Genomic DNA, 50082 nt, shown 5'->3' on the forward strand with positions numbered 1-50082 from the left:
GACGGCGGCATCGCCTACATCACCGACTCCGGGTCGAACGGCATCGTCGTGGCGGACCTGGCCACCGGCGCGTCGTGGCGGCGGCTGCACGACCAGCGGGGTGGAACTCGTGCACGACTTCGATGCGGCCGACGAGGTGCGCGTTGAGCAGGGGCACATCCTCGGCGGGGATCCAGAGTTCGCGGATCTCCCGGCCACCGACCTGACGAACCGGGTAGCGGTCGGCGAAGTCCCGTTGCACCGCGAACCGGGTCACGTAGCCGACGCCGGAGGCCGGGACGTTCCAGTCCCGGGCGATCAGGACGGCGTACTCCTCGGTGAGCACCGGGTAGAAGATCGGTTGGTCCGGGAGGCGGGGCGGCCACGCGCGCCAGCCGGACGCCTCGACCAGCGCCAGCTCCTCCGGCCCGGTCGGCCGCCACAGCGTGATGGTCTCCACCGTCTCCTCCTCCCGCGTCAGGCCGGGGCAGGCTACCGGCGGCGGCACCGGCCCCGCGAGGGGATTCCGGCCCGGGGCACCCGGAGACACCCCGCGCGGACGGGTGAAGGGCGCGCCGGAGCGGCCGGGCGGGTAACGTGCAACGGCGTGACCGCCGCTCCGTACGCGCACTGCTCGTTCTGCGGCGCGGCCTACCCGGCGGGGGCCGGGTGGCCGCGTGTCTGCCTGGTCTGCGGCGAGACGGTGTGGCGCAACCCGCTGCCCGTCGCGGTGGCGGTGCTGCCGGTCCGCACCCCGGACGGCCTCGGCGTGGTGGTGGTCCGCCGGGACATCGAGCCGGCCCGCGGCCAGCTCGCCCTCCCGGGCGGCTTCATCGAGTACGGCGAGGAGTGGTCCGAGGCGCTGGTCCGCGAGCTGCGGGAGGAGACCGGGCTGCTGGCCGAGGCCGACGAGGCGCGGCTGTTCGCGGTGCACGGGGCGCCGGCCGGCGGCACCATGATGGTCTTCGGCGTGCTGCCCGAGCGGCCGATCGGTGACCTGCCCCCGTCGGCGCCGACCGAGGAGGCCACCGAGTGGCTGGTCCTCACCGAGCCGGTCGAGCTGGCGTTCTCCACGCACACCCGGGTGCTGGCCGACTTCCTCGGCGGCCGGTCCACCGACTGACCCGGCGGGGTCGTGCTCGGCGGGCCACCGCCGGCACGGTGACGCCGATCGACGCCACGGACCTCGGCCGACGCTGCGAAAAGTCCTATTGATTGAATAGGAAAGGCAGCGTCGCCGAGCCTCCGGAGGTCTCCCGTGTCCCACGCCGAAGCCGACCACGACACCCGCCGGAGCCGGCAGTGGCTCGCCGGGGAGGCCCGCGGCCCGGGCGTCGACCGCGACGGGTTGCTGGAGCTGGGGGCGGCCATGGCCGCCCTAACCGCCGCGGCGGCCGAGCGCGAGCCGGTCGCGGTGGCGTCGGCGCCGGTCGGCGTCGACCCGGGCACGCCAATCGCCAAGCCGCTGCCGCCGGAGCTGCTGCGCCCGCTGGACACCAACGCCGAGATGCACTGGGCGGCGATGGCCGGGCAGGGGTACGTGGTGCCGAACGACCGGTTCTTCGTCCGCAACCACACCGTGACGCCCCGGCTGGACGCCGACACTTGGCGGCTGCGCCTCTTCGGCACCGGGCTGCGGGACGCCCCCACCCGCGACGCCCCGGTCGAGTTCAGCCTCGACGATCTGCGCCGGCTGCCCGCCGAGGAGAGCGACGCGCTGCTCGAGTGCGCCGGCAACGGCCGCCGCTACTTCGCCGACCAGCAGGGCGATCCGACGCCGGGCGTGGCCTGGGGGCTGGGCGGAGTCGGCGTGGCCCAATGGCGGGGTGTCCGGCTGGGCACCGTGCTGCGCCTCGCCGGGCTCCGCGACGACGCGGTCGACGTGATGCCCGAGGGGCTGGACCCGGACTACGTGACCGGCGGGATCAACCTGGGCCGGGTACGCCGTCCGCTGCCGGTCGCTAAGGCCCTAGACGACGTGCTGCTGGCGTACGAGATGAACGGCGAGCCGCTCCCCGCCGACCACGGCTTCCCGGTCCGCGTGGTGGTGCCCGGCTGGATCGGCATCTCCTCGATCAAGTGGGTGGGCCCGGTCGAGGTCTCCACCACTCCCCTGTTCTCCCCGTGGAACACCCGGTTCTACCGGATGTTCGGCCCCGGGCACCCGGCCGAGGGCACGGTGCTGGGCGCGCAGCCGGTGAAGAGCGCGTTCGAGCTGGCCTGGGACGCCCGCGTGCCGGCCGGCGCCGAGGTGCTGCTGCGCGGCCGGTCCTGGTCGGGCAACGGCCCGATCGACCGGGTCGAGGTGGACACCGGCGACGGCTGGCGCCCGGCCGACCTGGTCGCCGCCGACCGCGGCGGCGCCTGGCAGCGCTGGACGGCGCGCTGGCGCCCTCCGGCCCCCGGCCGGTTCACCCTCCGCGCCCGCGCCACCGACATCACCGGCGCCACCCAACCCGACCGCGCCGCCCCCAACACCCTCGCCTACCTCTTCGACGCGGTGGTCCACCACCCGGTCACGGCCGCCTGACCCGCGCCCCTCCCCCGCCGGTGATCATGAAGTTGTTGCCCCGACACGCCGGTGCCAGTGGTCATAACTTCATGATCAACGGGGCGGGGGCGGGGGTGGGGGCGGGGCGGTGAGGTAGGCGGGTGGGACGGTGTCCGTGAGCCAGACGCCGTTGGCGCTGCGGTAGAAGCGGTACCCGTTGGCCGACATGGCGCCGGCGTCGATCGTGAGGATCACGACGGGGCCGGTGCGGCGGGCGCCGACGCGGCGGGCGGTCTCCTCGTCCGGGGAGAGGTGCACGTGGTGGCGGCGGCCGCGGCGCAGCCCCTCGACCCGGATCGCGGGCAGCACGGTTTCGCTGGTGCCGTGGAAGAGGCGGTCGGGCGGGGTGGCCGGGGCCAGGCCGAGGTCGACGGGAACGGAGTGGCCCTGGCTGGCCCGGACCCGGTCGACCCCGTCAGGTCCGCGTTCGACGGCGAAGCGCTGCTTATCGTTGCCGGCCACCACGGCGTCCAGGTCGGCACGGCTGATCCCCAACGCGGCGAGCAGGTCGGCGACCGGCACCCAGCCCGCCCGGTCGAGCGTCAGGTCGAACCGGTCGGGGTGGTGGCGCAGCGCCAGCGACATGCGCTTGCTCACCCGGACCAGGTCACGATGATCCACCCGGACAGTGTGACCCACCGGCCCAGGGCCGTCGACGGATATCAGCGGGTGGCGCCCGAGCCGGCGCTCACCATCAGCCCCGCGGCGTCGACCACCTCGAAGTCGCTCCCGCGCAGGCCGCCGAGGGCGTGCAGGGCGTCGTTGTCCCAGCGCGGATCGGGGGCGCCGGAGAGGAACCAGGCCGAGCCGTGGTCGGCGACGATCAGGCCGTACCGCTCCATCGCCTCGGCGACGACCCGGGCCTGCCGCGGCAGCCGGGACAGGTCCACCGAGCGCTTGAGCCGCAGCCGCTGGCCGAGCTGCGGCAGCGCCGGGTCGGTGGCCGACGAGGCGGAGTGAGTGGCCGGCCAGGTCCAGCCGGTGCGGGTGCGCGGCACGGTCACCCGGACGGCGTGGTCGATCCGGCCGGCGGCCACCTCGTCGTAGCGGACCAGCCCGGCCAGGATGGACAGCCCGGCCGCGTCGGCGGAGGTCCAGCCCGCCCGGCGCAACCGGTTCGACCGCAGGTCGAAGACCGCTCCCGAGCCGGCCCGCCAGCCGGCGCCGGACCGGTGCGCGTCGAACAGCTCGTACGCCCGGCACGCCGCCCGGTCCCAGACGATCACGTGCCGGTCGCCGGTGCCGTCCGGCCCGCCCTCGACCGCCGCGTCCGGCGGGACCGGGTACGGCCCCGGGTCGCTCTCGTCGGCGTACCCGAAGGTGACGGGGACCCGCCGCTGCCCGGCGGGTACGACGGTGACCGGGATGCCGATCGGTGCGCCCTCCCACCGGCCGGAGCCGAAGTCCGCGTGCACGGTGGCGCCACCGCCGATCGTGCCGATCATCGCCGCGGAGCGCGGGTGCACGGGCAGCCGGGAGACGTCGGCGTGCCAGACGTTGTCCGCCGGGAAGATCTGGCACGGCCGGGCGCTCGGGCTCGGCCGGCCGCCGAGCCCGGCGCGGGCGGCCGGGACGGGCGACGGACCGGCCGGTGGGGCTGCCGTGGCGGTGACCCCGCCGCTGGGCGCCGGCGCGGCGGCCGGCGGGGCGCCCGGCCCGGAGCAGCCGGCGGCGGAGAGGGCGAGCACGGCCGCGACGGCGGTGGCGCGGCGGGCGGACGGGCGGGCCATTCCGGGCATCCTGCCGGAGAACGGCCGCCGGCGGCAACCGGTCGCTCCGGCCCACCGGCGGCCGTCGGACGGCGCCGAGGCGCTACGGCGTCAGGAGGCGGCGCGCTCGGCCGGCGGCCTGCGGCGGAAGGCCGGGTCGGTGAGCACCGGCGGGGACCAGGCGCCGTCCGGCTGGTAGAGGTTGGTGCCGGGCGGGACGATCTCGTCGATCCGGTCCAGCACCGCGTCGTCGAGCGCCAGCGCCGCCCCCTTGAGCAGATCCTCCAGCTGGGCCAGGGTGCGCGGCCCGATGATCGCCGAGGTGACCGCGGGGTGCGCCACGGTGAACGCGACGGCCAGTTCGGGCAGCGAGCACCCGATCTCGTCGGCGAGCGCGATCAGTTCCTCGACGGCGGCGTACTTGGCGGCGTTGCCGGGCAGGGCAGGGTCGAACCGGGCCGGGGTGAGCGCCGGCCGGCCGGCGGTGAGGTCGACGACCCGGCCGGCCCGGTACCGTCCGGAGAGGAAACCGGAGGCCAGCGGGCTCCACACCAGCACGCCCATCCCGTAGCGCCGGCAGACCGGGAGGACCGACGTCTCGATGCCGCGGGCCAGGATCGAGTACGGCGGTTGCTCGGTGCGGAACCGGCCGAGCGCCCGCCGCTCCGCGACGTGCTGCGCCTCGACGATCTCCTCGGCCGGGAAGGTCGAGCAGCCGAACGCCCGGATCTTGCCGGCCCGGACCAGGTCGGTGAGCGCCCCGAGGGTCTCCTCGACGTCGGTGGTGTGGTCGGGCCGGTGCACCTGGTAGAGGTCGATCCAGTCGGTGCCCAGGCGGCGCAGGCTGTCCTCCACGGCGCGGACGATCCAGCGGCGCGAGTTCCCGCCCCGGTTGGGCCCCTCCCCCATCGGGAAGTGCACCTTGGTGGCCAGGACCACGTCTTCTCGCCGGCCCCGCAGCGCCTTGCCGACGATCACCTCCGACTCGCCCGCCGAGTACATGTCGGCGGTGTCCACGAAGTTGATGCCCTGATCGAGGGCGGCGTGGACGATCCGGACGCAGTCGTCGTGGTCGGGGTTGCCGACCGACCCGAACATCATCGTGCCGAGACAGTGGACGCTGACCTGGATGCCGGTGCCGCCGAGGACGCGGTAACGCATGGGGGCTCCCTGGGATGACGCCGCGCTGACCGGGCGGCGGCCGGTGCGGTCACCGTAGGAGTTCGAGCGCGCTCGAGGTCAACCGCTCAGCCGCCGGCCTCCCCGGCCTGGGCCAGGTAGCCGGCCGCCTGCAGCTCGAACAGCTCCCGGTAGAGGCCCTCCTGGGCCATCAGCTCGTTGTGGTCGCCCTGCTGGATGAGCCGGCCGTGGTCCATCACGAAGATCCGGTCGGCGTGCCGGACGTTGGCCAGCCGGTGGGTGATCAGCACCACGGCCCGGTCGGGATGCCGCCGCAGGTGCTGGAAGAGGGCGTGCTCGGCCCGCGCGTCGAGGGCCGCCGAGGGTTCGTCGCAGATCAGCAGCCGGGCGTCCGGGTAGAGACCGCGCGCGGCCACCAGCCGCTGCCACTGCCCGCCGGAGAGGTCCTGGCCGTCCTTGAACTGCCGGTCCAGCAGCGTGTCGTAGCCGAACGGCAGCTCGGTGATCATGTCGTGCGCGACGGCGTCCCGGGCGGCGTCCTCGACCTCGGGCCCGGGCCGGTCGGCGGGCCGGTCGTGCCGGCCGATCCGGATGTTCTGCCGGACGGTGAACGGGAACTTCCACCAGTCCTGGCTCATCACCGCCACCTGGGCGGCGGTCTGCCGAGGGTCCAGCTCGGCGGCGTCCACCCCGTCCCAGCGGATCACGCCGGTGGTGGGCCGGTAGAGGCCGGCGATGAGCTTGGCCAGGGTGGTCTTGCCGGAGCCGTTCTCCCCCACCAGCGCGATCACCTCGCCGCGCCGGACGGTCAGGCTGACCTCGTCCACCGCCGGCGTCTCGGTGTCGGGGTAGCAGAGGCTGACCCGGTCGAGGTCGATCCGGTCGAAGCCGTCCACCGGCCGCGTGCCGCCGGCCGGCACGCGGCGCCGGGCCCGATCCAGGAAGTTCCGGTAGTCCTGGTAGTAGAGGGCGTCCTCGTAGATCGAGTTGGTGGCGAAGACGGCGGTGCGCAGGCCGGCCCGGGCCGACTGCAACGCCAGCAGGGCTGTGGCCGCGGCGGCCAGGGCCACCACACCGTTGAGCAACAGGCCGCCGAGGACCGCGTAGAGGCCGAAGGCGGCGACCCCGGTGGCCGACAGGCCGACCGCGCGGGTCACCGTCTGCGACCGGGCCAGGCGCAGCTCGGCGTGGGTCTCCAGGCTCATCACGCGGTGGAACTCCGTCAGCAGGAACGCCTGCATCTGGTACGCGCGGATCTCGGCGGCGGTGCGCCGGTCGGCCATCAGGTCGCCGAGCATCCACTTGCGTCGCTGCCGGGTGACCCGGGCCAGCCAGTCGAGGTGCTGGCGGCGGGCCATCCGCACCGCGGTCACCGCCTCCGGCGCGGCGGCGGCCAGCAGGCAGGGCAGCAGCACCGGATGGATCACCGTCACCGCCGCGGCGGTGGCCGCCACGCCGACCACGCAGGTGACCAGGTTGACGGTGTCGTTCACGATGGACCCGGCCTCGGCCAGGCCCCGGTCGCGCGCCCGCACCATCTCCTCGGCGAACCCGGCGTCGTCGAACGCCGCCAGCTCGACCGCCGAGGTGGTCTCGAAGAGCCGCAGCTCCACCGCGTAGTTGATCTGCGGGATGAGCCGCGCCTGCGCCCAACCCGCGGCGACGGTCAGGGCGCCTCGAGCGGTGACCGCCGCTGCCGCCAGCACCAGGGCGGGCATCGCCGCGCGGATCCGGTCGGGCGTGGGGCCGGCGGCGAAGAGCTGTTGGAGCACCCCCGTCGTGGCGAGCAGGCCTAGCGTGGTGAGCACGCCGGCGGCGACGTTGAGCCCGATCGAGGCGAGGGTGTCCCGCCGGCTGGTCGCCCAGGCCAGGGCGATGGCCTCCCGGACCAGGGCGGGCAGCCGGCGGGCCACCGCCCAGAATCCGGTGTGGGCGAACTCGGTGGCCCGGTGCATCCAGTGCGGGTCCGTCAGCTCGGGCAGTGCCGGCCCGTCGGCCGGCTCGTCCTGCTCGGACGGGGGACGTGGGCCGATCACCGTGGTCATCGCACCTCCTCGGCGGGGCAGGCAGCACCGGAGCCTACTGTCCGCAACCAGGTGTTGTCTGCTCGTGACCGGCGTGTCGTACATCCGTCCCAATCGCGTGTCGCGCCAAAGGTTCCCCGCTCCCGAGGGGTGGGCGATGTCGGGTCGCGTCGCGCGTACCCGTCCCGGGTGGCAGGCTGGTGAGGTCGCCGGCAGCGGGGCGACGCCGGCTCCGCCGGCTGACCCGTCGTGAAGGAGAAGATCGACCCGATGGCTGTGGACGTCACCACCACGGACGAATGGCAGGCCCTGCGCAAGCACGCCGAGGCGATGCGCGGCACGCACCTGCGGGAGCTGTTCGCCGCGGACGGGCAGCGGGGTGACCGGCTCACCGGCGACGTCGCCGACCTGCACGTGGACTACAGCAAGAATCTGGTCACCGACGAGACGTTGAGCCTGCTGACCGGGCTCGCCGAGCGCGTCGGGCTGGCCGACCGGATCACCGCCATGTTCGCCGGGGAGCACATCAACTCCACCGAGGACCGGGCCGTGCTGCACACCGCGCTGCGGCTGCCCCGCGACGCGTCGCTCACCGTGGACGGCCAGGACGTGGTCGCCGACGTGCACGCCGTGCTGGACCGGATGTCGGCCTTCGCCGAGCGGGTCCGCTCCGGCACCTGGCGGGGCCACACCGGCGAGCGGATCAGCACCGTGGTCAACATCGGCATCGGCGGCTCGGACCTCGGGCCGGTGATGGCGTACGAGGCGCTGAAGGCGTACCGGGACGCCGGGATCAGCTGCCGGTTCGTGTCCAACATCGACCCGACCGACATCCACGACAAGACCACCGACCTGGACCCGGCCAGCACGCTGTTCGTCGTGGTCTCCAAGACGTTCTCCACCCAGGAGACGCTGGCCAACGCCGACCAGGCCCGGCGCTGGCTGCTGGCCGGGCTGGACGCGGACGACAGCGCCATCGCCCGGCACTTCGTCGCGGTCAGCACCAACGAGCAGCGGGTTCGCGACTTCGGCATCGACCCGGAGAACATGTTCGGCTTCTGGGACTGGGTGGGCGGGCGCTACTCGCTGCCCTCGGCGGTCGGGCTGTCGGTGATGCTGGCGATCGGGCCGGCGCGGTTCCGGGAGCTGCTGAGCGGCTACCACGCCGTGGACGAGCACTTCCGGACCACGCCGGTGGCCCGGAACGTGCCGGCGCTGCTCGGCCTGCTCAACGTCTGGTACACCGACTTCCTCGGGGCGGAGACCCACGCGGTGCTGCCCTATTCGCAGTACCTGCACCGGTTCCCGGCGTACCTGCAGCAGCTCACCATGGAGAGCAACGGCAAGTCGGTGACGCGGGACGGCCGGCCGGTCACGTACCCCACCGGGGAGATCTTCTGGGGCGAGCCGGGCACCAACGGCCAGCACGCCTTCTACCAGCTCATCCACCAGGGCACCCGGCTGATCCCGGCGGACTTCATCGCGTTCAGCCAGCCCAACCACGACCTGGGCGACATGCACGACCTGTTCATGTCGAACTTCTTCGCGCAGACCGCCGCGCTGGCCTTCGGCCGCACGAAGGAGCAGGTCGAGGCGGAGGGCACCGCGCCGGAGGTGGTGCCGCACCGGGTGATGGCGGGCAACCACCCGACCACGTCGATCATTGCGCCGAAGCTGACCCCGGCGACGCTGGGCCAGCTCATCGCCCTCTACGAGCACATCGTCTTCACCGAGGCCGCGGTCTGGGACATCAACGCCTTCGACCAGTGGGGCGTGGAGCTGGGCAAGGTGATGGCCAACCATCTCGCGCCGAAGCTCACCGGGGCCGGGCCGGACCTCGGCGACGTGGACTCCTCCACCGCCGCGCTGATCCGCCGCTACCGCGCCCAGCGCGGCCGGGACTGACGTACGCCGGCGGCCTCCGGCCCGAGTGGTCGGAGGCCGCGGGGTCAGCCGCGCAGCAGGTCGGCGTGGGCGGCGCGGAGCCGGGCGAGCGACGGGTCGCCGGCCGGGGCGCGGCGGTCCAGCTCGGCCCAGACCTCGGCCAGGGCGTCGGCGAGCACGCGCAGCTCGGCGGCGTGCCGCCGGCTGCTCTGCCGGTGCAACTCCTCCAGCCGCCGGGACCAGCCGGCGCTGATCGCGGCGATCCGGTCGGCGTCGGCCCGGGCCTGCGCCGTGGTGCGTGCCGCCGCGGCGGGCACGATCGCGGCGACCGGGCGGGGATCGCCGTCGCGGGTGACGACGGTGACGGTGTCGGTCAGCTCGGCGAGGGAGACGAGCTGGGTGAGCCGGGTGCGGACCTCGCGCAGCGGCAGGGCGCGCGGCTGGGGGGACCGGTCGGCCAGTGCGGGGACAGCCATGGACACATGTTGACGTCCGGGTACGACAGAACCGCGCCGGCTGACCGCGCGGGATCAGCCGGCGGCCGTCCACTCCGGCGCCAGCACCGACCAGACCTCCATGTCGGCCCGGCCCTCCGGGGTCGGGGCGGCGCCGCGAAGAACCCCGTCTCGGCTCATGCCGAGCCGGCGGGCCACCGCGATGCTGCGCTCGTTGCCGGCCTTGGTGACCCACTCGACGCGGTGGAGGCCCCGCTCCCGGACCGCCCAGTCGATGATCACGCGGGCGGCTCTAGTGACCAGGCCCTGCCCCTCGGCGCCCTGCTCCAGCCAGCAGCCCGCCTCGCAGACCCCGGTGGTGGTGCTGAGCGACACGAAGAGCACGCCACCGACCAGGGTGCCGCGCTGCCAGATGCCCCAGAGCCCGCCGTCGTCGCGGGCCCACCGGTCGGCGTAGTTCTGCAGGACCCGGCGCGCGGACTCGGCGTCGGTGGCCACGAAGGACGCGCCCACCCAGGGGGCGATGTGCTCCCGACACCGGTCGAGGTTGGCGAGGAACTCGTCGGCGTGCCACGGCATCAGCGGCCGCAGCTCGGCGTCGTCGGTCAGCGGAAGAGCGAACATCCCCGCAACCTAGTGCGATCGCCACCGGCGCCGCACCGGGTTTGCGGCCGGCGGAGCGGCGGGCAGTCGTCATGTCGGTCGGTGGCCCTACGGTGTGCGCCGTGAACGCCGTCCAGACGTACCGATACCTCCAGCCGTCCGCGCTGCGCGCCGCCGGTCTCGACCTCCAGACCTGCGGCGGCCCGGCGGCCAACCCGCGGTTCTTCGCCGGGTTCCTCACCACTCCCACGGCCGCGGCCGCCGGCCTGCTGGCCGTCGCCGAGGTCGCCCGGACCCGCTACCACCAGCCGGTCAGCCCGGCGAGTCTGGACCCGGTGGTGACGGGCAGCCGGGACCGGCTGCGCTTCGAGTCCTTCTCCGGCTGCTGCGGCGTGTACGCCCGGATGGACGTGCTGCCGGCCGGCTTCGACGGCGAGATCGTGGGCCACGGCACCACCAACGTCGACGTCAACCCGCCGCTGCGCGAGGCGCTGGCCCGGGTCGGCGGGATCGAGCCGCTGCACGCCGCCGTCGGCCCGGACGACCTGACCGTCTCCACCATGGACGGCGCGGTGGTGGAGAAGAAGGTTCCGCTGCCGGGTCGCTGGCTGCGCGGCTTCGCGGAGGTGCAGGTGCTCACCGCGGCCTTCGAGCCGCGCGCCGAAGTCTCCGCCGCGGAGGCCGCCGCCTTCCTGCGCCGCCTCCCCGGCGGCGCCGACCGTTCGGTGCTCTGGGCGGTGCCCGCCGGGCGGACACTCCGGCTCACCTCGCGACCCGCGCCGGGCGCCGTCTGCCTGGCCGGCGCGGGCCGGCTCGCGGCGCTGCGCGGCCTGCTCCGGCACGCGCGCACCCTGCGGGTGTACGGGCCGGCGGTCCGGCCCGGCTCGCCCGCCGCGCCGAGCACCTGGGAGCTCGACACCGGGGCGCTGCGGCTGTCGCTGACCCTCTCCCCCGAGCCGTACCGGGGCTTCTCCGGCGAGGGTGCCGCCCTGCTCGCGCTCGCCGGTGACGAGGTGGTCGACGACGCCGAACTGGTCGGCGCGCTGCTCTCTTGGGACCCGACCATCGACGTGGCCGCGCTGGCCGACGCCGCCGGCCTCACCGATGACCGGGTACGCGCCGCCCTGGCCCAGCTCGGCACCGCCGGGCGGGTCGGCTACGACGTGGCTGAGGCCGGCTACTTCCACCGGGTCATGCCGTACGACGCCGGTCGGGCCGAGCGGGACAACCCCCGCCTGGTGGGGGCCCGGGTGCTGGCCGAGCGGGACGCGGTCGTCCGCGAGGGCGAACACGCCACGGTACGCAGTGGCGACGACGTCTATCGGGTGCGCCGGCTGCCCGACGGGGCGTACACCTGCACCTGCCGCTGGTGGGCACGGCACCGCGGGGAGCGCGGGCCGTGCAAGCACGCCCTGGCCGTGTCGATGACGATGGCGCCGGCGGAGGTGGGGGCGTGACCGACTTCTTCGAGTCCCTGACCCGGGGTGACGTGCCCGCCGTCCGGTCGGTGCTGCACGCGCTGGACGAGCCGGGCCGCCGGGCGCTCGGCGAGGAACTGGTCGCCCACGTCCGGCGGCGGCGGGACAACTGGTGGTGGGGAAAGGAGGCGACCGCGCTGGCGGTGGCCGCCGTCGGCACGCAGAGCACCGCGATCAAGGCCGCGGCACTGCTCGGCCGGCGGTCGGTGTGGCTCCGGGAGGCCGACCCCGAGCCGGTGATCGCCGCGGCACGGCAGCGGGGTGTGACCTGGCTGCCCGACCTGGCGTACCGGCTGGCCGAGCGGATGCGCCGCAACGAGCCGTGGCAGGGCTGGCACTTCACGGCGGCCCTGCTGCGGGCGGAGCAGGCGCCGCCGCCGACCGGGGACGCGTTCGTCGCCGGCTGGGCCAACGCGATGTGGTGGCAGCCGCTGCAGGCGCGGCAGCAGCAGCCGCTGCTCGACCGGCTGCGCGACGACCCGTTCCTGGACGCGCTGCTGCCCCGGCTGTTCGAGGTGGACGGGGTCGGCGCCGACCTGTCCGTCGGCGGTGACGGGCAGGCGGCGGCCCGGGCGCTGGCCACGCTCGCGGTGGAGGGCCGGCTCGACCGGGTCGCCCTGCTGGACGGGGTCCTCGGCCGGCTGCTGCGCGGGGACCGGCCGGCCGCGCTGCGCCCGTTCCTCGCCCTGCACGAGCTGCTGGCACCCACCCCGGACGAGGTCACGGCGCGCGCGGGCGCGTACCTTCGGCTGCTCGCCGACGCGCCGGGGCCGGTCGCGACGACGGCGCAGCGGGCGCTGCGCGGCCTCGACGACGCCGTGGAGCTGGAGGCCCTGGCGGAGGCCGCCCGGGCGGTGCTGACCCGGCCCGAGAAGGGCCTGGTTCGGGCACAGCTGTCCTGGCTGGACGCGCTCGCCCGGCAACGGCCGGACCGGGCGGCGGAGATCGCGGCACTCCTTGCGGCGGGAGCCGACCACCCGTCGGCGGACCTCCGAGACCGGGCGGTGGCGCTGGCGGAACGCCACGGACACCGGGCCGTTCGGCACGCCGCCGTGACGGTGGCCGGCGACGAGCTGCCACCCCCGACGCCGGCGGCGGCCGCCCCGCCCCCGATCACCGAGGTGGACGAGCTGGTCGAAGAGGTGTCGGCCGTGATCGGGCAGGGCTGGCCGGCGTCGGCGCTCGAGCGCGTCCTCGACGGCCTCGTCCGGCTGGCCACCACCGACCGGGACCGGCTCGAGGCGGCCCTGCTGCCGGTGCTGCGCCGCCACCACGTCGGCGAGTACGACCACATGTGGGCGATGTTCAACGTGCCGGTCCAGCTGCACCGGGTCCTGCTGGCCGCCGCCGCGCCGGCCGAGGCGGCCACCCGCCGGGACCAGTGGGCCGCGATCCTCAGCGAGTCGCTGACGCGGGCGCTGCGCCCCTTCCGGCGCCGGCCGGCCGTCGAGCCGCCCCGCCGGTCCGCCCTCACGCTGGTCTACTCCGCCCGGCTCGCCGAGATCGGGCAGCGGTTGGACGCCCGGGACGACCCGGGGCTGCTGGCCGCGCCCACGTCGGCCACCGGAGCCGTCGACCCGACCGTGCTCTACGAACGGCTGGCCGCCCTCGGCGACCGTCCGGTGTGGCGGTGGGATCTGACGCAGGCACTGCTCCGGCTGCCCGCCGGTGTGGACGAGCCGCTTGCCGCGAAGGCGGCGGCGCTCGGCACGGCGGCCGGTGACGAGCTCGCCGGCTGGCTGCGCGGGGACGCCCTGCCCACGCCGGTCCAGCGGGTGGTGACGGTCGGCCGGCGGGACCGGGCGGACACCTACGACTACGGCTACGACCGGCTGCCGATCCGGCGCACCGTGGTGGCGAGCGCCCCGTCCGAGGGTGTGGCGGACCCGCTCGGGCTGCTCACCGTGCCGGCTCAGCTGGTCGGCCGCGGGCACGGCGACTGGACCGACCTGTGGCCGGCGCTGCTCCCGGGGCACCGGGGCCTGGTCGCCGCGCACCTGCTGCCCGGCATCGCGCGGGCCGCGCAGGAGGACGTCCGGGAGGCCGCCACGGTGCTGCCGGTGCTGGCCGAGTGCACCGGCCCGAGCGGCCCGGCGCTCGACCTGGCAATGGCCTACGGGCTGTGCGCCCGCCACGAGGTGGACCGGGTCGCCACGCTCGACGCCCTGCTGACCCTGGCGGCCGCCGGGGACCTCGATGCGCCGGCCGTGGGCACCCACCTCGGCGGGCTGGCCGCGGACGGCCAGGTCACGCTGACCCGGGCGGCGACCCCGCTGCGGGACGCGGTCGCGGCCGGCGCCCCGCTGAGCACCTGGCGCCTGCTCGCTGGGGCCCTGCCGGCGCTGCTGACCGCGCCGACGCCGCCCCGGGGCACCCCCGATCTGCTCACCCTCGCCGCCGAGACCGCCCGCGCGACCGGGGTACGGATCGAGGTGCCGGGCCTGGCCGACGTGGTGGCCCGGGGCGGTGGCAGCCGGCTGGTGACCGAGGCCCGCCGGCTCGCCGCCGCGCTGGCCTGACGGGCGGATGGATCGGGCCGGCCCCGGGGCGGGTCGGCCCGACCGATCCCGTCAGGGGTCCATCTCGTACGCGCCGGAGAGGGCGACCACCCGCTGCCACACCCGGGCGGTGCGGTCGGCGTCGGTGACCGGGCGGCGGAGGTGGGCGAGCGCCCAGGCGGCCTGCGCTTCGGTGGTGGCCGCCTTGCCGTGCAGTTCGGTGGCGTAGCCGGAGAAGTCCCGGACCAGCAGGTCGAAGATCTCGTCCAGCAGGTCGGCGTCGAGGCCGGTCAGCTCGGCCTGCTCCAGGATCAGCTGGCCGTAGACGACCAGGGCGAACAGCTGGCCGACGGTGAGCAGGAAGTCCAGGTCCCGCTGCTGGGCCTCGTCCGGGGCGTGCGCGGCGAGCAGGGCGGTCAGCCCGTCGGCCTGCTCCCGGAACCGGGCCACGTTGGGCAGGTGGGCGTGCGCGTCGTAGGCGGCGCGCCAGTCGTGGAAGCGGATCGCGCCGAGGCCGCGGGCCGGACCCTGCCGGAAGAGGAACTCGTCGTCGGCCGGGTCGCGCCGGGTCGGCACGGGCGGGTGTTCGACCGGCCGGAACAGGTAGTTCGGCATGAACTTGAGGATCAGCGCCAGGTTGACGTGCACCGTCCCCTCCAGCTTCGGCAGGCCGCGGATGTCCTTGGCGGCCTTGTCGAAGTAGGTGTCGGCCTCGAAGCCCTTGGCGGCGATCACGTCCCAGAGCAGGTCGATCACCTTCTCGCCCTCGGTGGTGACCTTCATCTTGGTCATCGGGTTGAACAGCAGGTAGCGCCGGTCGTCCGGGCCGGCCGAGCGGAAGTAGTCGACCGCCCGGTCGCTGAACAGCTTCATGGCCACCAGGCGGGCGTACGCGTCGGTCAGCTCGCGGCGCACGTGCGGGAAGTCGGTGACCCGCCGGCCGTACAGCACCCGATTGTGGGCGTGGCCGACGGCCTCGTACATGGCGTGTTCGCAGATCCCGATGGAGGCGGTGCAGAGGTTGAACTTGCCGACGTTGACCGTGTTGAGCGCGGCGTCGAAGGCGGCCGGGCCGGTGTGCAGCACGTCCTCGGCGCGCACCGGGTAGTCCTCCAGGCGGAACTCGCTGACGTACATCTGCGCGTTGACCACGTTGCGGACCAGCCGGTACGCCGGGTGCCGGCTGTCGGCGGCGAAGAAGACGTACCCCTCGGGGCCCTCGACGTCGGCGCGGCGGCCGAAGACGGAGACCAGCCCGGCGACGTTGCCGTTGCCGATGTAGTACTTGCCGCCGGTGGCCCGGAAGCCACCCTCCCCGTCGGGGGTGAGCAGCAGGTCGGTGGAGTAGATGTCGGCGCCGTGCGGCCGCTCGGAGAGGCCGAAGGCCATCACGTGCCCCTCGTCGAGCAGCGCGGCGGCGCGGGCCCGGGCGGCGGCGTTTCCGCTCTGCCAGACCGGCCCGAGGCCGAGCACGGTGACCTGCCAGGTGTACCAGTAGCCGAGGCCGTAGAAGCCGAGGATCTCGCTGAGCGCGGCGTTGCGGGCGGTGTCCCAGCGCTTGTCCGGGTCGCCGCCGCCGTCGGCGGCCGGGGTGAGGAAGGTGGCGAAGAGCCCCTCCTTGGCGGCGAAGTCGAGGAAGTCGGCGTACCACTCGTGGTGGTTGTAGCTCTCCACCAGGGCCCGCTTGCCGCGGGACTCGAACCAGTCGATGGTGGCGCGCAGCAGCCGGCGGGAGGTCTCGTCGAGGTCGGCGGGGTCGTAGAGGTGGGGGTGGAACAGCAGCGGGTCGGTCACGGGTTGGCCTTCCTGGCGGTGGCGGGGTCGAGGTCGCGGAGGGTGTCGAGGACGTCGTCGAGCCAGGCCAGCACCATGCGCTCGTACGCGATGCCGCCGCGCAGCACGACGTGCTGGAGCGCCGCGCGGGCGTCCCGGGCGGCGGGGTCGGGGAAGTCGCGGCGCTCGCCGGCCAGGTAGCCGGCGAGGGTGGCCTCGTGATCGGCGCGGTAGCGCTCGACCTCGGCGACCAGGGCGGCGCGCCCGGCCGCGTCGTCGAACGCGACGCCGCGGATCTTGACGGCCAGCTCGTGCCGGACCGCCTCCGGCTGCACCGGGGCGCGCAGCCAGGTGACCAGGGCGGATCGCCCGGTGGGGGTGACCGACCAGACCTTCTTGTCCGGCAGGCCCTCCTGGCCGACCTCCTCGGCGGTGAGCCAGTGGTCGCTCTCCATCCGCTTGAGCACCCGGTAGATCTGCTGGTGGGTGGCGGTCCAGAAGCGGCCGATCGAGCGGTCGAAGCGCCGGGCCAGCTCGTAGCCGGAGGCGGGCTGTTCCAGGAGCGAGACGAGGATGGCGTGCTCCAGCGACATGCCGGCCATCTTGCTATGCAACGAGTTGCATAGCAAGCCCCGGTCCGGGACGGCCTCCGGTCAGCGGCGGCCCAGCCAGGCGGCCAGCGCGGCGCGCAGCCGGTCGACACCCTCGCCGGTCAGCGCCGAGACCGGCACGGCGTCCGGGCAGGCGCGGCAGAGCGCGGCCACCCACTCCGCCGGCGCCACGTCGATCTTGTTGAGCGCCAGCAGCTCGGGCACGTCCCCCGCGCCGATCTCGTGCAGCACGCCGTGCACGGTGGTGATCTGCTCCAGCGCGTCCGGCGCGGCGGCGTCCACCACGTGCAGCACCAGGTCGCTGCCGCTCACCTCCTCCAGCGTCGAGCGGAACGCGTCGACCAGTTGGTGCGGCAGGTGCCGGACGAACCCGACGGTGTCGGTGACGGTGTAGGTGAGGTCGCCCGTGGAGATCCGCCGTACCGTCGGGTCGAGCGTGGCGAAGAGCACGTCCTGGACCTGCGCGTCCGCGCCGGTGAGGCGGTTGAGCAGGGCCGACTTGCCGGCGTTGGTGTAGCCGGTGATGGCGACCGACGGCACCCGGTTGCGGGCCCGCCGGCCGCGGTTGCGCTCCCGCCGCCGGGCCAGCTCGGCGACGTTGCCCCGCAGCCGGGTGGCCCGCTGCCGCAACCGGCGGCGCTGGGTCTCCAGCTTCATCTCACCGGGGCCGCGGACGCCCATGCCGGCGCCGCCGGCCATCCGGCCGCCGCCCACCCGGGACAGCGCGCGGCCGTCACCGCGCAGCCGGGGCAGTTGGTACGCGATCTGCGCCAGCTCCACCTGCACCCGGCCCTCGCTGGTGCGGGCGTGCTCGGCGAAGATGTCCAGGATCAGCGCCGTCCGGTCGACCACCCGCACCCCGGTGCGTTCCTCGAGGTTGCGCACCTGACCGGGGCTCAGCTCGCCGTCGGCGATCACCACGTCGGCGTGGGTCCGCTCGGCCACCGCGGCCAGCTCGTCCACCTTGCCGGAGCCCACGAAGGTGGCCGGGTCGGGTTTCGGGCGGTTCTGCACCACCGCGTCGGCGACGGTCAGCCCGTCGGTGTCCGCCAGGCGGCTCAGCTCGGCCAGCGAGGTCTCGGTCCCCGGGCCGCTCCCGTCGCCGCCCTCGGGATGCACCGCCACCAGCACGGCGGTCGGCCGCCGTCCCGCCGTCGTGGCGCCCGCGCCCATCAACCACGTCCCGGCCATCGCCCACCTCGCTCCTCCGGCTGGGTGCGATCTACCCGGGCCGGACCGGACCATGCGGGGCGGGGAGATGGTCGCGGAGCGCGGCGAACTGCGCCACGGTCAGGTACGACGGGTTCGCCGCCTGCGGCTGGCGGAACACCTCGGCCCCGGCCAGCCGGGCGTCGGACCGCAGCACCTCCCGCCGCACCCGCCGCGGCTCGTCCAGGATCGTCAGGTCCAGCGGCAGGGTCCACGGCCCGCCCGGCTCACCGGGGATCGGCGCCGCGGCGACCCGGCCCAGGCCCCATACCCCGTACGGGGCCCGGCCGCGGCTGCCGCTGGCCCAGAACACCACCGGCTGCCCGGGGCGCATCAGCCGGACCCGGTAACCGGGGCGGACGCACCAACTGGTCACCCGGGCGTCGGCGGCGAAGCGGCCCGCCAGGTCCACGGCGTCCGCATTGCCCTTGATCAGCCAGGCGCCGAGGTCGTCGAGGGTCACCCGCCGGTCGCTCATCCGGCCATTCTGCGGCCCGGCCGACCGTCGTGCCGGGCGGCGGCTCAGATGATGAGGTGGGTCCAGTAGGTCAGCCAGACGGCGAACAGCGCGCCCTGGAGCAGCGCCAGCCCGGCGGTGAGCCAGGCGTCGAGGCCGGGCCGGCGGGCCCAGCGGGCCAGCACGAGCGCCACCGGAAAGGCGGCGAGCAGGTAGCGGAGCAGGCTCTTGTACACCGGCGGGCCCATCGACAGCGGCACCAGCACCACGATCACGGTGTAGACCAGGTACGGCCAGTCGGCCCGCCGGCGCAGCCCGACGGCCGCCACGATCAGCATCGCCACGGCGATCCAGACCCGCAAGGTGTCGGCTGAGTTGTCGCCGACGAGCGCCGACCCGGCCACGCCCAGCGGGTTCTGCACCTTGATCCCCCAGCCCTTCTCCTGGGCGTGCTGGTAGGCAAACCAGTCGCCGCTCTGCCAGCCACAGAACGCCATGAAGGTGAGCCAGCCGGCCGGGACCAGCAGCAGCGGCCAGCCCTGGCGCAGGTAGCGCGCCAGGGTGCGCGGGTCGAGCCGCCAGCCGTGCTGGCGCAGCAGCACCAGGGCCAGCGGGATCACCACCACGAAGCCGACCGAGCGGCTCATCGCCAGGAAGTAGCCGACGATCCCGACCACCAGCCAGCGGCGCTGCTCGGCGTACCAGAACGCGGCCAGGGCGAGGCAGACGAAGAGCGACTCGGTCAGCGCCGCCTGGAACAGGAACGCCGTGGGCAGGAGCAGCAGGTAGCGGGCCACGCGCCGGCCGTCCGCGCCGGCGTCGCCCGGGTCGCCGGCGCCGAGCAGCCGGGCGCCGAGCCGGTGGGCGTAGTAGAGCTGGAACAGCAGCGCCACGTTGGCGACCAGCAGCAGCGCCCAGGCGGTGTGCCCGCCGAACAGCGGCGCCAGGGGCCGGGCCAGGAACGGGTAGAGCAGCGGGAAACCGAAATCGGTCCACGGCCGGTCCAGCGGCACCCGGGCCAGGTGGTCGTAGAGGAACGAGTCCCAGGCGAACCAGAGCGAGATCCAGCGGTGCGACGAGATCTCGTCCTGCTGGGCCCGCATCATCGCCTCGTCGGCGGGTGGCGCGCCGGGCACCTGGTCCCAGGCGGTCAGCACCAGCACGCCGATCAGGCTGAGCACGAGCTTCGAGCCGGCGAAGACGGCGAGCACGAAGCCCCACGGGGCGGGGACCCGCGCGGCGAGCCGACGGCCCGCCGCCGCCAGCCGAGCGCGCGCGCCCGGCCGCAGGTCGGGGCCGGGTACGTCCGCCGTCCCGGCCTGCCGCTCGTCCGCCATCCCGCTCCCACCGGTCGCCCCGCGACCGACCCCCGGACCGGGAAACCGTCGGCGCTTCCCCGTTCCGCGCCGGTTCACACCCGCCCCACCCCGAACGGGTGACCCGGGGCCGGCGGATCGCGGGCGCAGGTGAGTCGGCCGGCAGGACGGGTAAGGGCGCTGCCGCATCGGCAGGCTGCTGGCGGGGGGCGCGGACGGCATGGGTGACGGCAACGGGACCGTGATCATCGGGGCGGGGCCCGCGGGGCTGACCGCCGCGTACGAGCTGCTACGGCACGGCGAGCCGGTCCGGGTCTACGAGGCCGACGAGGTGGTCGGCGGGATCAGCCGCACGGTGGAGCGGGACGGCTGGCGGTTCGACATCGGCGGGCACCGGTTCTTCACCAAGGTCTCCCGGGTGGAGGACTTCTGGCACGAGATCCTGCCGGACGAGGACTTCCTGCTCCGGCCGCGGATGAGCCGGATCTACTACCGGGGCGCGCTCTACGACTACCCGCTCAACGCCACCAACGCGCTGCGCAACCTCGGCCTGCGGGAGGCGCTGCGCTGCGTCGGGTCGTACGGCCGGGCCCGGCTGCGGCCGCCGAAGGACCAGTCGCACTTCGAGGGGTGGGTGTCGGCCCGGTTCGGCTGGCGGCTCTACTCGATCTTCTTCAAGACGTACACGGAGAAGGTCTGGGGGATGCCGGCCGACCAGTTGCAGGCGGACTGGGCCGCCCAGCGGATCAAGAACCTGTCGCTCTCCACCGCGGTGCTCAACGCGCTGCTGCCCAAGCGCAACCGCAAGGACGTGACCAGCCTGATCGAGGAGTTCCAGTACCCGAAGCACGGCCCCGGGATGATGTGGGAGCGCTGCACCGAGGAGGTGGAGAAGCGGGGCGGCACGGTCCGCACCAACACCTGGGTGACCGAGGTGCACCGGGACCCGGCGCAGCGGCGGGCCACCGCCGTCACGGTGGTCGACGCCGGGGGCGAGCGCACCGAACCGGCCGGCCACGTGATCTCCTCGATGCCGATCTCCGCGCTGGTGCGGGCCATGCAGCCGGAGGCCCCGCCGGAGGTACGGGCCGCCGCCGACGACCTGCGGTATCGGGACTTCCTGACCGTCGCGCTGGTGGTGCCGGAGGAGTTCTCCTTCCCGGACAACTGGATCTACGTGCACGACCCGGCCGCCAAGGTGGGCCGGATCCAGAACTTCGGGTCCTGGTCGCCGTACCTGGTGAAGGACGGGCGGACCTGCCTGGGGCTGGAGTACTTCGTGTTCGAGGACGACGAGATGTGGCGGACCCCGGACGCGGACCTGGTCGCCTTCGCCACCGCCGAGCTGGAGCGGCTGGGCCTGGTCCGCCCCGGCTGCGTGGAGGCCGGCTACGTGGTCCGGATGCCGAAGGCGTACCCCGTCTACGACGAGCGCTACCAGCACAACGTGGACGTGATCCGACACTGGCTGGCCCGGGAGGTGCCGAACGTGCATCCGGTGGGGCGCAACGGGATGCACCGCTACAACAACGCGGACCACTCGATGCTCACCGCCATGCTGACCGCCGAGAACATCGCCCACGACGCCGGCCACGACGTCTGGACGGTCAACGTCGAGCAGGACTACCACGAGCAGCGGACGCCGTCGCGGCACGGCACCGGGCGGGACGCCCCGGTCATGCCGGCCCGCCGGTAAGGCGCCAGCGTGAGGGCGGTCATAACGGCTGGACGCCCGGGGCGGGGCTGCTGCTAGCCTTCTCGGCAGGTCATGAGCGCCAGCGCCAAGCCCCGGCTCGCTGGCCGGCAACCCTCCTCCGCGGTGGGGTGCCCCGGGTGAGGACCAGGCACCGGCAGCCGCCGGTGCAAGCGTGGCCTGGTACCCAGGTCATCACCGACCAGAGGGAACCATGTTTGCTCAGCTTCGCACCCCGCCCGCCGACGGCATCGCCTACCCGGCGCGTTTCGCGCTGGTCAAGCGGCGGCACGTCGACCTGATGCGGGTGTGCAGCGACGCCTGTCGCCGCCCCGACGCGCGCTGAGCGCCACTCCCCTCCACCTCCGCACCATCCCTTCCGGCTCGCCCGCCTCGGGCGTGCCGTCGGCGGCGTGCGCCCACGCCGCCCCGGACCCTGGAGACACCTGTGCGATTCCGTTCCGCCCTGACCCGCGCCGCCGCGTTCGGCGCCGCCGCCGTGCTCGCCGCCACCGCCCTCACCGCGTGCGGCGACGACGGCGCCACCAGCGAGGCCGCCAACCCGTACGGCCTGCTCCAGGCCGGCGTGCTGCGGGCCGGCACGCTCACCGACGCCCCGCCGAACGTGTACCTGAAGGACGGCAAGTTCACCGGCTTCGACAACGACCTGCTCACCGCCGTCGCCGCGAAGGTCGGCCTGAAGGTGGAGTTCGTCGGCACCGACTTCTCCGCCCTGCTCTCCCAGGTGAACAACCGCAAGTTCGACGTGGGCAGCTCCTCCATCACCATCACCGAGGCCCGGAAGAAGACCGTCGACTTCGGCAACGGCTACGACTTCGGCTACTTCGGACTGGACGTGCCGGCCGGCTCCCCGATCAGCGGCTTCGACCAGCTCGCCGGCAAGCGGGTCGTGGTCGTGCAGGGCACCGTCCAGGACGACTACGCCACCCGGGAGAACCTCAACCCGGTGCGGGTGCCCGACTACAACGGCGCGGTCAACCAGCTCAAGGCCGGCACGGCCGACGCCTGGATCGCCCCGGCCGAGATCGGCGACAAGTCCGCCGCGGACAGCAGCGGGAAGATCAAGGTGGCCGCGAAGCAGCTCAGCCCGGCCCCGACCGCGTACGCGTTCGCCAAGGGAGGCGACAAGCTGCGCGAGGCGCTGAACAAGGGCCTCGACGAGGTGATCGCCGACGGCACCTGGAGCCGGCTCCAGGCGCAGTACTACCCGGGCCGGCCGATCCCGGCCGACTTCAAGCCGGGCAGCGGCACGGTGGCCGTGCCGTCGCCGTCAGCGGCTTCCTGACCCGGAACGATCCAGACGAGCGGGGCGGACGGAGACATGGATCCACTGAGCACCCTGTGGGAGACCTTCTTCGACTGGGACGCCATGCGCGAGGCGCTGCCCGAGATGCTGACCGTCGGGCTGCCCAACACGCTGATCCTGGCGGTCTCCGCCGCCCTGCTCGGCTCGGTGCTGGGCATGCTGCTGGCCGTCGCGGGCATCTCGCGTACCCGATGGTTGCGGTGGCCCGCCCGGGTCTACACCGACGTCTTCCGCGGCCTGCCGGCGGCGGCGACCATCCTGCTCATCGGCGTCGGCCTGGCGCCGCTGGGCATGCAGGTGTGGGGCCCGAACCCCTACCCGCTCGGCGTGCTGGCGCTGTCGCTGATCGCCGCCGCCTACATCGGTGAGATCTTCCGCGCCGGCATCCAGAGCGTGGAGGCCGCCCAGCTGGAGGGGGCCCGGGCGCTCGGTTTCTCCTGGGGCGAGGCGATGCGCCTGGTCATCGTTCCGCAGGGCGTACGCCGGGTGCTGCCGGCCTGGGTCAACCAGCTCATCGCGCTGATCAAGGACTCCAGCCTGGTCTACTTCCTCGGTCTGGTGGCCAGCCAGCGGGAGCTGTTCCGGATCGGCCAGGACTACGCCGCCACCACCGGCAACGAGTCCGCGCTGCTGCTGGCCGGCCTGTGCTACCTGGTGCTGACCGTGCCGCTGACCCACGCGGTCAACTGGATCGACCGGCGGCTGCGGCAGGGCCGGACGGTGGCCGCCCCGGACCACGACGTCGAACTCGACCCCGCCGGCGCGCCGGCTCCGGCCGGAAAGGACCCACGATGAGCACCGCCACCGCCACCTCGGTCAGCCTGGCCGTCCGGGACGTGCACCTGGCCTTCGGTCAGCACCGGGTGCTGCGCGGCGCCGACCTGGAGGTGGCCCGGGGCGGGACCGCCTGCGTGATCGGCCCGTCCGGCTCCGGCAAGTCGACGCTGCTGCGGACGATCAACCGGCTCATCGAGCCGGACCGTGGTGACGTGCTGCTCGACGGGCGCAGCGTGCTGGGCGACGACCCGGACGCGCTGCGCCAGCGGATCGGCATGGTGTTCCAGCAGTTCAACCTCTTCCCGCACATGACCGTGCTGCGCAACCTCACCCTCGCGCTGCGCAAGCTCAAGAAGCTCCCCGAGGACGAGGCGGTGCAGGTCGCCCGGGCCCAGCTCGACCTGGTCGGGCTGGCCCACAAGGCCGAGGCCCGGCCGGCGCAGCTCTCCGGCGGGCAGCAGCAGCGGGTGGCCATCGCCCGGGCCCTGGCGCTGCGGCCGCAGGTGATGCTCTTCGACGAGGCCACCTCGGCGCTCGACCCGGAGCTGGTCAAGGGGGTGCTCGGGGTCATGGCCGACCTCGCGGCCGCCGGCATGACCATGGTGGTGGTCACCCACGAGATGGGCTTCGCCCGCGAGGTGGCCGACACGGTGGCCTTCATGGACGCCGGCGTCGTGCTGGAGGCCGGCCCGCCGGCCGCCGTCTTCGAGGCCCCGGAGCACCCACGACTGCGTCGCTTCCTGTCCCAGGTGCTGTGACCCCGACCGCCCGGCCCCGCGCCCTCGTCCTCCGGGTCGCCGAGGTGGCGGGGTCCGGGCGCCTTGGATGCCGCCACCTCGGCGGGCCGACGGCTCAGACCGCGGGGCAGCGGTCCGAGAGCGCGTAGCGGGTGAGCACGACGTCGCCGATCTGGCGTACCTCGACGACCCGGGCACGGCGGCCCGGGTGCCACGGGAAGGCGCCCTCCCCGACGAACCGGGGCGCCCGGTGGTCGCCCACGAAGAACGGCGCGACCACCAGGTGCAGCTCGTCGGCGACGCCGGCGGTGAGGAACTGGCAGTGCACGGTGCCGCCGCCCTCCACCATGAGCCGGTCGACGCCGCGCCCGGCCAGGTCGGCGAGGATCACGGCCGGGGTGACCGGGTCACCCGCGTCGACCACAGTGGCCACCGCGCCCACCTGCTCCCGGGTCTTCTCCACCACACCGCGCGGGCAGTAGACCAGCTTCGGCCCGTCGCCCATGGTGAAGAACCGGGCGGTGGGGTCGAGGTCGCCGCTGGCGGTGACGGTCACCTTCGCCGGGGACGAGGGCAGGCCGCGGGCCACCCGCTCGGCCCGCCGCCGCTCGCTGCGCACCAGCAGCCGGGGGTCGTCGCGGCGGACCGTGGCGGCGCCCACCATGATCGCGTCACAGGCGGCCCGGACCGCGTCGATCCGGTCCAGGTCGTCGTCGTTGGACAGCAGCAGCCGCTCGCCGGTCGCGTCGTCGATGTAGCCGTCGATCGACATGGCGCAGCTGAGCAGCACGTACGGCCGGCCGGTCACGGCACGAAGGGCAGGTCGAGGGCATGGTCGGCGCGGACCACCTTGGCCGCCAGGTAGCCCGCGTTCGCCGGGGACAGGTGCACGCCGGTGAGCACCCGGTCGGCCACCGTGATCCCCAGCCGCTCCAGCTGGGCGGCCTTGTCCGGGTTGTTGCTGAGCAGGGCCACCCGGGTCACGCCGAGCGCGGCGAGCATCTGCGCGGCCACCGTGTAGTCGCGCTCGTCGGCGCCCCGGCCGAGCGCCACGTTCGCCTCGTAGGTGTCCAGCCCTCCGTCCTGCAGGGCGTACGCGTCGAGCTTGGCGTAGAGGCCGATACCCCGGCCCTCCTGGCGCAGGTAGAGCAGGTAGCCGCCGGCGTCGGCGATCCGCTCGACCGCCTCGCGCAACTGCGGGCCGCAGTCGCACCGCTGGCTGCCGAACACGTCGCCGGTCAGGCACTCGCTGTGCGGGCGGACCAGCGGTGGAGAGGCCTCCGGGTCCCGCCGCTCACCGAGCCCGATCGCGAGGTGCTCGCGACCGTCGACCAGGCCGTGGAAGGAGTGCACCCGGGCGGTGGTCACGTACCCGTCGGGGAACCGCAGGGGGACGGTGACCTGGGTCCGAACCGTCGCGGTGGGCAGCGTTTCGTCCATGCTTCTCCTCAGTCCGGGCTGCCGGGACGTGCCGGCAACGCACACCTCGCACCAACACCGTAGGCGGGATCACCGACAGTCGCCGGTCTCCTGAGGACGCCGGCGGACCAGCAGCACCGCGGCCCCCGGCAGACTGGCCACCAGGACCAGCGCCCCGTAGACCGTGCCGGTGGCGACGCCCTGCGCGGCGGTGAGCCCGGCCGCGGCGAACGCCCAGGCGGCCACCCCCTCGCGCGGCCCGAATCCGCCCACATTGGTCGGCAGCCCCATGGCGAGCAGGGCCAGCAGGATCAGCGGCAGCAGCCGGGACAGCGGCGCGTCGACGCCCGCGGTGCGCGCCGCCACCACGAAGGTGGCCAGGTGGCCGGCCACCACGACGGCCGAGGCCGCCACCACGCCGAGCCAGGTGCGCCGGGCGAGCAGGCCGGCCCGGACGTCGGCGACCGCGGTGCGCGCCGCGCGGGCCCAGCGGGACGCCCCGGAGCGGGGCACGGCCCGGGCGGCCAGCGCCAGGGCCAGCGCGGCGGCGGCCAGCCCGGCGGCCACCGCCGGCAGGTACGGGCGGACCGGGGACGGCAGCGCCGCCAGCACGGCCACCGCGATGACCAGCTGGACCACCTGGCCGGCGGTGCGCTCCCAGACCACGGCGCGGACACCCCGGGCCACGTCCCCGGCGTCCCGGCCGTGCCGGACCGCCCGGTGCACGTCGCCGAGCACCCCGCCGGGCAGCGTGGAGTTGAGGAAGACCGCCCGGTAGCAGTGCGCGACCGCCGCCGGCAGCGGCAGCCGTACGCCCAGCCCGCCGGCGACGAGCGACCAGCGCCAGGCGCAGCAGACCGTGGTGACCGCGCCGATGCCGAGTGCGGCGGCGAGCGCCGGCGCGTCGATCAGCCGCAGCCCGGCCAGGAACGGGCCGGCGCCCACCGACCAGACCAGCGCGGCGAGCACGGCGAGCCCGGCGAGCGGGCGGGCCCAGGCCCAGAGCGACCGGGCCGGCGCGGGCGCGGCGGCCGGGACGGGCCCGGCGACGGCGGCGTGTGACAACAGCGGTCCTCCCTCGGTCCATCCCTTGTCACGTGTCGCCGGCCGGTATGGTTCACCCGGCCAGCAGGTCGGCGTGGTGCAGCACCACGCGCAGCCGGCCGTCCGCCGCCTCGGCGAGCCGCCGCTCCCGGTACGCCCCGACCACGCCGCCCAGCTCCGGCCGCTCCTCGACGGCCGCGTCGAGCCAGCCGACCAGCCACTCCGCGGTCAGCGCGGCCTGCTCCGGACCGAGGTGCCAGGGGCTGGACCGGATCCGCACCGGCACGCCCCGGCGGCGGAAGGCCGCCACGGTGACGTCCACGGCGTCCGGCCCGAGCAGGGCGCGACCGCCGACCGTCCGCCGCTGGTGGGCGTTGAACGCGGCCTCCAACGCGGCGTCGAGCGGGTCGGCGGGGGTGAACCGCACCCGGCCCAGCACGGTGATCGCGAACAGGGTGGGGTGACCCACGCACGCCGCCACCACCCGCTCGACCTCCTCGGCGGTGAGCATGTCCAGCAGCGCCGAGGCGGTGACCAGGTCGGCGTCGGCCAGATCGGCGGGCGCCAACCGGGTGATGTCGGAGCCCCGCGTCAGCACGGTGACCGGGCGGCCGTCGGCGGACCCGATCTCCCCCGCGGCGGCCAGCGCCAGCAGGTCGGCGTCCCGCTCGTGCAGCTCCCAGCGCTGCGGGCCGGGCAACCGCGGGGCGAGCCAGCGGGCCATCGACCCGGTGCCGCTGCCCAGGTCGTGCACGACCAGCGGCCGGTCGGCGGGCAGCCGGGCGCGCAGCGCGTCGACCAGGTCGGCGGAGCGGGCGGCCGCGTCGGCGGGTTCGCGCAGCCGCAGCCAGTCCGCGAAGTCGGGGGGTAGCAGGGAGGTGGTCATGCCGCGGTGGCCTCCTTGAGGGCGGCCGCCAGTCGGTGCGCGGTGACCGCCCAGCCGGTGAGGGTGTCCCGCCGCTGCCGGGCGGCGCGGCGCAGCCGGTCCCGCAGGTCCGGGTCGGTGAGCCAGCGGCGCAGCGCGTCGGCCAGCGCGGCCGGGTCCGCCGGGGGCACCAGCAGGCCGGGCCGGTCGCCGTCCGGGCCGCGCCCGAGTGTCCCGGGCAGGCCGCCGGTGTCGCTGGCCAGCACCGGTACCCCCCGCGCGAGCGCCTCGGTGACCACCATCCCGTAGGTCTCCCGGCGGGACGGCAGCACCAGCAGGTCGGCGGCGGCGTACGCGGCGGCAAGGTCGGCCCCGGTGCACGGACCGGCCAGCCGGACCCGGCCGGCGAGGCCGGCGTCGGCGAGTTGCCGGCGCAGCCGCGCGACGAAGTCCGGGTCGCGGGTGAGCGGGCCGACCCAGTCGCAGGTCCAGGGCAGTTCGGCGACCCGGTGCAGGGCGGCGACGAGCACGTCGTGCCCCTTGAGCGGGGTGACCGCCGCGACGCAGAGCAGCCGGTCGCCGGCCGGCGAGCCGGGGGCGACCGGCGCCGGGTCGACGCCGGGCGGGGCGACCGCCACCCGGTCGGCGGCGAGCGGATAGCGGTCGAGCAGCCGGCGGCGGGTCCACGCGCTGGTGGTCACCACGGCCGTCGCCGCGGCCAGCGCCCGGGCCTCGACCTCGTCCTCCAGCGGCAGGTGCACCAGCACGACGAGGCGCAGCCGCCGGGCCTGCGGGGCCAGCACCTCCGGCACGGTCGAGGCGACCAGCCCGTCGAGCAGCACGACCGCGCCGTCGGGCAGCGCCGCGAGCACCCCCGCCAGCGCGGCCCGGTCCGCCGCCGCCGGGTGCGGCCAGCCACCCGGCACCGGGTGCTCCCGCACCGTCCAGCCGAGCGCGGCCAGCTCGCGGCAGGCCCGCCGGTCGTACCCGTTGCCGCCGCTGGGGCTCGCCGGGTCGTCGATGTCGCCCGGCAGCACCACGTGCACGACGGTCATCCGGTCAGAGCGACCGCTCGTAACTGGCCCAGGCGACGTGCGACTCGTGCAGGGTGACGGTGATCCCGGCCAGGCCGCGCGCCCCCTCGCCGAGCCGCCCGGCGTGCACGGCCTCGGCCAGCCGGTCGGCGACCGTCCGGGCCAGCACCTCGGTGGTGGTGTTCACCCCGGAAAAGTCCGGCTCGTCGTCGAGGTTGCGGTAGTTGAGCGCCCCGAGCACGGCCTTGAGCTGCTCGGTGGCCAGGCCGATGTCGACCACGATCCCGTCGGCGTCCAGCTCCGGCCGGCGGAAGGTGACGTCGACGACGAAGGTCGCGCCGTGCAGCCGCTGGGCCGGGCCGAACACCTCGCCACGGAAACTGTGGGCGACCATCATGTGGTCCCGGACGGTGACGCTGAACACGGATCACTCCTCTTCGTAGGTGATGAGCTGGCAGAGCGCGGGGAGCCGGCCCGAGGCGAGCCGGTCCAGCACGTCGGGCAGGTCCGCGAAGCGGGACCGGCCGGTGAGCAGCGCGTCGAACGCCGGGTCGGCGAGCAGGTCCAGGGCCACCGCCAGCCGGTCGGCGTAGCTCCGGTCCGCGCGCCGGGGCGACACGGTGCCGACCTGGCTGCTGCGGATGCCGAGCCGCTTCGAGTGGAACGCACCGCCCAGGGCCAGGGTGACCGGGCGGTCGCCGTACCAGCTCAGCTCCAGCACGCTGCGCTCCGGGCGGAGCAGGTCCAGGGCGCGTTGCAGCCCCTCGGCGCTGGCGCTGGCATGCACCACCAGGTCCCGGTCGCCGGCCGCGTCGGCGGGCAGCGCGAAGTCGACACCGAGCGCCGCGGCCACCTCGGCCCGGGCCGGGTCGGCGTCGACCAGCTCCACGCGGACCCCGGGGAAGCGGGCCAGCACGGCGGCCACGCAGCAGCCCACCATGCCGCCGCCGAGCACGGTGGCCCGGTCGCCGACCAGCGGCGCGGCGTCCCAGAGCGCGTTCACCGCGGTCTCCACCGTGCCGGCCAGCACCGCGCGGGCCGCCGGCACCCGATCGGGTACGACCACCACGGCGTCGGCCGGCACCACGTACGCGGTCTGGTGCGGGTGCAGGCAGAAGACGGTACGCCCGCGCAGCTCCGCCGGTCCCGCCTCGACGGTGCCGACGCTCAGGTAGCCGTACTTCACCGGGGCCGGGAAGTCGCCCTCCTGGAACGGAGCGCGCATGGTGGCGTACTGGTCGGGCGGGACCCGGCCGCTGAAGACCAGGGTCTCGGTGCCCCGGCTGACGCCGGAGTAGCGGGCGCGGACCAGCACCTCGCCGGGGCCGGGCGGGGCGAGCGCGACCGGGCGGATCTCACCCTCGCCAGGGGCGCGCAGCCAGAAGGCGCGGGCGTCACCGGTCACGAATTCTCCTCTTTTCCGCATCCGGACCGAACCGGACGGCCGAATTTCCCGTGATGACTGGCAGGGTTGTCGATCATAGACACGGAGGCAGGGTGTCCACGGTTCGAAATGGCCCGTCGGTCGGGCTGATCGTGCAGTTCGTCCTGCTGGCCGGGCTCGCCGCCACGGTGGGCCTCGGCGTGGCGGGCTGGCTCGCCGGCCTGGCGTACGCCGGGGTGCTCTGCGGGCTGCTCCGGCGCGGCCTGCGGGCGGCCGGCGCGGACCGGCTCGGTCCGGCCGACCGGGTGACGCTGGCCCGGGCGCTGCTGGTCGGCGGGGTGCTCGCCCTGGTCGTCGACGGCGGGCCGGCGCCGGTGGCCGTGCTGGTCCCGCTCACCGTGGTGGCGCTGGCGCTGGACGCGGTGGACGGCCGGGTGGCGCGGCGCACCGGCACGGTGAGCGCCCTGGGCGCCCGCTTCGACATGGAGGTCGACTCCTTCCTGCTCCTGGTGCTCAGCGTCCACCTTGTCCCCTCCGTGGGCACCTGGGTGCTGGTGATCGGCGGGATGCGGTACGCCTTCGTGGCGGCGAGCTGGCCGCTGCCCTGGATGCGCGGGACGCTACCGCCCCGATACTGGCGCAAGGTGGTCGCGGCGGCGCAGGGCGTGGTGCTCGCGGTGGCCGCGAGCGGGCTGCTGCCCCCGGCGGCGACCGGGGCGCTGGTCGCCGGCGCGCTGGCCCTGCTGGTGGAGTCGTTCGGCCGCGACGTGCGCTGGCTGTGGCGGCACCGCCCGGGCGCCCCGGCCGTCCGACCCGTCCCGGCCGTCGAGCTCGTACCGGCGGCGGGACCCGCGCTGCCCGCCGCGACCGCGCTCCCCGCGCTGCACGTCGGGCCGGTCCCGCCCGGCCGGCCGATGCCGGTCGCCGTCCGGATCGTCGCTCACCAGCCGGTCTGACCCCTCCCTCCCCTCGCCGAAGGACGCCCCCGTGTCACTGCGTACCCGTCTCCGCCGGCCTGCCGGGCCGGCCACCCCCGCCCTCGACACCGAGGCGTCCACGCCGACGCCCGGCACGCCGGAGGACGCCACGCCACCGGGCGACGCGGCGGTGGCCGACGCCGGCACCGCCGGCCCGGCGCGCAACGCTTCCCGTGCCCGTCGTGCGGCCGGGGCGGTCCTCACCGGGCTGGCCGCGCTGCTGGTGGCGGCGGCGCTGGTCGCACCGGACCGGCTGGCCGAGGCCGGGCCGGGCGCGGTGCTGCGGCTCCCGGTGGAGGCCCTGGTCGCGGTGGCCCTGCTGCTCGTCCTGCCGACCCGGGCCCGCCGGCCGGTCGCCGTGGCGCTCGGCCTGGCGCTGGGCCTGCTGACCGTGCTCAAGCTGCTGGACACCGGCTTCTGGGTGGCCCGGGACCGGCCGTTCGACGTGCTCCTCGACTGGGGCCTGTTCGACGACGGCTTCGGCTACCTCACCGACTCGGCCGGCCGGGCCGGCGCGGTCGCCGCGGCGGCCGGCGTGGTGCTGCTCGTGGTCGGCCTGCCGGTGCTGGTGGCCCTCGCGGCGCGGCGGCTGGCCCGGGTCCTGGCCGGGCACCGCACCGGCGCGGTCCGGGTGGTCGCCGCGCTGGCCGTGCTCTGGCTGGGCTGCGCCCTGTTCGGGGTACGCGCCGCCGGCGTGCCGGTCGCCGACCGGACGGCGACCACCCTGGTCGCGTCGCACGTCGGCCAGGTCCGGGCCGGCCTGCGCGACCGGGCCGCGTTCGCCGGGGAGCTGACGGCCGACGCGTACCGGGACGTGCCCGGCGACCGGCTGATGACCGGGCTGCGCGGCAAGGACGTGCTGGTCGCCTTCGTGGAGAGCTACGGCCGGGACGCCGTGGAGGACCCGGCACTCGCCCCGGGCGTGAACGCGGTGCTCGACGACGGCTACCGCCGGCTGCGCGCGGCCGGGTACGACGCCCGCAGCGGCTTCCTCACCTCGCCCACCTTCGGCGGCGGCAGCTGGCTGGCCCACGCCACCCTGCTCTCCGGGCTCTGGATCGACAACGACCAACGCCACCGGGACCTGCTGGCCGGCGACCGGCTCACCCTCAACGGCGCGTTCCACCGGGCCGGCTGGCAGACCGTCGGGGTGTTGCCGGCCGCCACCCAACCCTGGCCGGAGGGGAAGTTCTTCGGCTACGACCGGTACTACGACGCGGAGAAGTTGGCCTACCAGGGCCCGAAGTTCAGCTACGCGCCGATGCCCGACCAGTACACCCTGGCCACCTTCCAGCGGCTGGAGCGGGACCGGCCGCACGCCCCGGTGATGACGGAGATGCCGCTGGTCTCCAGCCACTCCCCCTGGTCGGCCATCCCGAAGCCGGTGCCCTGGGACGCGGTCGGCGACGGCACCATCTTCCACACGGCGTCCACCAGCACCGGCGGCAGCCGGGACATCGTGCAGCGGGACGCCGACCAGGTCCGCGCCGACTACCGGCACTCCATCGAGTACAGCCTCGGCACCCTGGTGTCGTACGTGCTGACCTACGGCGGGGACGACCTGGTGCTGGTCTTCCTCGGCGACCATCAGCCGGCCGCCTCGGTGACCGGGGAGGGCGCCGGCCGGGACGTGCCGATCACCATCGTGGCCAAGGACCCGGCCGTGCTGGACCGGGTCGCCGGCTGGGGCTGGCAGGACGGGCTGCGCCCCGGCCCGCAGGCCCCGGTGTGGCGGATGGACACCTTCCGGGACCGCTTCCTCACCGCCTTCTCCGCCGCTCACTGACCGCCGGCCGGCTCAGGCCGCCCGGCGCCGGTCCCGGGCCGTCCGGCCGGTGGTCTCCCGGAACCCGGCGCGCCGCGCGCCGGCCCGGGCCAGCCGCATGGCCCGGCGCGCGTTGACCATCGGCTCGCAGGGCGCGCTCCGCCCGGCACAGAGCAGGCTGGGACAGCGTCCCGTCGCGTCCGGCTGGTGGGCGGCGGCCACGTCGTACGCGGTGCGCCACAGCAGCGGGTCGGTGACGTCGTCCGGCAGGACGGCGTCCTGACTGGATCGGATCCGTGTTCTCTCGGGCACCCCGTTCCCCCCTTCGTGTCGCTCCCCTGTTCAGTGACCGGCCGGGCCGACGTCAAACCTTTCACCGGCGCGGGTGGACCGCCGAGCGGCCCGCGTCACGCCGGGTACGCCCGGGTCTCCGCGGCCTTGACCGCCGCCCAGACCGGCTGGCCCGGGCGCAGCCCGAGGTGGGCCGCCGCGGCGGGGGTGACGTCGGCGGCCACGGGGACCGGCCCGGCGAGCTGGACCCGCAGGTTGTCGCCGTGCCGCTGCACCCCGGTCACGGTGGCCGGCCAGACGTTGCGCGGGCTGCCGTCGGGGCGGGTGGGGTGCAGCGCGACGGCGGCCGGCGGGAAGGCGACGAACGCCTCCCCGCGCACGGTGTCCGCCGTGGTGAGGGTGAGCCCGCCGACGGTGACGGTGTGCCCGTCGGCGTGCCCGCGGTGCAGGTTGAGCCCGACCAGCCGGGCCACGTAGTCGGTGCGGGGGCGGGCCGTGACGGTCGCCGCGTCCCCCTCCTGGACCACCTGCCCCTGCTCGACGATGACCAGCCGGTCGGCGAGCACCAGGGCGTCCAGCGGGTCGTGGGTGACCAGCAGGGTGGCGCCGGGGTGCGCGCCGAGGTGGTGCTGGAGTTCGGCGCGGGTGTCGAGCCGGGTCCGGGCGTCGAGCGCGGCGAGCGGCTCGTCGAGCAGCAGCAGGGTGGGCTCGACGGCGAGCGCGCGGGCCAGCGCGACCCGCTGGGCCTGCCCGCCGGAGAGCTGGCGCGGCCGGTGCCGGGCCTGCCCGCCCAGGCCGACCCGGTCCAGCCAGTCCTGCGCGCGGGCCCGGGCGGCCCGCCGGTCGGCGCCCCGGCGGCGCGGCCCGAACGCCACGTTGTCCAGGGCGCTGAGGTGCGGGAAGAGCAGGTAGTCCTGGAACACCACGCCGACCGGGCGCCGCTCGGGCGGGGTCCACACCCGCCGGTCGGGACGGTCGAGGTCGGCGCCGCCGAGGGTGAGGTGCCCGGCGCTGAGCGGGTGCAGCCCGGCGAGGGCCCGCAGGGCGGTGGTCTTGCCGGCCCCGTTCGGGCCGAGCAGCGCCAGCACCTCCCCGGCGCCGATGTGCAGCCGCACGTCGAGGTGGAAGGCGCCCCGGTCGGCGACCAGGTGCGCGTCGAGCAGGGGTGGGGTGGTCACGTCACACCGACCCAGCGATCGCGCAGCGCGGCGAGGATGGCCACCGAGACGGTGAGCAGGATGAGGCTGAGCACGATGGCGGCCTGCAGGTCGGTCTCCAACGCCAGGTAGACGGCGAGCGGCATGGTCTGCGTCCGCCCCGGATAGTTGCCGGCGAAGGTGATGGTGGCGCCGAACTCGCCGAGCGCGCGGGCCCAGCAGAGCACCGCGCCGGCCGCCACCCCGGGGGCGACCAGCGGCAGGGTGACCCGGGTGAAGGTGGTCCAGCGGCCGGCGCCGAGGGTGGCCGCCGCCTCCTCGTAGCGGGGGTCGGCGCCGCGCAGCGCGCCTTCGACGGCGATGACCAGGAAGGGCATGGCGACGAACGCCTCGGCCAGCACCACCCCGGCGGTGGTGAACGGCAGGGTCACCCCGAAGGTGGCGTCCAGCCAGGACCCGAGCAGCCCGCGCCGTCCGAAGACCAGCAGCAGCGCCACCCCGCCGACCACCGGCGGCAGCACCAGCGGCACGGTGACCAGCGCGCGGACCAACCGCCGGCCGGGGAACTGCACCCGGGCCAGCAGCCAGGCCAGGGGTACGCCGAGCGCGACGCAGAGCAGCGTGGCGGCGGTGGCGGTCTCCAGCGACAGCCGCAGCGCGGTGAGCACGCCGGGCTCGGCCAGCCGCCGGGGCAGCGTGGTCCAGGGCGCCCGGACCAGCAGCCCGGCCAGCGGCAGGACGAGGAAGAGCAGCCCGAGCCCGGCGGGGAGCAGCAGGGCCAGCGGCACCCGCTGCCGGCGGCGCGTGGATCGGCTCACCGGTTCGGCGGGGCCTGGAACCCGGCCGCGGTGAGCACGGCCAGACCGGCGTCGGAGCGGACGTGGTCGACGAGGGCCCGGGCCCCGGCCGGGTTGCCGGCGTGCTTCAGCACCACGATCGGGTAGTCGTTGACCGCCCGGACGGACTCGGGGAACTCGACGGCGGCCAGCCCGGCGGCGTCGCGCACGTCGGTGCGGTAGACCAGCGCCGCGTCGACCTCGCCGAGCTTCACCTTGGCCAGCGCGCCCTTGACGTCCTGTTCCAGGGTGGCCGGGGTGAGCCGCACGCCAGCCCCGTCGAGGGCCGACTTCGCCGCCGCCCCGCACGGCACCTGCTCGGCGCAGAGCGCCACCTTCACCCCCGCGCGGGCCAGGTCGGCCAGGCCGGCGACCCGGTCGGGGTTGCCCTCGGGTACGGCGATGACGAGCTGGTTGCGGACCAGGACGGCCGGCGTCCCAGCCGCGTCGCCCGCGTCGGTGACGGCCTTCATGGTGGCCGGCGAGGCGGCCGCGAACACGTCGGCCGGCGCGCCCTGGGTGATCTGGGTGGCGAGCGCCGAACTGCCGGCGAAGTTGAAGTCGACCCGGGTGCCCGGGTGCGCGGCCTCGAAGTCCCTGCCGAGCTTCGTGAAGGACTCGGTGAGCGAGGCGGCGGCGAAGACGGTCACCGTGCCGCCGGCCGGTTCGTCGTCGGCGGCGCCGCAGCCGGCCGCGGCCAGGGTCAGCGCGACCAGCCCGGCCAGCGCGGCACGCATCCACCGTGCGGTCACGGGCTGGTCCTTCCCTTCGGCGCGGGCGCGCGCTCCACCACGACGGTGGTCGACTTGATCACGGCGACGGCGACCGAGCCGACCTGGAGGTCGAGGTCGTCGACCGCCTCGCGGCTCATCAGCGACACGATCCGGAATGGCCCGGCCTGGATGTCGACCTGGGCCATCACGGTGTCCTTGACGACGGCGGTGACGATGCCGCGTAGCCGGTTGCGGGCCGAGGAGAGCTCGGGGTGGCCCGGGGCGCGGACGAACGCGGCCAGGTCGGCCCCGTCGAGCACCCGGTGACCGTGCTCGTCCCGGACGGCCGGGAGCCGCCCGGCGTCGATCCAGCGGCGGACTGTGTCCGCGCTGACCCCGAGCAGTTCGGCGGCCTCGCCGATCCGGAACACCGTCACGCGGCCACCCTAGCGGTCCGCAGATGCGGCTGTGAAGCGGTGCGGCCCCTCGCATCCACCAGGAGCGAGGGGCCGCGTCGGCAGTAGCTGCGTCAGCCGTCGGCCGGCGTGAGCCGGACCCGGCGGAGCAGTTGGGCGTTGAGCGCCACCACGATGGTGGAGGCGGACATCAGCACCGCGGCGACGGCCGGGCTGAGCGCGATGCCCGCCCAGCCCAGCACCCCGGCGGCGAGCGGGATGGCCACCACGTTGTAGCCGGCCGCCCAGGCCAGGTTCTGCCGCATCTTCCGGTACGAGGCCCGGGACAGCCGGATCACGCCGGTGACGCCGCGCGGATCGGAGCTCGCCAGCACCACCCCGGCCGACTCGATCGCCACGTCGGTGCCGGCGCCGATGGCCACACCCACGTCGGCGCGGGCGAGCGCGGGAGCGTCGTTGACCCCGTCGCCGACCATCGCCACGGTCAGGCCGCGGGACTGGAGTTCGGTGACCGCCTTGTCCTTGTCGGCGGGGAGCACCTCGGCGAAGACCTCGTCCACGCCGGGGCGGAAACCCAGGTCGGCGGCGACCGCCTCGGCGACCGGCCGGGCGTCCCCGGTGATCATCACGATCTTCTTCACCCCCTGCTCGCGCAGTTCGGCGATGGCCGCGCGGGCTTCGGGACGGACCTCGTCCTCGAGGGCGAACGCGCCGACCACCTCGGGGCGGCCGCCTCCGGGCAGCCGGACCAGGTGCAGCACCGCGGCGCCCCGCCGGGACCAGTCCTCCGCCGCGCGGGTCAGCTCGGCGGGGGCGTCGGTGCCCAGTTCGCGCAGCAGGGCGGGGCCGCCCACGGCCCAGTCGGCGCCGTCCACCGTGGCGCGTACGCCCCGGCCGGTCAGCGAACGGAAGTCGCGGGCGGCGGCTCGCAGGCCCCGGTCCTGCGCGGCGGTCACCAGGGCCCGGGCGAGCGGGTGCTCGCTGTCCGCCTCGACCGCGCCGGCGAGGCGCAGCGCACCGTTCTCGTCCAGCCCGCCGGTGGCGGCCACCCCGGTCAGGGTGTGCCGTCCCTTGGTGAGGGTGCCGGTCTTGTCGAACAGCACCGCGTCGACGGTGCGCATCCGTTCCAGGGCGAGCCGGTCCTTCACCAGGATGCCGGCGCGGGCGGAGAGCGCCGTGGAGAGCGCCACGACCAGCGGGATGGCCAGCCCGAGGGCGTGCGGGCAGGCGATCACCAGCACCGTCACGGTACGGACCACGGCCTGGTCGGTGTTGCCGAGCACCAGCCAGGCCGCGAAGGTGGCCAGGCCGGCGAGGGCCGCGACGTAGAACAGCAGCGCGGCGAACCGGTCGGCGAGCACCTGGGCGCGCCCGCCGGAGGACTGCGCCTGGGCGACGAGCCGGCCGATGCCGGCGAGCGCGGTGTCCTCGCCGACGGCCTCGACGCGTACCCGCAGGGCCGAGTCGGTGGCCACGGTGCCGGCGACCACCCGGTCCCCGACGGCGCGCGGCACCGGTCGGGACTCACCGGTGATCATCGACTCGTCCAGCTCGGCGGACCCGTCCACGATCCGGCCGTCGGCCGGGACCCGGCCACCGGAGCGGACCAGCACCAGGTCACCCACCCGCAGGTCGGGCACCGGCACCCGGTGCGGCTGCCCGGCGTCGTCGAGGCGTTCGGCGTCGTCGGGTAGCAGCGCGGCGAGCGCCGACAGGGCTCCCTGGGCCTGCCCGATCGCCTTCATCTCCTGCCAGTGCCCGAGCAGCATGATGGTGACCAGGGCGGCCAGTTCCCACCAGAAGTCCAGGTCGAACAGGCCGAGGCTGGTGGCCACCGAGGCCAGGTAGGCGACGGTGATCGCCATCGAGATCAGCAGCATCATGCCCGGCGCCCGGTCGCGCACCTCGCGGACGCCGCCGACCAGGAACGGCCAGCCGCCGTAGAAGAAGACGACCGTGCCGAGGACCGGGCCGACCCAGCGGACGCCCGGGAATTCCAGCGAGTAGCCGAACCAGTCCATGACCATGTGGCTGGTGAGCACGATCGGCAGGGTCAGCGCCAGGCTCAGCCAGAACTTGCGGCGGAACTGCTCCGGGTCGTGCCCCGCGTGCTTGTCGTGCCCTGCGTGCTTGTCGTGCCCACCGTGCATGTCGTGGCCCGCGTGCTCGTCGTGGTCCGCGCCGTGGTGCCCGTGCTCGTGTTCCATCGAACTCCACCTCCGCCGCCACCTTATACCCCCCGGGGGTATTCGCCAACTCTCCCGCCCGGCACGGCCGGTGGCCGGACGCGCGAGAGGCCTTCGGGTTAGCCTCGGGGCGCGGCCGGCCCGGGGAGCGAGATGAGCGAGCAGAACACCCAGACGGCGCTGCCGGCGGCCTTCTTCGGGCACGGCAACCCGATGAACGCGCTGGAGGTCAACCGCTACACCGCCGCCTGGCGGGAGTTCGGCCGGTCGGTGCCCCGGCCCCGGGCCATCCTGGTGGTCTCCGCGCATTGGTACATCGGCGCCACCGCGGTCACCGCGATGCCCCGGCCGCGCACCATCCACGACTTCTACGGCTTCCCGCAGCAGCTCTTCGACGTGCGGTACCCCGCGCCCGGGCTACCGGAGCTGGCCGAGGAGATCAGCGACGTGGTGCACCCCACCTGGGTCGGCGCCGACCTGGACTCCTGGGGCATCGACCACGGCACCTGGTCGGTGCTGACCCACGCGTTCCCCGAGGCCGACATCCCGGTGGTGCAGCTGAGCATCAACGCGTTCAAGCCGTTCGACTACCACCTCGACCTCGGCGCCCGGCTCGCCCCGCTGCGCGAGCGCGGCGTGCTGGTGGTGGCCAGCGGCAACGTGGTGCACAACCTGGGCGGGGTCGACCCGCGGCTCACCGACGAGGGCTTCGACTGGGCGCGCCGCTTCGACGACGCCGCCCGGGAGACGGTCCAGGACGCGCCGACCGAGGCGGCCCGGCTGGACGGGCACCGGGACTTCGGCCTCGCGGTGCCGACGCCGGACCACTTCATCCCGCTGCTCTACCTGGCCGGGCTGGCCGGCGCCGCCGGGGACCGCCCCGACGTGCTGGTCGACGGGTACGCGTACGGGTCGCTGTCGATGACCGCGTACACCCTCGGGCTGCGCTGCCGGGGCGAGCAGCCGCCGGGTGGCGCGCCGTCCCTGCCGGGCGGGGTGCCGGCGGACTCCGCCAACATCTGAGGCGCTGCTTCGGCGCTCTCAGCGCTCCGGTCGGGACCCCACGCTGGAGCCGCCGACCGGTGCCTTGCCCTGCCACGGCCAGCGGCCGTCCAGCTCCACCTGCAGCGAGACGCTGAGGAACGTCCGGACCGCCACGATCAGCGCCAGCACCCCGACGCTGGTGAAGGTGGGCGACACCGCCACGGTCCGGATGATGTCCCCGGCGACCAGGAGTTCCAGGCCGAGCAGGATGGCCCGCCCGACCCCCTGCCGGTACGCCCGGTAGTGGTCGACGACCTGCCGGGTGCGCCACCAGCGCAGCGCGAAGACGACCGTGGCGACCGCGACGCCGACCGCGATGACCAGCACCCCGGCCAGGTCCAGGAGCGTTCCGACGTGCTGGATGATCTCCCTGGTCGGCACCCGACACCCCCGTACCGCCGGCGGCAGCCGCGACGGCCCCGCGCGGGCCGTCCGCAGCACCACCCTGTCGCATCACCGCTGCCCACGGGCGGCTTTCGCCCGAGCGCGCCCGGACGGCGGGCCTCGCCGGCATTCGCCTACCACCGCCCGCCGCCGCGCCTAGGGTGGAAATCGGACCGGACCGTCCCGCCACCGGCGGGCGGTCATCGACGGCACCTGGCGAGGAGCGGACGTGACGGAGCCGGAAGAGGACCGGGAGAAGACCAAGAAGACCGACGACGTCCTGTACTCGGCGGACGGCGACCCGCACCACAACCTGGCCCAGGCGCCGCAGCCCGACGAGCACCTGACGCCCCGGTACGAGCACGACGGCGAGACGGAGACCGTCGGCGACGAGTGAGCCCTCCGGTCAGGCGTCGGTCCGGGCCGCCCGGACATCGACCCCGGCGGGCGGCCGGGTGGTGGCCGGCAACTGGCGGTCGTGCAGGCGGCTGAGCAGCGCCAGCGACGTGATCGCGCCGACCAGCGCCAGGAACATGTCCCACTGGGTGTCCCAGACGTCGCCCTGGGTGGCGAGGAAATCGTCGGCCGCCGACCCGCCGGCCAGCGCCGCCCACCACTCGATCATCTCGAAGAGGGCGCTGAACGCCAGGCAGGCGCAGACCACCAGCGGGGCGAGCCAGCGGCTGCCGCGCAGCGGCGACCGGCGGACCAGGATCTCGCGGACCAGGATCGCCGGCACGAAGCCCTGGGCGAAGTGGCCGAGCCGGTCGTACGGGTTGCGGGACAGGTGGAACGCCTCCCGCGCCCAGTCGCCGACCGGCGTGCGCGCGTAGCTGTAGTGGCCGCCGACCACGAGGATCAGCGCGTGCGCGGCGAGCAGGCAGCAGAGCAGCGTGGTCAGCGGGAACCGGCGCCAGGTGACCAGCACCAGCGGGACGCCGACGAGCACCCAGACCGTCTCCAGCAGCCAGGTCAGCCGGTCGTACGGCCGGATGCCGGAGGCCACCAGGGCGGCGAGGACCAGGAACAGCAGCGCCGGTGGGACGAATCTGCGTGCTCGGGACACCGGCGACCGCCTGTTCACGTCTCACCCGGTGCGGCCCGGCGCCGTCCGGAGAGGCCGACGATAGCGGGCGGCGGGGGCGTCCTCGAACGCCCCCGCCCCGCGGCTCAGTCCTGGGCCTGCCAGCGGTAGAACACCGTGGCCACCGAGTCCTGCGGGCCGTGCCACTCCTCCGGCCGGTACGGGCTGACGTAGGGGGCGAGATCCTGCATCACCTTCGCGAAGACCGGTTTGTCGTCGTGGTTGTTACGGGTCGCCTCGGCGGCCGACGTCTCCTGTTCGAGCAGGTGGACGTAGACGTCGTCGATCGAGTAGAGCCAGCGTCCGGTGACGCCCAGCTCGGTCGGCAGCGACCCGGCGTCCGACTCGCCGAAGACCCGGGCCACGTCCGGTTCGGCGCCGGGCTTGATCCGCCCGACGATCACGGTGAGCGTGGTGTCCGCGGGCGGCTCCCCCGCCGGGGCCCAGTGGTAGAACTCCTTGGCCACCGAGTCGGACGGGTTCTTCCAGTAGCGCGGGTACGGCGTCACGTACGGGCCGATGGCCTCGGCGATCTTCTGGAACGCGGGCAGCCCTCGGGTCTGGCCCGAGATCCTCGGGTCCTGCTCGCGCTCGATGACGTGGATGTAGAGGTCGTGGTGGGACAGCAGGATCCGCCCGATGACCCCGAGGTCCTGGGGCCGGGTGGCCTGGTCGTAATGGCCGAAGACGTCCCCGACGATCTTGTCGCTGCCGGGGACCATGTGGCAGACGATCACGTTCCGGAAGACCATGAATGCTCCTTGAGTGGGTTCGAGTGGTCGGACAGGCGGCTCAGGCGGCGAAGGTGATCGGCAACTCCAGCAGGCCGCGGAACGGCGACGCGGCGGGCAGCCGGCGGACCTCGGCGAGGGGCACCCCGAGCCGCAGCCCGGGCAGCCGGCGCAGCAGCGCGGCGAGCGCGATCTGCGCCTCCATCCGGGCCAGCGAGACGCCGAGGCAGTAGTGCACCCCGTGCCCGAAACCCAGGTGCGGGCCGCGGACCCGGCGCAGGTCCAGCCGGTCCGGGTCGGTGAAGTGGGCGGGGTCGTGGTTCGCCGCGTTGATCGCCACGCCGACGATCGACCCGGCGGGGATGCACACCCCCTGGTACTCGACGTCCTCGGTGGCGATCCGCGGGCTGGCCACCGGCAGCGGGCCGTCGAACCGGAGCAGCTCCTCGATCGCCGCGGGCAGCAGCTGGGGCGTGGCGCGCAGCATCTCGAGCTGCTCGGGATGGGTCAGCAGCGCCAGCACCGCGTTGCCGAGGAAATCCGCGGTGGTCTGGTGCCCGGCGAACACCAGCAGGAACGTGGTGGTGACCAGCTCGGCCTCGGAGAGCGTCCCGTCGCGGTCGACCGCGTCGATGAGCGCCCCGATGATGTCGTCGGCCGGGTCGTCGCGCTTGGCCCGCACGAGGTCGGCGAAGTAGTGGTGCAGGCGCAGCTGGGCCTCCTGCACGGCCGCCCGCTCCTCCTGAGGCGGCCGGCGGGTCGAGCCGGAGGTGCGGATCACCTGGGTCCAGTCGAGCACCCGGTCGTGGTCGGCCGGCGGCACCCCGAGCAGCTCGCAGATGACCGTCATCGGCAGCGGGATGGCGAAGTCGTGCATCAGCTCGGCCTGGCCCTGCGGCAGCATCTTGTCGATCAGCTGGTCGACGACCTGCGCCACCCGGGGCCGCAGCGCCTCGATGCGCCGCGGCGCGAACGCCTGGGACACCACCCGGCGCAGCCGAGTGTGCTCCGGCGGGTCCGAGTTGAGCATGTTGCGGTTCAACCCCTCAGAGTTCGGGCCGAAGATCCGCAGGTAGTGCTGGGCGGGACCGTAGAGGTCCTTGGACAGCCGCGGGTCGGTCAGCGCGGCGCGGGCGTCGTCGAAGCGGGTGATCAGCCAGGAGTCGAAGCGCGGGGAGCTGACCGGGCACACCGGCCGGTCGGTCCGCAGCCGGGCGAAGGTCGGGTAGGGGTCGGCGGCGAACCCGTCGGTGTAGAGCTCGCCCGCCGGAACGGCGTCCTCGGTCATCGGTCCTCCTCCGGCGCGCTGCCCACACTGTGCAGCACCTGGTAGGTGTGCCGCTGCGCGGATTCGCGCAGCTCACGAATGATGCGCAGCAGCCGGTCCCGGTGCTCGCTGCGGCCGAAGGCGTCCAGCCGCTCGCGGTCCGCCCAGTCGCTGATGATCAGATAGCTGCGCGGGTCGTCGGCGTCGCGGACCAGGTCCTGGTGCAGGCAGCCGTCCAGCGTGCGGATCTCCTCGGCCGCGGTGCGCCACTCCGCCTCAAAGCGCTGCTCGCAGCCCTCCCGGGTGCGCATCGCGAGCACCGTGCGTACCCGGGTCACCGGGCACCCCCGAACACCAGGTGCAGGTGCTTGCGGAGCGCGTCGGCGTCGACCGGCCGGCTGCGGAACCCGACGTGCCCGTCCGGGCGGATCAGGTAGAGCCCGGTGCCGGTCACCCCGTAGGCGGCCCGGAACCGGCCGTCGGCGTCGCACACCGTCGGCGGGTCGAGCAGCCGCGGCTCGACGGCGTCCGGGCTGAGCAGCAGGTACGCGTCGACCTCCTCGGCCGCCTGCCGCCGCACGTCGGCGCAGAGCTCGGCGATCGCGCCCAGCGCCGCCTCGTCGGCCGACGCGTCGGCGTAGAGCAGCAGCGTGTGCCGGGTGCCGCGGGTCAGGTCGCGCAGCCGCAGCGGGTGGCCGACGCCGCGCCGGCGCAGCCCGTCGACGTCGGGAGCGCGGTCGCCGGGGCGGGGGGCCTCGCCGAGCGCGTCCGGATCGGACACACACTCGCCGACCAGCGGGCTGCCCGCGTAGCTGAGCAGCATCGACATCTCCTGGAGGAACTGCCGCTTCAGGTCCTCGCGGTCCAGCTCGTCGGTGAACGCCATCCGCACCGCACGGCCGACGATCTCCTCGCCCTCCGGCCGCCGCTCGGCCTCGTAGCTGTCCAGCAGGCCGGGCGCGGCGAGCCCGCGGACCGCCAGGGCCAGCTTCCAGGCCAGGTTCCAGGCGTCCTGGATCCCGGTGTTCATGCCCTGGCCGCCGGCCGGCGGGTGCAGGTGGGCGGCGTCCCCGACCACGAACACCCGGCCGTCCCGGTAGCGGTCGACGATGCCGTGGCTGATCCGGAACACCGACGACCAGCGCAGGTTCGAGGCGCGGGTGCCGGGCGGGGCGAGGTGGTCGAGGGCGGCCTGGACGTCGGCCAGGGTCGGCGCGCCCAGTTCCGCGCTGAACCCGGGCGGGGCGTCCTGCCCGCCGGTCTGGGCGAAGAAGCGGGGCGGGGCCAGGGTGGCGATCCGGTACCGGCGCTCGCCGCGCAGCGGGACGCAGACCAGCATGCCGTCCATCCGGCCCTCGGTCTCGTGCAGGAACCGCAGCAGGTGACCGTCCGGCATGTCCCAGTCCACGTCGACGTCGCCGAGCATGAACAGCTGCGGGAACCGGCCCAGCCCGCCGGTGAAGGTGAGCCCGAGCAGTTCCCGCACGCGGCTGTGCGCGCCGTCGCAGCCGACCAGGTACTTGGCGCGGACCGTCTCGGTGCCGCCGTCGGCGGTGGTGACGGTGACCGTCACCCCGTCCTCGTCCTGGGTGAAGCCGACCAGCTCGGCGCCGCGCTGCGGGCGTACGCCGAGGGTGGCCAGCCGGGCGGTGAGGATGCGCTCGGTCTCGTACTGGGGCAGGCCGAGGTGCGCGTACGGCAGGCCGGGCAGCTCCCAGCTCATCCGGTGGGTCTGCACCCCGTTGACGAAGACCATGTTGCCGGTGAGCCAGATGCCGGCGTCCATGGCCTCCCGGACGACGCCCTGCTCCTCCCAGATCTCCATGGTGCGGCAGTGCACGCCGATCGCCTTGTCGGCCTGCCCGGCCGGGGTGGCCAGCTTGTCGATCACCCGGCACTCGATGCCCCGCCGGGCCAGCTCGACGGCGGCGGTCAGCCCGGTGGGCCCCGCCCCGACGACGAGTACGTCCGTTGTCCTGTGCACGTCGGCCTCCCTGCCCGTGGTGGGTTGTCGCCTGCCGCCCTCGTCGGGCACGACGTGGAACAGGCGGCGCCGGATGTCGAGAAGGAACGGCGCGATCGGCCCGGCCTGCGCGGAGGCGTGGGCCGGATCGGCGATCCAGCGGAGGAACTCCGCCGCGCTGTTCCACTCGGCGAAGATGTGGTGCACGTCCGACCCGGGTTCGCGCAGCAACTGCTCGCGCCGGTACCCGGGCACCCCGGCCATCCGCGCCCTGACCTCCGGGTAGCCCCGGTGGAACTCGGCGAGCCGGGGCGCCGGCACGCTCAGCTCCACGTCCACGTAGACCGTCGAGTCGCCCGCCCCGTGCTCCCGCAGCACCGGGTAGTCGGCCGGGCCGGCCGGCTCGGTCAGCGGCCGGACCAGCTCGGCCAGCCGCGCGGCCACCGACCCGTCCCGGTACGCGCGCAGCGCCGCCTCGTCGGCCCACTCGGTGACGACGACGAACCCGCGCGGGTCCAGGGCGTCGAGCAGCAGCTCGTGCCGGAGGTTGCCGGTCAGCCCGCCGATCCGCCCCGCGACCGTCCGCCACGCGGATCGCACGGCGGGCTCGCAGCCCGGACGCGCGCGCAGCCGGAGCATCGTCCTGATCATGAAGTCCCCTTCGACGGCCTGCGGGAGACGGTGGAGCTGTCGCGGCCGGTGTCACCGGACCACCACGTCGTCGCGCTGCGACCCTGCCGGAGGTCGCGTCAACCCGCCGTCACGGGCGACCCCCGCGACGTCCCCGCCCGGTGACGCCGCGGGGACGGTCGCCGCTACGGCCCGGCTCCCGGCTATTGCAAAAGATAGGCAACAAGCCTCGACAGGCGGCCGGTCCGGTAACTATCGTCACCGCCATGACTCCTTACGGACTGGACGCGCGGGCATGGCAGGAGAGCTGGGACCGGCAGCAGGAGGCGTACCTGCCGGACCGGGAGCACCGGATCACCGCGCTGCTCGACGCCGCCGAGGCCGTGGCCGGTGACCGGCCGCCGCGCCTGCTCGACCTCGCCGGCGGCACCGGCTCGATCAGCCTGCGGGCCCTGGCCCGCCGCCCGGACGCCGAGGTCACCGTCGTCGACCTGGACCCGGTCCTGCTCACCCTCGCCGAGGCGTCCCTGGCCGGCCGGGCCACCGTGGTCACCGCCGACCTCAACCAGACCGACTGGGCCCGGGTGCTCCCCCACCGCGACTACGACGCGGTGCTCACCGCCACCGCCCTGCACTGGTTGGACGGGCCGCGCCTGGCCGCCCTCTACCGCGAACTACGGGACGTGCTGCGGCCGGGCGGGGTGTTCGTCAACGCCGACCACATGCTCGACGACGCACTGCCCACGCTCACCACCCGGCTCGCGGAGCGGGCCCGGGCGGGCCGGCACGCCCGCCACCGCGCAGGCGCCGCGCTGTCCTGGGCGGACTGGTGGGCGCAGGCCGCCGCCGACCCGGTGCTCGGGCCGCTGGTGGAGAAGCGGCAGCAGATCTACCCGACCGGGCACAGTCCCGAGTGGAACCCGCCGGCGGCCTGGCACCTCGACGCCCTGCGCGCGGCCGGCTTCACCGAGGCCGGGGTGCTGTGGCGCGGCGGGGCCGACGCCGCCGTGGCCGCCGTACGCTGACGCACGTTCCCGCCCGGTCGGGGTCAGGTGTCGGGTGCGCGGACCGTGCGGAGCAGGAAGCCGGCCAGCGTGAGGTCCTGACCGCCGGCCCGCGCGGCCACGTCGATCTCCTCGACCTCGGTGTCGACCCACGCCGGCTCGGCGAAGCCGGCCCGCAGGAACTCCTCGGTCACGCCCCAGCCGTTGCTCGCGGTCAGGGACACCGCCAGCACGAAGACGGTCGCGCCCGGCGCGGCGAGGCCCGGCAGTGCCGCGAGGTATTCGTCCGCCGCGCCGTCGCCGCGCCGGACGAGGCTGTGCAGCAGGCCGGAGTCGAACACCGAGTCGAACGGCGCCGACGGCAACGACAGGTCGGTGGCGTCCTGGACCTCGAAGTGCACCGTCAGGCCCTCGCCGGCGGCCTTGGCGCGGGCCGCCTCGATCGCCACCCGCGAGATGTCGACCCCCGTCACCCGGTAGCCGCGGCGGGCGAGGGCGATCGCGAGATCACCGGTGCCGCAACCGACGTCGAGCACCGTCGGGCCCTTCACCCCGGCGTCGAGCACCGCCGCCAGGGCCGGCTGGGGACCACCGATGTTCCAGGGCGGCCCGCCCGAGTCGGCGGCGTCGCGGTAGACCTCGTCGTAGTTCACGTCATAGGGCTCGTTGCCAGCCAGCTCGCCGTCGCGTGGGCGCACCGCAGACCCCCTGGACAATCCGTACTCCAGTCGGAACCCGCACCCTACCCCGCAAAGGGTGCGGCAGCCGGGTGTCGCCCGCCCGCCCCTAGGCGAAGAGGCGCGCCAGTTCGGTGCGGGAGCGGACGCCGAGCCGGTGAAAGATGTTGCGCAGGTGGTGGTCGATGGTCCGCGTGGAGAGCGACATCCGGGTGGCGATCTCCCGGTTGGTGGCCCCCTCGGCGACCAGCCGGGCGATGTGCAGCTGCTGGCCGGTCAGCAGCTGGGCCGGCGGGTGTTGCGACGACCCGACCGACTCTCCCGCCGCGCGCAGTTCCGCGCCGGCCTGCTCGGCCCAGACCGTCGCGCCGAGCAGGGTGAACGTCTCCCACGCCCGGTGCAGGTACGCCCGGGCGTCCCGCGGCCGACGGGCCCGGCGCAGCTCCCGGCCGAACAGCAACTCGGTGCGGGCCCGCTCGAACCGGTCCGTGTCGGCGGGGTGCAGCCGCAGCGCGGTGCGGAACTCCCGCTCGGCCTCGGCGCTGCCCCGGGGCGCGAGCAACGCGTGGCAGCGGGCGGAGAGCGCCCGGCGCGACGGGCTCGCCGTGCTGCTGGCCCAGCGGTCGAAGACGGCGAGCGCTGCGGCGGGCCGCCCGCCGTCGTGTGCGGCGGCCTCCACCAGGTACGGCGTGGCCATCACCTGCACGAGGACCTGACCGCGGCCGGTGCCGCTGCGGGCCAGCGACGCCAGCCGGTTGGCCGCGTCGGCGTGCCGGCCGTCGACCAGGTCGAGCACGCCGAGCGCCCACTGGGCGTACGCGTAGGGGCGGCTGCCCGGGGCGGCGCCGTCGCCGATCTCGGCGATCCGGGCGAGGCTGGTGGCCCGGTCGGCCCGCACCGCGGCCAGTACGGCGAGGATGCCGAGGTGGACCCGCGCGCAGGTCCGCTGCCCGGTGACGCGGGCGATCCCCAGCCCCTCGTGGGCGGTCTCGGTGGCCGTGGCGTGCCGGCCCAGCCAGTACTCGGCGACCGCCCGCAGCTCCAGCGCGCGGGGTAGCACGGACAGCTCGCCCCGGGCCCGGGCCAGCTCGACGGCGCGGTCGGCGAGCCGGTGCGCCGCGCCGTCCACCGCCACCAGCAGCCCCGCCACAGCCGCACAGACCAGCGCGGCCGGGGTGAGCGCCGGTCCGGTCAACCGGCCACCCAGGACGACCACCCGGCGCAGCGCCGGCCCGCCCTGCTCGTGGTCGCCGCGCAGGGTGGCCGCGACGCCGGCCGTGAACGTGGTCAGCAGCGCCACGTCCGGCGGGTCGCCGGGCCGGCTCAGCGCCGCCGCCCGCCGCGCCACCTCGGCGTACCGGTAGTGGTCACCGGTGAGGCAGATGGCCTCGCCGGCCCGGACCAGGCCGAGCAGGGCGGCCCGGCGGTCGGCCGGTGCGACCGCCTCGGCGGCCGCGAGCAGGGTGGCGACCGCGGTGGAGGGCGCGTCGCAGCGCAGTTGCATCTCGCCGCGCAGCAGGTCGGCCCGGCCGGCCGCGGCCGGGTCGGCGGGCAGCCCGTGCAGCAGCCGCCGGGCCTCCTCGGGGTGGCCGGCCGTCCAGGCGCAGCGGGCGGCGGCGACCGTCCGTTCGGCGGCGCGGGCGGGGTCGGCGCTGAGTTCGGCGGCGCGGCGCAGCGCGGCGACCGCCCCGGTCCGGTCGTCGGCGCCGTCGGCGGCCGCCGCCTCCAGCTCCGCCGCCAGCGCCGGGTCGGGGCCGTCGGTGGCGGCGGCCCGGTGCAGGGCCCGGCGCAGCGGTCGGCCGTCCAGCGCCCGGGCCAGCAGCAGGTGGGCCGCCTGCCGTTCGGCGAGCGGCGCGACCAGCTCGATCATCGTCCGGGTCAGCGGGTACGGAAAGGTCACGCCCCCCGGGCCGGCGTGCAGCAGGCCGGCGGCCTCGGCCGGCGCCAGCGCCTCGACGGCCAGGCCGGCGCAGCGCGCCGCCCGGACCAGGGTGGCCGGGTCCCCGTCGGGGTCGAGCGCGGCCAGCAGCAGCAACCGCCGGGTGTCCGGGGGCAGCCGGTCGAGGCGGGCGCGGTAGGCGGCGCCGAGCGCGCCGCCGGCCGGCGGGGCGGCGGGCAGCGGCTCCTCCCCGTGCCACTGTCCGGGGGTGAGGGTGTCGGCGAGGTCGACCAGCGCCTGCGGGTTGCCGCCGCCGGCCACCGCCAGTCCGGCGGCCACCGCGGCCGGCGGTGGGGCGGGCCGCCGGTCGGCGAGCAGCGCGCGGCACTGCCGCTCGTCGAGCGGGCGGAGCCGGTGGGCGGGGAGGTCGTGGGCCGCCGACTCACCAACCGCGGCGAGCAGAAGGGCGACCGGCAGCCGGCACAGTCGGCGGGCCACGACGGCGAGCGTCTCGGCGGTCTCCGGGTCGCCGGTGTCGACGTCGTCCATCGTGCACAGCAGTGGACGGTCGCGGGCGGCGGCGGCCAGCAGGCCGAGCACGGCGGTGGCCAGAGCCAGCCGCTGGGTGCCCGGGCAGCCGCCGCCGGTCAGCGCCCGTCGCAGCACCCGCCGTTGCCGCTCGGGCAGCGATCCGACCCGGTCGAGCACCGGGTCGAGGAGGCGTTGCAGGCCCGCGTAGGGCAGGGTCGCCTCGTCGGGGAGTCCGGCGCCGGCGAGGACCGCGCGCGCACCGGCGTGCCGCCGGGCATACGCCAGCATCGCGCTGCGGCCGGAGCCCGGCTCGCCGTGGATCAGCAGCGCGCCGCCGTCGGCCCGGTCGAGCAGCCGGCGGACCGCCCGGCACTCGTCGTCCCGACCTCGCAAGGCTATTTGCACTCTGAATGCAGTAACCACGCATCCAGTTTCACCTATCGGTAACCTCTTCGAAAAGAGCTGGGCCGGCGGGCGTCTCGCACGCCGAGTCCGGACACGCCCCGCACGGCGGGGCGGTCGCGGAGAACCGCCGGCTGGCCGCCCCCGCCTCGGTCGACTCGCTGCCCACCAGCGGCAT

The 50082-nt window shown here is 75.2% G+C and carries 47 protein-coding genes, 1 pseudogene and 1 riboswitch; of the genes and pseudogenes, 15 read left to right on the plus strand and 33 right to left on the minus strand.

The annotated features are described in order from the left end of the window. Positions 1–19: 19 nt before the first annotated feature. Entirely contained in the window at positions 20–439 is a 420-nt protein-coding gene (locus AB0F68_RS29710) for an ADP-ribosylation/crystallin J1 (protein WP_357344198.1), read from the minus strand. A gap of 147 nt (positions 440–586) precedes the next feature. On the opposite strand from AB0F68_RS29710, the gene AB0F68_RS29715 reads away from it, so the two are divergent. Together AB0F68_RS29715 and AB0F68_RS29720 are read left to right on the plus strand one after the other, a co-directional pair. Beyond that, positions 587–1102 (plus strand): NUDIX domain-containing protein, encoded by a 516-nt coding sequence (locus AB0F68_RS29715; protein ID WP_357344200.1) that lies wholly within the window; start codon positions 587–589, stop codon positions 1100–1102. A 135-nt stretch (positions 1103–1237) separates the two neighbouring features. Next, positions 1238–2509: a sulfite oxidase gene (locus AB0F68_RS29720; RefSeq protein WP_357344202.1), complete on the plus strand. Its 1272-nt coding sequence runs from the start codon at positions 1238–1240 to the stop codon at positions 2507–2509. 75 nt (positions 2510–2584) lie between these two features. Here AB0F68_RS29720 and AB0F68_RS29725 read toward each other — a convergent pair whose 3' ends face one another. The 4 genes from AB0F68_RS29725 to AB0F68_RS29740 all read right to left on the minus strand — a co-directional run bounded on the left by AB0F68_RS29725 (position 2585) and on the right by AB0F68_RS29740 (position 7424). Then, positions 2585–3151 carry an RNA 2'-phosphotransferase gene (locus tag AB0F68_RS29725; RefSeq protein ID WP_357344203.1) on the minus strand — a complete coding sequence of 189 codons (567 nt, stop codon included), beginning with the start codon at positions 3149–3151 and terminating at the stop codon, positions 2585–2587. A 41-nt stretch (positions 3152–3192) separates the two neighbouring features. Beyond that, positions 3193–4260 carry a hypothetical protein gene (locus tag AB0F68_RS29730; RefSeq protein ID WP_357344205.1) on the minus strand — a complete coding sequence of 356 codons (1068 nt, stop codon included), beginning with the start codon at positions 4258–4260 and terminating at the stop codon, positions 3193–3195. Positions 4261–4350: 90 nt separating this feature from the next. Beyond that, a complete protein-coding gene (locus AB0F68_RS29735; RefSeq protein ID WP_357344207.1) occupies positions 4351–5400 on the minus strand; it encodes an aldo/keto reductase in 1050 nt (349 codons plus the stop codon). Positions 5401–5486: 86 nt separating this feature from the next. Continuing rightward, positions 5487–7424 carry an ABC transporter ATP-binding protein gene (locus AB0F68_RS29740; protein ID WP_357344209.1) on the minus strand — a complete coding sequence of 646 codons (1938 nt, stop codon included), beginning with the start codon at positions 7422–7424 and terminating at the stop codon, positions 5487–5489. Positions 7425–7673: 249 nt separating this feature from the next. Here AB0F68_RS29740 and pgi point away from each other — a divergent pair, with 249 nt between their 5' ends. Beyond that, the gene (gene pgi, locus AB0F68_RS29745; protein WP_357344295.1) at positions 7674–9308 is read left to right on the plus strand and encodes a glucose-6-phosphate isomerase; all 1635 of its coding nucleotides are present in this window, start codon (positions 7674–7676) and stop codon (positions 9306–9308) included. 44 nt (positions 9309–9352) lie between these two features. Here the strand turns inward: pgi and AB0F68_RS29750 are convergent, their stop codons facing one another. Beyond that, positions 9353–9763 carry a type II toxin-antitoxin system Phd/YefM family antitoxin gene (locus tag AB0F68_RS29750; protein ID WP_357344211.1) on the minus strand — a complete coding sequence of 137 codons (411 nt, stop codon included), beginning with the start codon at positions 9761–9763 and terminating at the stop codon, positions 9353–9355. Positions 9764–9817: 54 nt separating this feature from the next. Beyond that, positions 9818–10366, minus strand: coding sequence for a GNAT family protein (locus AB0F68_RS29755; protein WP_357344213.1), 549 nt, complete (start codon positions 10364–10366; stop codon positions 9818–9820). A 101-nt stretch (positions 10367–10467) separates the two neighbouring features. On the opposite strand from AB0F68_RS29755, the gene AB0F68_RS29760 reads away from it, so the two are divergent. Together AB0F68_RS29760 and AB0F68_RS29765 are read left to right on the plus strand one after the other, a co-directional pair. Beyond that, positions 10468–11802 (plus strand): SWIM zinc finger family protein, encoded by a 1335-nt coding sequence (locus AB0F68_RS29760; RefSeq protein WP_357344215.1) that lies wholly within the window; start codon positions 10468–10470, stop codon positions 11800–11802. After that, positions 11799–14342 (plus strand): hypothetical protein, encoded by a 2544-nt coding sequence (locus AB0F68_RS29765; RefSeq protein WP_357344217.1) that lies wholly within the window; start codon positions 11799–11801, stop codon positions 14340–14342. Before AB0F68_RS29760 ends, AB0F68_RS29765 begins: the two co-directional genes overlap by 4 nt. Positions 14343–14393: 51 nt before the next feature. Here AB0F68_RS29765 and AB0F68_RS29770 read toward each other — a convergent pair whose 3' ends face one another. The 5 genes from AB0F68_RS29770 to AB0F68_RS29790 are packed head-to-tail and all read right to left on the minus strand — an operon-like array spanning position 14394 to position 19708. Continuing rightward, complete coding sequence (locus tag AB0F68_RS29770; protein ID WP_357344219.1) at positions 14394–16115, minus strand: acyl-CoA dehydrogenase family protein; 1722 nt, start codon at positions 16113–16115, stop codon at positions 14394–14396. Beyond that, the gene (locus tag AB0F68_RS29775; RefSeq protein WP_357344221.1) at positions 16112–16687 is read right to left on the minus strand and encodes a PadR family transcriptional regulator; all 576 of its coding nucleotides are present in this window, start codon (positions 16685–16687) and stop codon (positions 16112–16114) included. Before AB0F68_RS29775 ends, AB0F68_RS29770 begins: the two co-directional genes overlap by 4 nt. Positions 16688–16747: 60 nt before the next feature. After that, entirely contained in the window at positions 16748–17896 is a 1149-nt protein-coding gene (gene hflX / locus AB0F68_RS29780) for a GTPase HflX (protein WP_357344223.1), read from the minus strand. Between the two features lie 31 nt (positions 17897–17927). Beyond that, positions 17928–18392: a hypothetical protein gene (locus AB0F68_RS29785; protein WP_357344225.1), complete on the minus strand. Its 465-nt coding sequence runs from the start codon at positions 18390–18392 to the stop codon at positions 17928–17930. Positions 18393–18436: 44 nt separating this feature from the next. Beyond that, positions 18437–19708 (minus strand): hypothetical protein, encoded by a 1272-nt coding sequence (locus tag AB0F68_RS29790; protein ID WP_357344226.1) that lies wholly within the window; start codon positions 19706–19708, stop codon positions 18437–18439. A gap of 199 nt (positions 19709–19907) precedes the next feature. Between AB0F68_RS29790 and AB0F68_RS29795 the strand changes: the two genes are divergently transcribed. The 5 genes from AB0F68_RS29795 (at position 19908) to AB0F68_RS29815 (ending at position 24242) form a co-directional block, all read left to right on the plus strand. Further along, on the plus strand, positions 19908–21383 hold the full coding sequence (locus AB0F68_RS29795) for an NAD(P)/FAD-dependent oxidoreductase (protein WP_357344228.1): 1476 nt from the start codon (positions 19908–19910) through the stop codon (positions 21381–21383). 68 nt (positions 21384–21451) lie between these two features. Continuing rightward, a riboswitch (SAM riboswitch) is annotated at positions 21452–21562 on the plus strand. A gap of 32 nt (positions 21563–21594) precedes the next feature. After that, on the plus strand, positions 21595–21726 hold the full coding sequence (locus AB0F68_RS29800; RefSeq protein ID WP_357344230.1) for a hypothetical protein: 132 nt from the start codon (positions 21595–21597) through the stop codon (positions 21724–21726). Positions 21727–21828: 102 nt separating this feature from the next. Next, entirely contained in the window at positions 21829–22686 is an 858-nt protein-coding gene (locus AB0F68_RS29805) for an ABC transporter substrate-binding protein (RefSeq protein WP_357344232.1), read from the plus strand. Positions 22687–22722: 36 nt separating this feature from the next. Then, a complete protein-coding gene (locus tag AB0F68_RS29810; RefSeq protein ID WP_357344234.1) occupies positions 22723–23502 on the plus strand; it encodes an amino acid ABC transporter permease in 780 nt (259 codons plus the stop codon). Next, positions 23499–24242, plus strand: coding sequence for an amino acid ABC transporter ATP-binding protein (locus AB0F68_RS29815; protein ID WP_357344236.1), 744 nt, complete (start codon positions 23499–23501; stop codon positions 24240–24242). The genes AB0F68_RS29810 and AB0F68_RS29815 overlap by 4 nt, the downstream gene beginning before the upstream one ends. Positions 24243–24336: 94 nt before the next feature. Here the strand turns inward: AB0F68_RS29815 and AB0F68_RS29820 are convergent, their stop codons facing one another. The 7 genes from AB0F68_RS29820 to AB0F68_RS29850 form a co-directional block, all read right to left on the minus strand. After that, positions 24337–25029, minus strand: coding sequence for a RibD family protein (locus tag AB0F68_RS29820; protein WP_357344238.1), 693 nt, complete (start codon positions 25027–25029; stop codon positions 24337–24339). Beyond that, the gene (gene ribA, locus AB0F68_RS29825; protein WP_357344239.1) at positions 25026–25661 is read right to left on the minus strand and encodes a GTP cyclohydrolase II; all 636 of its coding nucleotides are present in this window, start codon (positions 25659–25661) and stop codon (positions 25026–25028) included. The genes AB0F68_RS29820 and ribA overlap by 4 nt, the downstream gene beginning before the upstream one ends. 69 nt (positions 25662–25730) lie before the next feature. Further along, on the minus strand, positions 25731–26705 hold the full coding sequence (locus tag AB0F68_RS29830; protein ID WP_357344241.1) for a lysylphosphatidylglycerol synthase domain-containing protein: 975 nt from the start codon (positions 26703–26705) through the stop codon (positions 25731–25733). A gap of 52 nt (positions 26706–26757) precedes the next feature. Continuing rightward, the gene (locus tag AB0F68_RS29835; protein WP_357344243.1) at positions 26758–27570 is read right to left on the minus strand and encodes an SAM-dependent methyltransferase; all 813 of its coding nucleotides are present in this window, start codon (positions 27568–27570) and stop codon (positions 26758–26760) included. Beyond that, a complete protein-coding gene (locus tag AB0F68_RS29840; RefSeq protein ID WP_357344245.1) occupies positions 27567–28604 on the minus strand; it encodes a glycosyltransferase family 4 protein in 1038 nt (345 codons plus the stop codon). Before AB0F68_RS29840 ends, AB0F68_RS29835 begins: the two co-directional genes overlap by 4 nt. A gap of 4 nt (positions 28605–28608) precedes the next feature. Continuing rightward, positions 28609–29007 carry a 6-carboxytetrahydropterin synthase gene (locus tag AB0F68_RS29845; RefSeq protein WP_357344246.1) on the minus strand — a complete coding sequence of 133 codons (399 nt, stop codon included), beginning with the start codon at positions 29005–29007 and terminating at the stop codon, positions 28609–28611. A 3-nt stretch (positions 29008–29010) separates the two neighbouring features. Next, the gene (locus AB0F68_RS29850) at positions 29011–29988 is read right to left on the minus strand and encodes a dehydrogenase (protein ID WP_357344248.1); all 978 of its coding nucleotides are present in this window, start codon (positions 29986–29988) and stop codon (positions 29011–29013) included. A 53-nt stretch (positions 29989–30041) separates the two neighbouring features. Here AB0F68_RS29850 and AB0F68_RS29855 point away from each other — a divergent pair. Beyond that, a pseudogene (locus AB0F68_RS29855) lies at positions 30042–30896 on the plus strand (CDP-alcohol phosphatidyltransferase family protein); the annotation flags it as partial. Positions 30897–30954: 58 nt separating this feature from the next. After that, positions 30955–32730 carry a sulfatase-like hydrolase/transferase gene (locus tag AB0F68_RS29860; RefSeq protein ID WP_357344250.1) on the plus strand — a complete coding sequence of 592 codons (1776 nt, stop codon included), beginning with the start codon at positions 30955–30957 and terminating at the stop codon, positions 32728–32730. Positions 32731–32742: 12 nt separating this feature from the next. On the opposite strand, the gene AB0F68_RS29865 is transcribed toward AB0F68_RS29860, so the two are convergent. The 6 genes from AB0F68_RS29865 to AB0F68_RS29890 form a co-directional block, all read right to left on the minus strand. Next, positions 32743–33021, minus strand: a complete 279-nt coding sequence (locus AB0F68_RS29865; protein WP_357344252.1) for a hypothetical protein — start codon at positions 33019–33021, stop codon at positions 32743–32745. Positions 33022–33116: 95 nt separating this feature from the next. Continuing rightward, complete coding sequence (locus AB0F68_RS29870) at positions 33117–34178, minus strand: ABC transporter ATP-binding protein (protein WP_357344254.1); 1062 nt, start codon at positions 34176–34178, stop codon at positions 33117–33119. Next, the gene (locus tag AB0F68_RS29875) at positions 34175–34975 is read right to left on the minus strand and encodes an ABC transporter permease (RefSeq protein ID WP_357344256.1); all 801 of its coding nucleotides are present in this window, start codon (positions 34973–34975) and stop codon (positions 34175–34177) included. Before AB0F68_RS29875 ends, AB0F68_RS29870 begins: the two co-directional genes overlap by 4 nt. Next, positions 34972–35730: a molybdate ABC transporter substrate-binding protein gene (modA, locus tag AB0F68_RS29880; RefSeq protein ID WP_357344297.1), complete on the minus strand. Its 759-nt coding sequence runs from the start codon at positions 35728–35730 to the stop codon at positions 34972–34974. Before modA ends, AB0F68_RS29875 begins: the two co-directional genes overlap by 4 nt. A gap of 11 nt (positions 35731–35741) precedes the next feature. Continuing rightward, positions 35742–36143 (minus strand): MerR family DNA-binding transcriptional regulator, encoded by a 402-nt coding sequence (locus AB0F68_RS29885; RefSeq protein ID WP_357344258.1) that lies wholly within the window; start codon positions 36141–36143, stop codon positions 35742–35744. A 92-nt stretch (positions 36144–36235) separates the two neighbouring features. After that, positions 36236–38329 carry a heavy metal translocating P-type ATPase gene (locus AB0F68_RS29890; protein WP_357344260.1) on the minus strand — a complete coding sequence of 698 codons (2094 nt, stop codon included), beginning with the start codon at positions 38327–38329 and terminating at the stop codon, positions 36236–36238. A gap of 132 nt (positions 38330–38461) precedes the next feature. Between AB0F68_RS29890 and ygiD the strand changes: the two genes are divergently transcribed. After that, positions 38462–39331, plus strand: coding sequence for a 4,5-DOPA dioxygenase extradiol (gene ygiD, locus AB0F68_RS29895; RefSeq protein ID WP_357344262.1), 870 nt, complete (start codon positions 38462–38464; stop codon positions 39329–39331). Positions 39332–39349: 18 nt separating this feature from the next. Here the strand turns inward: ygiD and AB0F68_RS29900 are convergent, their stop codons facing one another. Next, positions 39350–39733 (minus strand): DUF1622 domain-containing protein, encoded by a 384-nt coding sequence (locus AB0F68_RS29900; RefSeq protein WP_357344264.1) that lies wholly within the window; start codon positions 39731–39733, stop codon positions 39350–39352. Between the two features lie 232 nt (positions 39734–39965). On the opposite strand from AB0F68_RS29900, the gene AB0F68_RS29905 reads away from it, so the two are divergent. Then, a complete protein-coding gene (locus AB0F68_RS29905; protein ID WP_355666456.1) occupies positions 39966–40133 on the plus strand; it encodes a hypothetical protein in 168 nt (55 codons plus the stop codon). A 9-nt stretch (positions 40134–40142) separates the two neighbouring features. Here AB0F68_RS29905 and AB0F68_RS29910 read toward each other — a convergent pair whose 3' ends face one another. The 5 genes from AB0F68_RS29910 to AB0F68_RS29930 all read right to left on the minus strand — a co-directional run bounded on the left by AB0F68_RS29910 (position 40143) and on the right by AB0F68_RS29930 (position 45432). Continuing rightward, positions 40143–40802 (minus strand): DUF2238 domain-containing protein, encoded by a 660-nt coding sequence (locus tag AB0F68_RS29910; protein WP_357344266.1) that lies wholly within the window; start codon positions 40800–40802, stop codon positions 40143–40145. Between the two features lie 104 nt (positions 40803–40906). After that, positions 40907–41572, minus strand: a complete 666-nt coding sequence (locus tag AB0F68_RS29915; RefSeq protein WP_357344268.1) for a TcmI family type II polyketide cyclase — start codon at positions 41570–41572, stop codon at positions 40907–40909. A gap of 40 nt (positions 41573–41612) precedes the next feature. Beyond that, entirely contained in the window at positions 41613–42839 is a 1227-nt protein-coding gene (locus AB0F68_RS29920; protein ID WP_357344270.1) for a cytochrome P450, read from the minus strand. Beyond that, positions 42836–43156, minus strand: coding sequence for an antibiotic biosynthesis monooxygenase family protein (locus tag AB0F68_RS29925; RefSeq protein WP_357344272.1), 321 nt, complete (start codon positions 43154–43156; stop codon positions 42836–42838). Before AB0F68_RS29925 ends, AB0F68_RS29920 begins: the two co-directional genes overlap by 4 nt. Next, positions 43153–45432, minus strand: a complete 2280-nt coding sequence (locus AB0F68_RS29930; RefSeq protein ID WP_357344274.1) for an FAD-dependent monooxygenase — start codon at positions 45430–45432, stop codon at positions 43153–43155. Before AB0F68_RS29930 ends, AB0F68_RS29925 begins: the two co-directional genes overlap by 4 nt. A gap of 245 nt (positions 45433–45677) precedes the next feature. Here AB0F68_RS29930 and AB0F68_RS29935 point away from each other — a divergent pair, with 245 nt between their 5' ends. Then, on the plus strand, positions 45678–46436 hold the full coding sequence (locus AB0F68_RS29935; protein ID WP_357344276.1) for a class I SAM-dependent methyltransferase: 759 nt from the start codon (positions 45678–45680) through the stop codon (positions 46434–46436). Positions 46437–46459: 23 nt separating this feature from the next. Here AB0F68_RS29935 and AB0F68_RS29940 read toward each other — a convergent pair whose 3' ends face one another. Together AB0F68_RS29940 and AB0F68_RS29945 are read right to left on the minus strand one after the other, a co-directional pair. Then, positions 46460–47113 carry a class I SAM-dependent methyltransferase gene (locus AB0F68_RS29940; protein WP_357344278.1) on the minus strand — a complete coding sequence of 218 codons (654 nt, stop codon included), beginning with the start codon at positions 47111–47113 and terminating at the stop codon, positions 46460–46462. A gap of 88 nt (positions 47114–47201) precedes the next feature. Continuing rightward, the gene (locus tag AB0F68_RS29945) at positions 47202–49895 is read right to left on the minus strand and encodes an AAA family ATPase (protein ID WP_357344280.1); all 2694 of its coding nucleotides are present in this window, start codon (positions 49893–49895) and stop codon (positions 47202–47204) included. Positions 49896–50082 lie beyond the last annotated feature (187 nt).

It is taken from the genome of Micromonospora sp. NPDC023966 (genome assembly GCF_040639095.1).
Lineage (GTDB): Bacteria > Actinomycetota > Actinomycetes > Mycobacteriales > Micromonosporaceae > Micromonospora.

Coding starts and splice junctions, on each gene's coding strand:
- AB0F68_RS29730 (WP_357344205.1), bottom strand. CDS start 4,260: ATGGCCCGCCCGTCCGCCCGCCGCGCCACCGCCGTCGCGGCCGTGCTC.
- AB0F68_RS29735 (WP_357344207.1), bottom strand. CDS start 5,400: ATGCGTTACCGCGTCCTCGGCGGCACCGGCATCCAGGTCAGCGTCCAC.
- AB0F68_RS29740 (WP_357344209.1), bottom strand. CDS start 7,424: ATGACCACGGTGATCGGCCCACGTCCCCCGTCCGAGCAGGACGAGCCG.
- pgi (WP_357344295.1), top strand. CDS start 7,674: ATGGCTGTGGACGTCACCACCACGGACGAATGGCAGGCCCTGCGCAAG.
- AB0F68_RS29750 (WP_357344211.1), bottom strand. CDS start 9,763: ATGGCTGTCCCCGCACTGGCCGACCGGTCCCCCCAGCCGCGCGCCCTG.
- AB0F68_RS29755 (WP_357344213.1), bottom strand. CDS start 10,366: ATGTTCGCTCTTCCGCTGACCGACGACGCCGAGCTGCGGCCGCTGATG.
- AB0F68_RS29775 (WP_357344221.1), bottom strand. CDS start 16,687: ATGTCGCTGGAGCACGCCATCCTCGTCTCGCTCCTGGAACAGCCCGCC.
- hflX (WP_357344223.1), bottom strand. CDS start 17,896: ATGGCCGGGACGTGGTTGATGGGCGCGGGCGCCACGACGGCGGGACGG.
- AB0F68_RS29785 (WP_357344225.1), bottom strand. CDS start 18,392: ATGAGCGACCGGCGGGTGACCCTCGACGACCTCGGCGCCTGGCTGATC.
- AB0F68_RS29790 (WP_357344226.1), bottom strand. CDS start 19,708: ATGGCGGACGAGCGGCAGGCCGGGACGGCGGACGTACCCGGCCCCGAC.
- AB0F68_RS29795 (WP_357344228.1), top strand. CDS start 19,908: ATGGGTGACGGCAACGGGACCGTGATCATCGGGGCGGGGCCCGCGGGG.
- AB0F68_RS29800 (WP_357344230.1), top strand. CDS start 21,595: ATGTTTGCTCAGCTTCGCACCCCGCCCGCCGACGGCATCGCCTACCCG.
- AB0F68_RS29810 (WP_357344234.1), top strand. CDS start 22,723: ATGGATCCACTGAGCACCCTGTGGGAGACCTTCTTCGACTGGGACGCC.
- AB0F68_RS29815 (WP_357344236.1), top strand. CDS start 23,499: ATGAGCACCGCCACCGCCACCTCGGTCAGCCTGGCCGTCCGGGACGTG.
- ribA (WP_357344239.1), bottom strand. CDS start 25,661: ATGGACGAAACGCTGCCCACCGCGACGGTTCGGACCCAGGTCACCGTC.
- AB0F68_RS29835 (WP_357344243.1), bottom strand. CDS start 27,570: ATGACCACCTCCCTGCTACCCCCCGACTTCGCGGACTGGCTGCGGCTG.
- AB0F68_RS29840 (WP_357344245.1), bottom strand. CDS start 28,604: ATGACCGTCGTGCACGTGGTGCTGCCGGGCGACATCGACGACCCGGCG.
- modA (WP_357344297.1), bottom strand. CDS start 35,730: ATGCGTGCCGCGCTGGCCGGGCTGGTCGCGCTGACCCTGGCCGCGGCC.
- AB0F68_RS29890 (WP_357344260.1), bottom strand. CDS start 38,329: ATGGAACACGAGCACGGGCACCACGGCGCGGACCACGACGAGCACGCG.
- ygiD (WP_357344262.1), top strand. CDS start 38,462: ATGAGCGAGCAGAACACCCAGACGGCGCTGCCGGCGGCCTTCTTCGGG.
- AB0F68_RS29915 (WP_357344268.1), bottom strand. CDS start 41,572: ATGGTCTTCCGGAACGTGATCGTCTGCCACATGGTCCCCGGCAGCGAC.
- AB0F68_RS29920 (WP_357344270.1), bottom strand. CDS start 42,839: ATGACCGAGGACGCCGTTCCGGCGGGCGAGCTCTACACCGACGGGTTC.
- AB0F68_RS29930 (WP_357344274.1), bottom strand. CDS start 45,432: ATGATCAGGACGATGCTCCGGCTGCGCGCGCGTCCGGGCTGCGAGCCC.
- AB0F68_RS29935 (WP_357344276.1), top strand. CDS start 45,678: ATGACTCCTTACGGACTGGACGCGCGGGCATGGCAGGAGAGCTGGGAC.